The sequence below is a fragment of the Promicromonospora vindobonensis genome (assembly GCF_042685865.1).
Taxonomy (GTDB): domain Bacteria; phylum Actinomycetota; class Actinomycetes; order Actinomycetales; family Cellulomonadaceae; genus Promicromonospora; species Promicromonospora vindobonensis.
In genome coordinates this window covers 2,676,491-2,732,654 of record NZ_JBHUOG010000001.1, presented here as the reverse complement: position 1 = coordinate 2,732,654, position 56,164 = coordinate 2,676,491, and the positions used below count along the sequence as shown (strand labels likewise).

The following is a 56,164-nucleotide window of genomic DNA, read 5'->3' as shown; positions in this document are numbered from 1 at the left end:
GCAACGACCTCACCCTCGACGACATCGACTTCTTCGAGATCCACGAGGCGTTCGCCTCGACCGTGCTGACCACGCTCGCGGCGTGGGAGGACGAGGAGTACTGCCGCACCGAGCTCGGGCTCGACGGCGCGCTCGGCAAGATCGACCGCAGCAGGCTCAACGTGAACGGCTCCTCGCTCGCCGCCGGCCACCCGTTCGCCGCGACCGGCGGGCGAATCATCGCGACCGCCGCGAAGCTGGTGGCGGCGAAGGCAGCGGAGACCGGCCGTCCGGCACGGGCGCTGATCTCGGTCTGCGCCGCCGGTGGCTTGGGTGCCGTCGCCGTCGTCGAGTCCGCCTGAGCCCAGAGCGCAACGGAGGGTGAGGGCCGAGGAACGAGGCACTCGCCCGCAGTGCAGCGCCGGGCTCAGGCGGCAGAAGATGGAGCCTGAGCCCAGAGCGCAACGGAACGACCGACACCCTCCCCCAGATCGGAAGGAAATCCGTGGCTGACAACTACACCAGGTTCGTGAACGGCGAGCTCGGGAAGAAGCTGGCGAAGCAGCTCAACCTCCCCCGGCCGGCAGTACTGCGCCGCTACGCCCCTGGCGCACCGCTGACGGTGGGCCCCGTGCTCGTCGTGTCCGACGACGCCTCGGCCAACGACGCGGACGCGCTCGCCAAGGCCCTCCTCGCCTGGGACGTCGACGTGCGCCGTTCCGCCGACGGCGCCGGTGACGTCCGCTGGGGCGGCGTCGTGCTGGTGGGCACGGCAGCAGAGGCCCCGGAGGCAGTCTCGGCTGCCGTGCTGGCGCTCGGCGGCACGCTGCGCAAGCTCGCCGGCAACGGCCGCGTCGTCGTCGTCTCCCGTGCGCCGGCGGACGGCGACGCACCCGCACTCGCCGCGACCCGGGCCGGCTTCGAGGGCTTCACGCGCTCGCTCGGCAAGGAGCTGCGGGGCGGCGCCACGGCGAACGGCGTGCAGCTGACCGGTGGTGCGGCCGTCGACTCGGCCTCCGCGCTGGGCACGCTGCGCTTCTTCCTGTCCGCGAAGTCGGCGTACGTCGACGGCCAGGTACTGCCCGTCGGCCCGTCGGACCCCCTGGGCGACGTCGACTGGCAGCAGCCGCTCGCCGGCAAGGTCGCCGTCGTGACCGGTGCCGCGCGCGGCATCGGTGCGGCGATCGCGCGCACCCTCGCCAGGGACGGAGCCAAGGTCGTGGTCGTGGACGTGCCCGCCGCCGGCGAGTCGCTGGCCGCCGTCGCGAACGAGGTCAAGGGCACGGCCGTGCAGCTCGACGTGACGGCCGACGACGCCGGCACCAAGATCCTCGAGGCCACCAGGCATCTGGGCGGGATCGACGTCCTGGTGCACAACGCGGGCATCCTGCGGGACAAGCTGCTCGCGAACATGAAGCCCGCCCAGTGGGACTCCGTCATCGCGGTGAACCTCGCCGCCCAGCTGCGCATCAACGAGCAGCTGCTGGCCGCGGGGGTCGAGGGGCTGCGCATCGTGTCGCTGGCCTCGACGTCGGGTATCGCCGGCAACAAGGGCCAGACCAACTACGCGTACTCGAAGTCCGGCGTGATCGGCCACACGGCCGCCACCGCGCCGCTCGTGGCGGAGCTGGGGGGCACCGCGAACGCGGTGGCGCCAGGCTTCATCGAGACCGAGATGACCAGGTCGATCCCGTTCGCCACGCGCGAGGTGGCGCGGCGGGTCATCCCGTCGCTCCAGCAGGGCGGGCTGCCGCTCGACGTCGCCGAGGCGATCGCGTTCCTCTCGTCACCGGTGGCGAAGGGCGTGAACGGGCAGGTCCTTCGCGTCTGCGGGCAGTCGATGGTGGGCAAGTGACGGGAAGCGCACTGACCAAGGCGGGAGCACCGGCGTCGTACGGCGTGACCGAGCTGGCCCGGCTGCCGAGGCTCGGCGGGCTGTTCGCCAAGGGCACCGCCGGCTCCGTCGGCAAGCGGCCGAAGGGCGCCGTCCGGTTGCCGGAGGTCGCCTATCAGGTGGCGGACGTCGACACCTCTGGCGAGGCGGCGCACCTGGCGGCGTACCTCCGTCTGCTGGGTGAGCCGGCGTCAGAGGTGCTGCCCGCCGGATTCCTGCACGTGCTCGCGTTCCCTGTGGCAACGGCGGTGATGGTGCGCGGGGACTTCCCGCTGCCGCTGCTGGGCATGGTGCACCTGAAGAACACGGCGCGCGTGCTCCGGCCGGTGCGGCTGGGCGAGACCCTTGAGATACGGGCCTGGGCGCAGGACGCCCGTGCGCACCGCCGCGGGGTCCAGGTGGACCTCGTCGTGGAGGTGCTGGGCGGCGGCGAGCTCGTCTACCGGGGAGTGTCGACATACCTCGCCAAGGGCTTCACGGCGCCCGACGGCGGTGCGCCCGCCGTCGACACCCCGCGCACGGAGTGGACGGCTCCCCTGCCGACCGCACGCTGGCGGCTCGGTGGCGGGACGGGACGGGCCTACGGCGCGGTGTCGGGCGACCAGAACCCGATCCACACGTCGGGCCTCGGCGCCAAGGCGTTCGGGTACCCGAGGGCGATCGCGCACGGCATGTACACCGCGGCGCGCGCGCTCGCCGAGGTGGGTCCGGCCCGCCGGGGCGAGCGGTACGAGTGGACCGTCGAGTTCTTCAGGCCGGTGCTGCTGCCGGGGACGGTCGACGTGGCGATCCGCTACGCGCCGGAGGTGGTCTCGCCAGGCTCGACCAACGGTGGCGGGTCGACCAGCGGGTTCGTGTACGAAGGCTGGCGGTCCGGCAAGGACACCCGCCACTTCCGGGGCACGGTCACGCCCCTCTGACGCCCCTCTGAGGCCCCGGCGTCCGGCATGGACACGCCTATGCCTGCGGGGTGTGTCGCTCTGCGTAGATCATGTCTACGCAGAGCAACACACCCCGCAGACGTGTACTCACCCTCGGCGGCGTCCTACCTCGCGGGGGTGGCGGTGGCCAGGCGGGGGAGCAGGAGCTGCTCCCAGAGGATCGCGCGCTTCGGGCGGAAGAAGCCTGAGTGCCCGATGCGGGCGAGGCCGTGGTCGGCGGCGCGCATCTCGACGAGCTCGACGTCCGCGTTCGGGAACTCCTTGCTCCAGTACCGGATGGACTCCGGGGAGATCAGCTCGTCGTCGGCGGTCCAGAACGCCGTGACCGGCGTCTGCACCTTCGCGAAGCGGTCCCGCAGCTCGGGGTGCTCGCTGAACAGGTAGTCCCGGTGCAGGCACCAGCGTCCCCACTGCCGCATGACACCGCCCGGCAGGTCGTCCAGGATCCGGAGCCTGCGGCCCGGGTAGTAGCCGACGGCGGCGATCGCCACTGGCGCGATGGCCCGCCACAGGAGCGGCGACCAGCGCTTGATCATCGGCGCGGCCTTGCCCCGCCACCCGGTCCCTGAGGCCACCATGACGCAGGCGTCCACCCCGACGTCGGACAGGAAGCCCAGGCTCTGGCCGCCGAACGAGTGGCCCACCCAGCTGAGAGGGACGCCGAGGACGTCCGCCCGCGCGCGGGCGTGACCGGCAGCCACCTCGGCGTCGTGGTACCAGTCCAGGGCGGTCGCTGCGGAGTCCCGCATCGGGCCGTACAGCTCGGGCTCCGAGCCGCGGTACGAGAAGGTGAGCACCGCGAGGCCACGGTCCGCCAGCCAGGCCGCGAGGTGTCGGTAGAACCGCATGGGCATGGCCATCGCCGGCGCGATCGCCACGACGCCCACCGGCTCACCCTCCGGCAGGAACCAGCGGCCCGCGACGGGTTCGCCGTTCTCGGCGGGGAAGCTCACGTCCTCGGTGGTCACGTGCCGGAGGCTATCAATCACGTATCCTCGCCAGCGCTGCCAACCTCATCCTGCGGGAGGAAGCCATGCTCGGTGACGTGCTCGGCCTGACGAAGGCGCAGTCGCTCGCGTACCGCGACCTGGTGGCGTCACCGTCCCTCGACGCGGCGGAGCTGGGCCGCCGGCTCGGGTGCGATCCCGGCGATGCGCTGGACGTGCTCCGCGCGCTGGAGAGCCACGGCCTCGCGGCCCGGCAGAGCGCCGACGACTCCCGCTTCCAGGCCGCTCCCCCCGAGATCGCGCTCGGGGCGCTGCTCGCGCGGCGCAAGGACGAGATCCGCGCCGCACAGGTCGAGCTGATCGAGCTCGAGGAAGAGTTCAGGCGCTCGTCCGCGCTGCGGCCGGCCACCGACGTCGTCGACGTGGTGCGCGGCGCCGACGCGGTGAAGCACCGCATCATGCAGCTGCAGCTCGGCGCGCGCGAGACGGTCGAGTCGTTCACCAAGCCGCCGGTGTTCGTGATGCCCGCCGACGAGAACACCGCGGAGGACCAGGCCGTCGCCCGTGGCGTGCGGTACCGCGTCGTCGTGGACCGCGTGTTCCTCGACACGGGCGTGCTGCGGGTGGACGACGTCGCGGAAGCCATCGAGAACGGCGAGGACGTGCGGTTCTCCGAGCGGGTGCCGATCAAGCTGTTCATCATCGACCACAGGCTCGCCTTCGTGCCGATCCAGACCGTCGTCGAGGTGGGTACCGAGGGCTCCGACCTGGCGCCCGACCTGGTGGGTGCGCTGATCATCCATCCGTCCGGGCTGCTGGACGCCCTGATCGCCCTGTTCGAGAGCGTGTGGCGCGACGCGACCCCGTTCGCCCGGCCGGGCGAACGGTCCGGCGCGTCCGACCTCGACCAGGAGGACAGCCGGATCCTCGCGCTCATGCTGGCCGGTCTCACGGACCAGTCGGTGGCGAACCAGCTCGGGCTCTCCCTGCGCACCGTGCAGCGCCGCGTCAAGGTGCTGATGGGCGTGGCCGGGGTATCGACCCGCATCCAGCTGGGCTGGCACGCTGCCCGTAAGGGCTGGATCTGACGGCCCACTCCGTGGCAGCGTGAGCGCCATGACCAGCCTGGCGTGCATCCTCCGCCCCTCGACTCCACCGTCACGCATCATCCCGCTCGCTCGCGCCGTCGAGGCAGCGGGGATCGACGAGATCTGGCTCTGGGAGGACTGCTTCCAGACCGGCGGCATCTCCACCGCGAGCGCGATCTTGTCCGCCACCGACCGGGTCCGCGTGGGGATCGGTGTCCTCCCGACACCCCTGCGCAACGTCGCCCTCACCGCCATGGAGATCGCGACGGTCGACGGGATGTTCCCGGGCCGGCTCGTCCCGGGCATCGGGCACGGCGTGCAGCCATGGATGGCGCAGGTGGGCGCCAAGGCGGCATCACCGCTGACGCTCATGCGGGAGTACTCGGCCGCGTTGCGCACGCTGCTCGCCGGGGAGCGCGTGACGACGTCGGGCCGGTACGTGTCCCTCGACGACGTCGCGCTCGACTGGCCGCCCGCACGGCCCGTACCGGTACCGGTCGCCGCCACGGGGCCGAAGTCGCTGCGTCTGGCGGGCGAGGTCGGCGACGGTGTGGTGCTCGAGGGTTCCGTCGGCCTGCCCGGGCTGCCTGCCGTGCTCGAGCGGCTCGCCGAGGGCCGTTCGGCCGCCGGCCGCGACGAGGTGAGCTTCCCCGTGATCCAGTTCGTGTCGGGCGGCACCGGCCCTGACGCCGTCGCGCGCCTGCGGGCCGAGCTCACCGCCTGGGGCACTGACGTGGCCGACGACGCGGCTCTCGCGCAGTACGCCCTGTGGGGCGACGCGGAGGCGATCGCCGACGGCGTACGCCGATACGGCGCGGCCGGCGTGGACACCGTGGCGCTCCAGCCGACGGAGGACGACCCCGACCTGGAGCGGCTCATCGGCGTGCTGGGCGCGGCCAAGGAACTGCTCCGCACGGCTTAGCCGGCCCTGTTCCGAGCCACCGGCCCACCGACCCACCGGCCCGGAGGCACAGCGCGACGCCGGGGTCGCACCGCCTCGTCGGCGGTGCGGCCCCGGCGTCGTTCGTGCGGCCGGTCAGGCGGTCAGATGTCGCGCGGCGGCGGCGCGAACGAACCCGACGCGCCCGGGTCGGTGCGGGGCACGGTCCCCGGGGCGGTGCCAGGCTCCGCGACGGGGGTGGCAGCGGCGCCCCCGCCCGACGAGAAGTTGCCGAGCATGCTCTCGACACGTGGCCGCATGGGCCCGATCAGCGCACCGCCGACACCCACGATCAGAATTCCGGCCAGAGTGGCCAGGAATGCCACGAGGACGGGCATTGTCACGGTGGTGCCGATGCCGATCTGGTTCACGGCGGCGATAATACCCAGCGCGATGATGAAGAAGGACACCGACTTCGCGAGCAGAGGACCGTAGGAAGCCCGGCCCATGGAGTTCAGGAGAAGGTCCTTCACCGCATTCGCGATGGCGCCTGCGATCACGACGATTACGATCGCGACAACCAGCTTCGGCAGCCACGCCACGATGTCGTTGACGATCGCGCTCACCGGGTTGGTGGGACCGAACGCGCTCAGCGCGAGCTGAAGTGCGATGAGCAGGATGAAGTAGTAGATGATCTTCGTGAGCAGCGCGATCGGCTCGATACCCGAACCTGCGAGGAGCCGGTTGGCGCCCGCCTTCTCGAGGACCTTGTTGAAGCCGACACGCGTCAGGATCATCCCAACGAACCGGGCGATCGCCTTGGCGATGAAGTACCCGATGAGGAAAACGATCAGGAACACGAGGAGCTTCGGGATGAAGCTCGCGACCGCGCCAAGAGCGTTCGTGAGCGGCGCCAACCAGTCAACCTGGATCGGCACAACAAGACCTGCATTGAGGAATGGCATAGTTCTCTCCCCCTTCGAGACTTTTCTCGTCACCTCTGCTGCGCCACGGTGGCGCAGCACAAAGGTGCCAGCACTCCACGAACATATGCCGGAGAAGCGCATTCTGCGCGGCGTGGCATTGCTTCTTGAGCGCACCATTAGCCAGAGAAGGCGCATATGTGCAGGTCAGGTAGCCGGGCGCGGGTTGTCTTGTTCGTGAATCAGGATGGATCCGCTGTAGAGCGGGTGAGACATAAGCGGCATTTCCCTGGACTGGCAACCGACCGCCTAGCCTGGCCGGATGGATGCCCTGCATGAGCGGACCGCCGTCGAGCTCCGCGACCTCCTCGCCGCCGGAGAGCTCTCGCCCGCCGAGGTCACCGACCATTTCCTCGACCGGGTCGAGCGGCTCAACGGTGCCGTCGGCGCCTTCGCCACCGTCACCCCTGAGCGCGCGCGCGAACGCGCGGCAGCCCTCGGGCGGGACGGGGGCGGCGCGGAGGGCGCTCCCCCTGCGGGCAGCCTCTGGGGCCTGCCGACGGGCGACAAGGACCTGTGGAACCGTGCGGGCGTGCCGACCGGATTCGGATCGCGCGCGTTCGCGGACCTGCCGCCCGCGCAGGAGAGCGACGAGATAGTCGAGATCCTCGACGCCGCCGGCATCGTCAGCCTCGGCAAGACGGCAGCGCCCGAGCTGGGCTTCCCCGCCTACACCGAGCCCGTCGGCGCCCCGCCGGCCCGCACGCCGTGGGACCTGACTCGTGGTGCGGGAGGGTCGAGCGGCGGCGCGGCCGCGGCGGTGGCGGCAGGCATGCTGCCGTTCGCCCCCGGGTCCGACGGCGGCGGCTCGGTCCGCATCCCCGCCGCCGCCTGCGGGGTGGTCGGTCTCAAGCCGACGCGCGGGCTCCTGCCCGCGGGCAGCGGCGTCGACTCGCTGGGCGGGCTCGTCGTGAACGGGCCGATCGCGCGTACCGTCGCCGACACGGCCCTCCTCCTCGAGGCGATGCTCCCGAGGCGGGCCGGTGGCGGCGTCGCGCACCCGTTCTCGCTGCGCGCGCCGTCCTACGCGGCGGGCGCCTACCTGGCGGCAGCACAGAGCGCCACGCTGCCCGACCGGCGGACGGGCGAGCGCGGGCCGGACGGCGGCACGGCGCGAATCGGGGTGACCACCATGTCGGCGTGGGACGAGTTCTACGCCATCACCGTGTCGCCGGAAGCCAGGGCCGGGCTCGACGTGGGGGTACGGGCGCTGGCCGGGCTGGGGCACTCGATGGACGAGATGGAGCTGGCCGCTGCGCCCGAGTACGCACCGGCGTTCCGGACCCTGTGGATGGGCGGCGCGTCGGCGGTACCGATCGACGACCCCGAGACGCTCGGCAAGCTGGAGCCGCTGACCCAGTGGCTGATCCGGTCGGGCCGCGCCGTGCCCGCGCGGCAGCTCGCCGAGGCGGTCCGCACGCTCAACGGCTACGAGCGCTCGCTCGTCGCCCAGGTCAGCGTGTACGACGCGGTCGTGACGCCGGCGCTCGCGCTCACCCCCCGGCCCATCGGCTGGTACGACGCCGACGACCCTGAGCGGAACTTCGAGCAGCAGTGCCAGTACACGCCGTTCACCTCGATGCTCAACGTCGCGGGACTGCCTGCGATCACCGTGCCGACCCACTGGACCGAGCCGACCGCGGACGCCCCCGCCGGGCTGCCGATGGGCGTGCAGATCATCGGCAGGCCGGGCGGGGAGCTCACCCTGCTGGCCCTCGCGGCCCAGCTGGAGGCTGCTCTGCCGCGTCGGCGCGCCTTCCCCCTCTGACGTGCCGGACCCTCGGGGCACGCGGGCGACCCGAGGATCTGGCACCTCGTTCGGCCAGGGCCGAAAGTCACGGAACGTCCCTGGGGCCCGTGGTTTTATACCCTTCGGGGGTACGGAATCACGAGGCGAGAGGAGCGGGACGATGACCGAGGTGTTCGAGACGGCAGCTCCAGCCCGGCCGAGCCGGTGGACCGGCACCTGGCCCACCAACGCGGCCTGGATCGTGCTCGGAGCCCTCACGGGTTTCGGGCTCCTGGTCGGCGCCACGGCGGCCACCGGCGGGACGTGGCGCGACGCCGTCGCCGAGGACCCGACGACGGCGGTCGGTGTCGCCGCGCTCTGCTACCTGGCCGCCGCGGCGACCGGCATCCGCTGGACGGGATGGCTCCTGGCCCTCCTGGCGTCCGCGATCCCGGTCGTGTCCGAGCTCGTCGACACGCCGCGCTGGATCGGGTTCGCCCTCGTCGGCGTCGTGCTGGCCGGCCTGGGACTGGCCCGCGGCAAGCGGTCCACCTGGCCTCAGGCCGCCGCGATGGTCGGCTACTTCGGTGTCGCGGCCGTCGCGCTGTACCTGGAGCCCCGCGTGGGCCTCGCCCTGGCCGGCCTCGCCCTGGCCGCACACGCGGGATGGGACCTCGTGCACTACCGCCGCGACATCGTGGTCAACCGCTCGCTGGCCCTGTGGTGCATCGGGCTCGACCTGACGCTGGGCGGTATCTGCGTGACGCTCGCGCTGTGACGGGTCAGTCCTCGTCCGGAAGGCAGCCGAAGTCCTCGTCGAAGCCCAGGGCCGCGGTCGCCAGGAGCCCCGCGAGGCCGGAGCCCTCCGGGACGGGGCGCGGGTCGTCCGTCACCACCCAGAGCCCGTCGACGACGTCGTATCCCGCCTGCGGGCCGTCCGCCACCAGGCGGCCGACGGCGGCGACGAGCCGCTCGACCTCCTCACCGGCGGTGCCGACGCCGACCGAGGCGCGCACCGCTCCGGCGTCGAACCCGAGGCGGCCGAGCAGCGGGTGCGCGCAGAAGCGGCCGTCGCGCACACCGATCCCGTGCTCCGCGGACAGGTACGCGGCCACGAGACCGGGGTCGTAGCCCGCCACGGTGAAGGTCACGACGCCCACGGGGTCGACGGCGTCCGCCCACACCCGCACCACCTCGACGCGCTCGATCGCCTCGAGCCCGGACACGAGCCGACGCCGGAGCGCGTTCTCGTGCGCCACGACGTCGGCGGCGTCGAGCGCCGCGAGCTCCTCGCACGCCGCGGCGAGCGCCACGGCGCCGATCACGTTGGGCGAGCCGGCCTCGTGGCGGGCGGGCCCCTCGTGCCAGTCGGTGCCTGCGACGCGCACCCGCCGCACGGCGCCGCCGCCCGCGAGGTAGGGCGTGCCTGCGTCGAGCCAGTCGCGACGGCCCACCAGCACGCCCGCGCCGAACGGGGCATACGTCTTGTGCCCGGAGAAGGCGAGGTAGTCGACGCCCGTCGACTCGAGGGAGATGCGCCGGTGCGGTACGAGCTGGGCGCCGTCGAGCACCACGCGGACGCCGAACTCGTGGGCGACGGCGACGATCTCGTCGACGGGGAGCGACTCCCCCGTCACGTTGGAGGCGCCGGTGAGGGCGAGGAGCGCGAACTGCCGGTGCGCGGCGGCGGCCGCCAGCTCCTCGCGGATCTGGGCGAGCGTCTCGGCAACCGTTGCGCCGCCGGTCAGCACGGTCGCGTCCGTGCCGCGCTGCCACGGCAGCAGGTTGGCGTGATGCTCGACGTCGAGCACCAGCACCCGGCCGGGCTCGCCGTCGGGCTGCGCGGGGACGCAGCCGGCGAGGAGGTTCAGCGAGTCGGTGGTGTTGCGGGTGACGATCGTCAGGTCGTCCTCCCTGGCACCGACGAAGGCCCCGATGGTGCGCCGCGCCGTCTCGTAGAGCGCGGTGCTGACCTGGGAGAGGTAGCCCGCGCCGCGGTGGACGCTCGCGTACAGGGGGAGCACCTGGGTGACCCGGTCCGCCACGGCCTGCAGCGCAGGGGCTGATGCGGCCACGTCGAGGTTGGCGTAGGAGACCCTGGTCCCGTCCACGAGCGGCACGAACGTCCCACCGCCGACCACGGGGCGCAGCGGGGCCAGGCCGGCCACCGTGACCTCGTCAGTGCGGGCGGTGGCGGTAAGGGTGGTGGTTGCAGACATGGCGTCCTCCAGCACGTCCTGGGGGAGGTTCCCCCGCGCTTGCCGCGCGCGGGTGCGCGCAGCCAGGTCGTCACCCGGGGCACCCCGCCGCGGAGGAGGGTTGCCGGCCAGCGAGCCGGGGCTTGACGCTGGCGCTCATGACCTGGGCGCCATCCTGGGCTGTGGCACAAACCCTGTCAACGCGCGTCTCAAATACTGGTCCCACCATCTGATCACCGGTGGGCCCCACAAATGTTCCAAACGTTCGGAACGAACCGAACAATGCGATAGCCTGTTCGCATGAGCGCCGTCGAGGACTTCACCGAGGAAGCAGGGCTGTTCTACGAGCGGCTCGGCCTGAGCCGCACCGCCGGCCGCGTCATCGGGCACCTGCTCGCGTCAGACGACGACGACGGCGCCGACGCACCGGAACTGTGCGAACGGCTCGCCGTCGCCAAGAGCAGCATGAGCGTGGCACTGCGCCAGCTCGACCAGGCAGGCATGGTCGAGCGATTCCGGCGTCGGGGCGAGCGACGCGACCGGTACCGGCTCACGGAGGACGTCTTCGGCAGGGCGTTCCGCGCCAAGATGGCCGAGTTCGACGCCTTCCAGCAGCTCGCAGCGCGCGGCCTCGCCGCAGTGGGCGACGACCCGCGGCGGCGCAGGCGCCTGGAGAACATGCGTGACATGTACGCCTTCATGGCGGACCGGTTCCCCGCGCTCCTGGACGAGTGGGAGGCCTCGCGATGAGGGTTCTCCTGGTCACGATGGGCAGCCGGGGCGACGTCGAGCCGTTCGCTGCGCTCGCCGTGGAGCTCGCCCGGTCGGGCCACGAGCCCCTGCTGGCCGCGCCACGCCGCCTGACCGAGGACGCAGCGGCCAGCGGGCTCCCGGTAGCGCCGCTCGACGACGGCATCTTCGCCCTGCAGGAGGAGGTCGCGGGGAAGGGCGCACGGGCATCGATCACCGCGGCCCGGTCGGCGCTGCCGCTGCTCCGCCGCTGGCTCGACGACCTGGCCACCCTGCGGGACAGCGACGCCGACGTCGTGGTCTACGCGCCCAAGTCGCTGGGGGCGCCCCACCTCGCGGACCTGCTCGGCGTGCCGTCGGTCGCCGCGCTGCCCGTCCCGCTGTTCAGCCCGACGGCGCGGTTCCCGTCCCCGCTCAGCCCGGTCCGGCCGCCACGGTTCCTCAACCGGGCGAGCTGGCGGTTGGCCGGGGCCGTCGAAGCGCCGTACCGGCGTCTGGTCCGGTCCTGGCGGTCCGAGACCCTCGGCCTGTCCGGCCCGACGCCGGGGCTCACCGAGCGCGTGGCCCACGACGGTGTCCTGCACGCGTGGAGCCCGCACCTGCTGCCCGCGCCCGACGACTGGCCGGCCGAGCTCGCACCCATCGGCTTCTGGAGCCTGCCGCCGGACGAGGGCCGGGCTCTGCCAGCGGCCCTCGACCAGTTCCTCGATGCCGGCGATCCGCCCGTGTACGTCGGGTTCGGCAGCATGCTCGCCAAGGACCCGGAAGCCTTCACCCGAGCAGTGCTCGACGGACTGCACGCCTCGGGACGGCGCGCGGTCCTTGCGACGGGCTGGGGTGCGCTCCGCCCCACGCGCGTACCGGAGACCGTCCACGTGCTCGACCAGGCCCCGCACGGCCTCTTGCTGCCCCGCACGGCCGTCGCCGTGCACCACGGCGGTGTCGGCACCGTGGCAGCGGCCGTCCGGGCCGGGGTGCCGCAGGTGGTCAGGCCGTTCCTCGGCGACCAGCCGTTCTGGGCGCGCCGCGTGCACGAGCTCGGGATCGCCGCGGCTCCGCTGACCGGCAGGCTCACCGCCGACCGGCTGGCTGCGGCGATCGACGACGCGGCGACCAGGGCGGACGCGGCACGGGAGCTGGCCGCCCTGGTGAGCGCAGAGGACGGTGCCGCCGCCGCGGTCGCGCGGATCGAACGGGTCGCCGGGGCCTGACCTGCGGTCCGGGCAACCTGGTCAGGGCTGCTCGGCGGCCTCGACGAGCGCGGCGATCCGCTGTGCGTCCGCGCGGTAGAGGGCGACGTGCTCGCGCAGCTCGGCCGGGCCGCCGTCGTCGGCGCGCACCTCGGTCCAGCCGGCCAGGTCGTGCAGCTTGCCGACCATCGCGCCCAGCACCTCGGCGCGCGAGAACGCGTACCCGTACGCGGAGGTCAGCGCGTCGAGGCGCGCCATCGGATCCAGGTGCCCGACGTCGTAGCCGACCCCGGCGAACGCGTCGCCCGACAGCGGCGCGATCCGGTACGCGAGGTAGGCCAGGTCCCTGACCCGAGGGCCCGGCGAAGCGGTGTCGAGGTCGATGAGGCCCGCGAGCCTGCCTGCGCGGAAGACCATGTTGTAAGGCGCCGCGTCGTTGTGGCAGATCACCTCGGCCGGCTCGGTCGCGGGGAGACGCCACCGGGCGTCCGACGGGGTGAATCCCGCGGTGGCGTCGTGGAACCGCCGCAGGAGACGCCCAGCCTCCCCCAGGACCTCCGGTGACCAGAGCCAGGCCGGGGCGGGCCAGCCGGGCACATCTCCCTGGAGGTACGAGACGATCTCCCTGCCCTGCCCATCGAGGCCGAGGGGCTCGGGGACCTCGGTCAGGCCCCTGGCCCGCACATGGGCGAGCAGGCGCTGGACGGTCGGCGTCCAGGGACCGGCCTCGCGATGCACCGTGTTCCCGATCCGCACGACGCCGGTGGTGTTGCCGCCCGTCAGCTCCTGCTCGTCCACAGCATTGTCCACAGCTTTATCCACAGACTTGTCCACAGGCATGTCCATCCCGAGACCCTAGCTCCGACCAGCGAGCGAGACGGCATCCCACCCATCGGACGTCGTGTCGTACGATCACGAACGACCATCCCGAGCGGCCGAGTGACGTGGCACGACGAAGCCGCAGCAACCCAGCGCCCCCGCCGCTGCCAACCTGGCAGGGCGAGGACGGACGAGGGTGCTACCGCCACGACCGATGGAGGAGCACATGAGCGTCCCCGCGCACATCGAAGCCCGCACCGCCGAGGGTTACGCCGGCGACATCACGCCCCAGCAGGCCTGGGACCTGCTCGCCGCCGACCCGGCCGCCACGCTCGTGGACGTCCGCACCGAGGGCGAGTGGCGCGCGACCGGCGTCCCCGACACCGCGACGCTCGGCAGACAGCCGCTGTTCAGCGAGTGGGTGCACGCAGGCGGCCGCCCCAACACCCGGTTCCTGGAGGAGCTCAGGGCGGCAGGGGTGACCGCAGGCCCCGTCATCTTCCTGTGTCGCTCCGGCCAACGCTCCATCGGCGCCGCCCGGCTCGCCACCGCGGCGGGCATCGCGCCGTCGTACAACGTGCTGGAGGGCTTCGAGGGCGCTCCCGGAGTCGACGGCGTCCGCGACCAGCAGGGCTGGAAGGTCGCCGGCCTGCCCTGGACGGAGGGTGCAGAGTGACCGTCACCGGAGCCTTCCCGCCCGACGCGACCCCTGGTGGGTCCGGCCGCAAGCCACTGCCCCGCGGCGTCCGCCCGGCGACCCTTGCCGTGCGCGGAGGGCACCAGCGCAGCGACTTCAACGAGACCAGCGAGGCGCTGTTCCTGACGCAGGGCTATGTCTACGACACGGCGGCGGAGGCGGAGGCGGCGTTCACCGGCGACATCGACCGGTTCGTCTACTCGCGCTACGGCAATCCGACCGTCCACACGTTCGAGGAGCGGATCCGCCTCCTGGAGGGTGCCGAGGCCTGCTACGCGACGGCGACCGGCATGTCGGCCGTGTTCACCGCACTGGCAGCGCTCGTCAGCTCAGGGTCGCGGATCGTGGCCGCCCGGGCCCTGTTCGGGTCCAGCATGGTGATCTTCCAGGACATCCTCGCCAAGTGGGGGGTGCGCACCGACTACGTGGACGGGCACGTGCTGTCCCAGTGGGAGGAGGCGCTCGCGACCCCGGCGGACGTCGTCTTCTTCGAGACGCCGTCCAACCCGATGCAGGACATCGTGGACGTGCGCGGCGTCGCCGACCTCGCGCACGCCGCCGGGGCGACCGTGGTGCTCGACAACGTGTTCGCCACCCCGCTGCTGCAGAAGCCGCTGGAGCTGGGCGCCGACGTCGTCGTCTACTCCGCGACGAAGCACATCGACGGGCAGGGACGAGTGCTGGGCGGCGCCATCCTCGGCTCCACCGAGTACGTGACAGGACCGGTGCAGACGTTCATCCGCAACACCGGGCCGTCGCTGTCACCGTTCAACGCGTGGACGCTGCTCAAGGGCCTGGAGACACTGCCGGTGCGCCTCGCGGCGCAGGGCGCCGGCGCACTCACGGTGGCGAACGCCCTCGAGGCGCTCCCCGGCGTCGGCGCGGTGCGCTACCCGTTCCTCGACTCCCACCCCCAGACCGACCTCGCCAGGGCCCAGATGAGCGGAGGCGGCACCGTGGTCACGTTCGACCTCGCGGTCCCGCCGGACGCCGATGTGGAGACCGCTAAGAAGCACACCTTCGAGTTCCTCGACGCGCTCCAGGTCATCGACATCTCGAACAACCTCGGGGACTCGAAGTCGCTCATCACCCACCCCGCCACCACCACGCACCGCAAGCTCGGCGCGGCGGGTCGCACGGCCGTCGGCATCGCGGAGACGACCGTCCGTCTCTCGGTCGGCCTTGAGGACACCCAAGACCTGATCGAGGACCTGGAGCAGGCCCTCAACCAGTCCAAGCGCTGAGTGCCGGACGTTCGCCCCGCGAACGGCACAGCAGGGGCGGACGTCCGACACTCACCGGCCGATGGCGGCGGTAAGGATGTTGTGGGCGTGCGACTCGTGGCCCTCCAGCATCGCCTCGTCCGACTTCGCGATCGCCTTCGCCGCCGACGGCGGTACGCCGTTGACCGGGTCCAGCACCTCGTCCTGGAGCTCGAGCCGGTGCCTGTCGAGGTGCGAGGAGGGGCCGCCCGTCGACAGGCCCCAGCCGAAGGGGAACAGCGGGTCGTAGTCCTCGTCGCCGACGTTCACCACCGGGTCCTCCGCGGACCGCGGCCACGAGACCGGCAGCCGGCCGGTGAACCGGCGCTCGCCGAACAGCACGTCCGCGACGCCGGCACCCTCTGTGCCCGGCAGCCAGGACGCGACCAGCGCGTCGATCGATCCGAGCTGCTCCGTGAGCACCTGCGGCCGCCCCGACACGACGAGGACCACGCAGGTCTCGATCTCGGCGCAGACCCGCTCCACCACGTCGACGTCGCCGGGCTGCAACGCCATCGACTTCTCCTCACGGGGCACGCCGCCGTCGGCGGGGTCCCAGGCCCATTCGGGCCCGCCGACGTCGCCGTACCCCTCGGCGTACGGGGTCTCGCCCACGACGACGACGCCGACGTCGGCCCCTGCGGTGGGCGCTGAGGCGTCCTCGCTGAACGTGACGTCGCCCGCCGCGTCCTCGATGCCCTCGAGGATGGTCGTGCCCTCGGTGACGTCGCCCGACCAGCCCTGCCAGGTGCCGGTCCAGCCGCCGGCCTGGTTGCCCACGTCGTCGGCGTTGCGACCCGCCACGTAGACGCTCGCGTCGGCGTCCAGCGGTAGCGCCGCGTCGTCGTTCTTCAGCAGCACCTGGGACGCGGCCGCCGCCTTCCGGGCGATCGCCCGGTGCTGGTCCGAGCCGATCCTGTCGGCGTGCGACCGGTCGGCGAACGGCTCCTCGAAGAGTCCCAGCTCGAACTTGGCGGCGAGGATCCGGGACACGGCGTCGTCGACCCGCTCCTCGGTCACCGCGCCGTCCTGCACCGCCGCGACCAGGCGCGTGTGGAACCGCTCGAACTGCGACGGCTCCATGAACATGTCCACGCCCGCGTTCACGCTGGTGACGATCTGCCCGGTGGTGGGAGAATCCGACGCGAGCGGCGGGATCTGGTGGATGCCCTGGTAGTCGCTGATCACGAAGCCGTCGAACCCGTGCTCGTCCTTGAGCCACCCGTTGATCAGCTCGTCGTGGGCGTGCAGCTTCACGGGGTTGCCGAGGCCGTCGTCGGTCCAGTCCATGCTGGAGTAGCTGGGCATGACCGAGCCGACGCCTGCTGCGAGGGCCGCCACATACGGCGGCAGATCCACTGCCTCGACGTGCTGCCGGCTCTGCTGGGTGACGCCCTGGTCCACCGTGTACTCGCCCTCGCCGGTCCCGTAGGCGGTGTCGCCGTCGGCCACGAAGTGCTTGGCCGTTGCCAGCACCGACCGGTTGCTGTCCAGGTGCTTGCCCTGGAACCCGCGCACCGCCGCCGTGCCGAGCACCCCTGCGAGTGCCGGGTGCTCGCCGAACGACTCATAGGTGCGGCCCCAGCGGTCGTCGCGCACCACGCACAGGCAGGGGGCGAACGTCCACGGGATGCCGGTCGCCCGGGTCTCCGTGGCGACCATGCGGCCGGCCTTTGCCACGAGCAGGGGGTCGCGGGTGGCGCCGAGCCCGATGTTGTGGGGCAGGATCGTGGCACCGGCCAGGTTGCCGTGCCCGTGCACGGAGTCGACGCCGTAGAGCAGGGGGATCTGCAGCCGGGTCGCGAGCGCCCGCGTCTGGAAGCCGTCGATCGCGTCGGCCCAGCCTGCCGGGGTGTTGTCGGCGGGAGTGGAGCCGCCGCCGCTGAGCACCGAGCCGAGGCCCAGCTCCGTGATGGCCGCCGGGTCGCCCGCGACGTTGGCGCGCTCCGCCTGGGTCATCTGGCCGGCCTTCTCCGTGAGCGTCATGCGGCGCACGAGGTCCGCCACCCGCTCGTCGGTAGGCAGCCGCTCGTCCAGGTACGGCAGGTCGTGCGCCCGTACGACGACGGTGGGCGCTGCCGAGACCTCCGCCTCCCGCGAGTCGAGGGCCATCGGAACGGTCTCCGCCGTCTCACCCGCCTCGGACTCCCGGGTCCGGATCGCGATGGTGCGTTCGGTGCCCGACGGCGTGCCCGCTGCGAACGTGAGCGTGCCGGAGCCTGCCACGAAGTCGACGTCGACGGTGGCCGTGCCGGAACCCGTGCGCCAGTCGACGCTCACCGGCTGCGCGAGCGGGGCACCGTCCGCCGACCGGACCGTGACGGTGACGGCGGCGGTGTCGCCGTCCTCCACGAGGACGACCGGGTCCGCGCTGACGGCCACCTCGGCGTTCGCGGCCCGGGCGGCCGGGGTGGAGACGAGCAGGGGGGTCACGGCGAGGGCTGCTGCGGCGAGGAGTGCGGAAGCTCTGCGTGCGCGGGGGTGCTGCGCCGTGCCGGGAATCGCGGGCATCCTGGGGGGTTCCTCTCGACCTTGGGAGGTGATTTACCGATCACACACCGGAGTTCGCCTTGGCACAAGCCCTGTTGACCAGTGGATAAGGTGATGACGTGGACCCTGTTGCCCCCTTTGCGAGGATGCTGCGCGCCGACAATCCCGGACCGATGACCCTGGACGGGACCCGGTCGTACGTCCTGCGCGCGCCCGGTGCGCCGGGCTGCGTGGTGGTGGACCCCGGACCTGCGCTGGAACCGCACCTCGCGGAGCTGGCGGCGGCCGGCCCGGTCGAGCTGGTGCTCGTGACCCACCGGCATGCGGACCACACCGGCGGCCTGGCCCGGTTCCGCGAGCTGACCGGGGCGCCGTCACGGGGTGCGCTGCCGGAGTTCTGCGCTGCCGGCGGCGCAGGAGGCACGGGTGCGGGGCCGCTGGCCGACGGCGAGATCCTGGACGCCGCCGGCCTGCGCATCGAGGTACTGGCCACGCCAGGGCACACCGCAGACTCGGTGTGCTTCGTGGTGTCGGCGCCCGGCGACCCGGAGTCGGGCAGGGTGGTGCTCACCGGCGACACGGTGCTGGGGCGCGGAACCACCGTCCTCGCCGAGCCGGACGGATCCCTGCGGGACTACCTGGCGTCGCTCGACCGGCTGACGGCGCTGCGCCTGCCCGGCTCCTGCCCTGGGCTGCCGGGTCACGGGCCGGTGGTCCCGGACCTCGGTGCGGTGGTCGGCGAGTACCGCGAGCACCGGCTGGGGCGCCTGGACCAGGTGCGCTCGGCGCTCTCGACACTCGGGGCCACGCTGCCCGACGCCGCGGCGCCGCTCCCCGAGTCGCTCCTGGACCGGGTGACGAGGACCGTCTACACCGACGTCGACCCGTCGGTACTGGGCGCTGCGCGATCGTCGGTCCGGGCGCAGCTGGAGTACCTCCGGGGGCGGTGACGCCCGGCCGGCGACGGCTGGCTCAGAGCAGCTTGCCCAGGAACAGGAGCAGCGCATCCGGCGGGTCGTGGTGCGGCGGGAACGGCAGTACCGGCCGGTAACCGAGCCCGACGTAGAGGCGCAACGCCTCCGGCTGCCGACGACCGGTGCCAAGGTAGAGCGCGCGCCCGCCCCGGCGTCGTGCCTCCGCCTCGATCTCCCGGACCAGGGCCGTCGCGACGCCGGCGCGCCGGGCGGCCGGATCCACGAAGACGCTCCGCATCTCGAAGCCGGACTGGTCCTGTGCCGCGCCGGCGGTGCCGACGGCGGCGGTGAGGCCGCCAACGCCCCGGAGCGGATCTGCCGCGAGATGCTCCGGCCCGACCCGCGCCGCGATGAGCGTCGCGCAGCCGACCGGCCGGCCGTCCAGGGTCGCGAGGAACGTCACGAGGGCTGAACGTCCACGCTCGGCGTCGGCGACGTCGTGGCCGCCGCGGCTCTCGACGGCACGTGCCAGCTCGGGGTAACGCTCCTTGTGGAAGTCCCACATCGCGCGCCGCAGGGCTGCCGCGTCAGGGTCGTTCCATGGCACCTGGCGGAGCTCTGGGCGGAGCGTCTCGGGGCGCCCGGCCGGAGAGGAGGGGCCGACGGGCGAGGGCTGCCCCTGCACCAGCCACTTGCCGAAGCACCGCGAATCGGGCTCGTCCGAGAACACGCCGAACGACTCCACCGGGTCGTAGCCCATCCGCAGGTACAACCCCAGCGACTCCGGCTGCATGAGGCCCGTCTCCAGGACCAGGTGCCGGACGCCCGCCGAGCGGGCGACATCCTCCACTGCGCTCATCAGCGTGCGGGACAGCCCGCGACCCCGGTGGCCCGGCGCCACGTATACGCGCTTGACCTCTGTCGTCCCGTCGGGGTGCAGGCCGCCCTGGTGGTCGTCGCGGCCCGACAGGTCGCGCAGCGCGGCGTGCCCGGCCGGCTCGCCCTCCACGCGCAGCAACAGGGTCGCGAACACGTTGGACGGGTCGACCTGGTCGCGCGGGTCGGGGCCGGTCGCCGGCGGCCTGTCCGGATCGGCGTACCGCTGGTCGATCTCGTGCTGCTGCCCGGCACGCAGGCGGACGGCGTCGCCGTGGTCCCAGCCGACCGTCTCGATGGTGATGCCTGCGAGAAGCTCAGCGGTCATGCGCCCCTGCCCTGACCGGAGGTCACGCGTGGACGAGCGACGACAGCACCGACGTGAAGAACGTCAGCCCGTCGATGCCGGAGCGCGGCCCGTCTGCGGACGCCGGACCGAAGCCTGGCTCGACCGCGTGCTCGGGGTGCGGCATGAGCCCCACCACGTTGCCGCGGTCGTTGGTGATACCCGCGATGTCCCGGCGCGAACCGTTCGGGTTCCAGCCGTCATAGCGGAAGACGACGCGGCCCTCGCCCTCGAGCTCGTCGAGCGTGCGCTCGTCGGCGACGAACTGGCCGTCCTGGTTCTTCAGCGGGATCTTGATCTGCTGGCCGCGGCGGAACTCGTTGGTCCAGGCGGTGCGCGCGTTCTCGACGATCATCGACTGCTCCCGGCACACGAAGTGCAGGTGGTCGTTCTTGACCATCGAGCCGGGCAGCAGGTGCGCCTCGGTCAGGACCTGGAAGCCGTTGCAGATGCCGAGCACCGGCATGCCGCCCTTGGCGGCGTCGACCACCGCGGTCATCGCCGGCGCGAACCGGCTGATCGCGCCGGCGCGCAGGTAGTCGCCGTAGGAGAAGCCGCCGGGCAGCACCACGGCGTCGACGTCCTGGAGCGACGCGTCCGCATGCCACAGCGACACGGCCTCGGCGCCGGCCAGGCGCACGGCGCGCGCGGCGTCACGGTCGTCGAGGGTGCCGGGGAAGGTGATCACACCGATCCTGGCGCCGTCGATCCCCGGCACGGGCGTGGCGGCCGGCGTCGGCTCGATCGCCGACATCAGGCACCCACCGGTGCGCCGCTCGCCTCACCGGTGACCTCGGCAGGTTCGGCCTCGGCGACGGACACGACGTCCTCGATCACCGGGTTGGACAGCAGGGTGACCGCTGCTTCCTGCGCGGCGGCGAGGATCTCGGGCGTCACCTCACCGTCCACCTCAAGCTCGAACCGCTTGCCCTGACGCACACCGGAGAACTGGGTGAAGCCGAGGCGCGGCAGCGCTCCGACAACAGCCTTACCCTGGGGGTCCAGGATCTCGGGCTTGGGCATGACCTCGACGACGACGCGTCCCACGAAGGCTCCTTGAAGGTGAGGGAATTCCGGGGAGAGTCTACTGGCGCAACGGGGTGCCTCGCTGTCCAGGGACAGTGACCTGCGCCGCGCCCGTCGGCCGTCCGCACGGCCGCCCGGATGAGAGAGCTCTCATCCGGGTCTCCTCATTACCTCATCCGGTCGCGGAACCGTATGCGAATCCGCACCACGCAGGACTTGGACCACGCAGGACTCAAAGGAGAAATTCTGTGCATACTCGAGCCGCCGTCGCCCTCGGGCTGGAGCACCGCCCCGTCGCGGGACTCTTCGGCATGCTGGTCACCGTGGCCCTCGGGCTGAACCTGATCTACCTCATGCACATGTTCCTGGGGATCCCCGAGTGGCCCGGCTTCCGGTTCGGCTTGGAACGCGGCGTCCATGAGGTGGTCGGGTACCTGTTCGCGGCGTGGGCAGCCGGGCTGGCGCTCTACCTCGCCGTCGTGCACCGGCAGGCGGTGCTCGCGGCGTGGTCCGCAGTCTTCGCCGTGCTCCTCGCCGACGACTACTTGATGCTGCACGAGCGGATGGCCAAGGTGGTCTCCGCGAACGTCACCATCCCCTACCCGTACGGGCAGCCGGTCGGCGAGATCGTGTGGCTCGCGTTCCTCGGGTTGGTGCTGCTGACGGCCATCGCCGTCGGATACCGGTACGCGGCACCCGAGTGGCGGGCCGCTTCCCGCGTGCTCACGGCGCTCCTCGCACTCCTGGTGCTGTGCGGCGTCGGGATCGACGCCGTACACGGTTTCACGACGAACCGCGGCGTCTGGCACGTGATCCTCACCTCGCTGGAGGACGGCGGCGAGGTGCTGCTGCTCGCCGTCGTCGTCACGTTCCTCTACGGGCTCGCGTTCTGCGGGCACCGGTCGACGCCGGAGACGCTGGCGCGGCGGCGAGCGGCGGCACTCTTTCCTGCTGCCGACCGACGTCGACCGGGCCGCTCGGACTAGGCCGCTCGGACCGGCGATTGGGGCGGTGGCGTCAGACCGTCAGGTACTGGTCCGCCCAGGCGCTGATGATCCGGGCGGCGCGCTTGGCCTGACCGGGCGCGGTCAGCAGGTGGTCGGCGCCCTCCAGCGACACGAACGAACGCGGATGCCTGGCCTCCTGGAAGATCTCCCCGGCGTTCGAGATGTCGACCGTGCTGTCCGTCGGCGAGTGCATCACCAGCAGCGGCGAGTCCATCTCGCGGATCTTCGAGCGCAGGTCGGCCCGGCGGACGTCCTCCACGAAGTGCCGCTTCAGTGTCAGCGCGCGCCCGCCCACCATCCACTGGGCGTGGCCGTCGGCGAACACCCGGTCCAGGACGGCGTCGTAGTTGTGCTCCGCGTGGCGCGGCTCGACAGGCGCGCCGATCGTCGCGACGGCCTGCACGCCCGGGATGTCCCCGGCCGCGGCGATCGCCGCGGCCCCGCCGAACGAGTGCCCCACCAGGAGGTGCACCGGCCGGCCCTGGTCGGCCATGAACCGGGCCGCCTGCACCGTGTCAGCAACCTTGTGCGTGAAGGACCCGTCCCCCCAGTCGCCCTCGGAGTCGCCGAGGCCGAGGTTGTCGAACCGGAGCATCCCGATGCCCTCGCTCGCGAGCTGCTTGCAGATCCGCGCCGCGGCCGGCGAGTCCTTGCCCAGCGTGAAGCCGTGGGAGAACACTCCCCAGCCGCGCACCTCGCCGTCGGGCGGGTCGATGATGCCCGCGAGAAGCGGCCCGGACGTGCTCTCGAACGTGACGCGCTCAGCCACGGTCACTCCTCTCTCGACGAAGCGGCGATCGTAGCTTCACCCGAGTTTCCAGGAGATCCAGTCGCCATGCAGCAAGACGGGCCGACGCCGGGGGGCCGAACCGCAAGCTAGACGTTCATCCGGCGGGGCTCGGCGGCCGAACCGCAAGCCAGACGTCCATCCGGCGGGGCTCGGCGGCCGAACCGCAAGCCAGACGTCCATCCGGCCAAGTTCAGCGGCCGAACCGCAAGCCAGACGTCCATCCGGCCAAGTTCAGCGGCCGAACCGCAAGCCAGACGTCCATCCGGCGGGGCTCGGCGGCCGAACCGCAAGCCAGACGTCCATCCGGCCAAGTTCAGCGGCCGAACCGCAAGCTGAAAGTGGTCTTCGACGTCGATCCGCAAGGCACACGTCGATCGGGGTCGATCTGGACCTGCAAGTTGCGGCTCGGCCCCGCGGAGCACCAGCAACTTGCGGTTCGGCGCCCGAGCCCGGCTCGGTGGACATCAAGGTTGCGGATCGACCCCCGAGCCCGCCTCGGTGGACATCAAGGTTGCGGTTCGACGCCCGAGCCCGGTTCGGTGGACATCAAGGTTGCGGTTCGACCCCCGAGCCCGCCTCGGCGGACATCAAGGTTGCGGTTCGACCCCAGAGGTCGCGCAGAAGTGAGGCAGGGCCACAGCCGTGCGCCGTGGCCCCGCCTCCGATCCCATATCCGGGCAGCCGGCCCAGCCGCCAGGCCCAGCCACGGTGCACCCGCTGGCACCCCAGCGACCAGCCCGACCAGCCCGACCAGCCCGACGAGCCCGATGAGCCCGATGAGCCCGATGAGCCCCACCGACCAGACCAACCAGACCAGCAGACCAGCAGACCAGCAGGACCCGTCAGACCAACCAGACCAGCAGCCCCTAGCCGATAGCCGGGTGTGCGTTGGCGACGAGCATCTCGAACTGGGCCTGGAACCAGTGACCCGACAGCGGTGCGTCCGCGAGCGCCCCCGTGTAGTTCCCGCCCAGCTCGCTGGACTGGTAGGTCGGGTCACACATGCGGTCGAGGCGCTTGCCCTCGTCGTTCGGGATCTCCACCGACGAGCCGTCCGACTCGCCAGGGGGCTTCACCCACACGTAGGCGTCGAGGTGCGACTCGGGGTGGCCCGACGGCGTCACGGTCGGCCGCTCACCGATGCCTGCCCCCTCCGGGTTGCACCAGGCGCCGCGGTGGTTGCGGCGGTCCACCCTCGACTCGTTCACGTAGGTGTTCAGGTCGGTGGAGGTGCTCACCGCCGTCGGGCGGTTGGGGCCGCCCCAGCCGTTGCGCGAGGTGTCGATGAGCATGCCGATGCTCGACGGCGCGCCCTGGGCGATCATCAGGTCGTACAGGTGCGCCGTCCAGTCGACCTCGTCGAAGTCCGGGTTCCACTCGAACCAGCCGGCGGACTTGACCTGACCGCTGCCGACCTGGAGGTCGGGGTTGGTCAGGTACGGCTCCTCCAGCGGCGTGGTGTTCGCCGTGTTGGTGACGAAGCCGGACACGGCGGACCACCCGTAGGTGCTGCCCTCGATGACGTTGGCGAACTCCTGCGCCGAGCCGCTGGAGTTGTCGGGCCAGCCGAGCCAGCCGGAGTGGGCGGCGTCGAGGTAGGAGTAGACGTTGCCGACCTCGTACAGCTCGGACAGCGCGTACTGCACGCCCTCGCGGTAGTAGGGCGCAGCGGTGACGCAGTCGGCGTCGGACTGGTTGGTCACGAGGTTGGGCAGTGAGTCCGGCTCGATCGTGGCGACGATCCGCAGGTTCTCGTACTCCGGCCGGTCCAGCAGCTCGGCGATCGGGTCGATGTACTCGGTCTTGTACCGCTCCATCCCGGCCGCCGTGGCGGGCAGCTCGCCGTTCGAGGCGAGGGCGTGGCAGTCACGGCCCGGTAGGTCGTAGATGACCACGTTGAACACCAGGGGTGACCCGCCCGACTGGGCCACGGCCTGGTCGAGGTGCCATTCCAGGCCGTGCTGCCGTTCGGTACCCTCGATCGCCGCGATCCGGTCCATCCAGACCGACGTCGGCTCGTCCGCGACCGCCAGCATGTCCGCGGCGAGGCCGGGGTCGCTCACCTGCGCGGCGGCCGCCTCGACGGACGCCGACCAGTCCGGGTTGACGTACTGCCCGGCCCCGACGAAGGGGTTGTCCTCGAGTGCGACGGCCGGCGCGCTCGTGGCGACCAGGGCGGGAGCCGCGAGGAGTGCCCCCACCGCTGCTGCCGCCAGGGTGCGTGACCTGCGTGGGGACGTGCCGCGTTGGCGGCGTGGTGCTGTAGACACGGTGACCTCCGTTGGTCGTGCCGAGCGCGCGCCCTCCGGTTCGGCCGGACGAGGCCACACGCACCGCGGCGGCTCGTTCCGCCGTGACATGTCGCACCTTTGCCTACCGTTGAGCCCCAGCAGAACCTCCTTAAACGATTAGCCCCCGGCAGGGGGTGCGGTCGAGCCGCGCACCACCAGCCGCCCCACCGACACCGTGCCCGACGGCGGCGCGGCGCCCTCCGCCGGGTCGACCCCCACAGCACGCCGGGACGTCACGGCGCCGAGGACCGCGCGGAGCGCCCGGCCGGTGGCCCTGCCGAGCTCCTCGACCGGATACGGCACGGCGGTGAGCGACGGCGTCGTCAGGTAACAGGCGGGCGAGTCGGTCCCCGCGACGACCGACAGGTCCCACGGCACGCCGAGACCGAGCCGCCGGGCGACGTCGAGCACCAGGCCGGCGGTCGCGTCGTCGTCGGTCACGATCGCCGTGGGGCGGTCTGCCGCGGAGAGCAGCGGGCGCAGCGCCGCCGAGGCGCGCTCGGGGCCGTCGCCCGCGACGGTGCGTAGCTCGATGCCCTGCCCGACCAGCGCCGCCTCCAGCGCAGCCGCGCGGCGGGCCGGCGCGACCAAGCGTTCGGACCCGGCGACCATGGCGATCCGCCGGTGCCCGAGGCCGGCGAGGAAGGAACCCACCTGTGCGAACGCGTCGCCGTCGTCAAGGACCACCTGCTGCCAGGTGCCCGGTGCGTTGTCGACGGCTGCCCCCACCACCACCGTGGGTGCGGGGAGCGTGCGCAGGGCCGCGAGGCGCGCGTCGTCCACCCGGACACCCGTGACGACGAAGGCCGCGTAGCGGCGTTCCGTCCACCAGCGGTCCATCAGCTGCGCCGCGTCGGCGGGCGACCCGGCGACGTGCACGGCCAGGGTGAGCGTGTCCGGGCCGAGCGTCTGGAGCGCGCCCGCCACGAGGTCGAGCGGGAACGCGGCACGGGTGCCGAACGGCTGGTCGTGCACCACGACCAGAGCTGCGGCCGCCGGACCGCTACGGAGGGACCGGGCGGCGGTGGCGGGCCGCCAGCCCAGCTCGTCCGCCACCCGGAGCACCCGTTCGCGGGTAGTCGCGGAGACCCCTCTGCGACCGTTCAACGTGTACGAGACGACCGCGGTGGACACGCCGGCCACCCTGGCAACGTCAACAATCGTGGGCCGCCGCGAACGCGTCGGAAAATCGGACAGTTCAGGATCGTTCGGTCGCGACGTTGGGACCATAACCACGTAGCATGCACCCTCGGGTGAATTTTGCACAGCGTCAACGAAGACGGGTGTATTTGCATGCTTAGTGGAAAGCGCAGGTATGTCATCGGGGTGCTGTCCCCGGTGGTCGGCGGCTACTACTTCGGGCGGGTGCTCGCCGGCATCGCGCGCACCGTCCGTCCGGACGGGCACCGCGTCGTCGCGGTACAGACCTATCCAGCGGACCTGGAGCGCGACCAGTTCCCGGACCGTCCACCCGGCACGGCGGCCGTCAGCCTCGGCCAGCTCGACGGCGTCATCGCCATCACCACAGCGGTGAACGAGGCGACACTGCTCCGGATCGACGGCGACGGCACCCCGATCGTGCTGGTCAGCGAGCGCACGACCAGCATCGACGCCCCGGTCGTGACACCGGACAACGAGGGCGGGACCCGCGCGGCGGTGGAGCACCTGATCGCCCACGGGCACCGGGAGATCGGCTTCCTCGGCAGCCTGCGGCAGGCAGACATCGTCGAACGCCACGAGGCGTACCTCGCCACCCTCCTCGCGCACGGGATCACGCCCCGGCCCGAGTGGCTCTACCGCACGGCCGACAACCAGGAGGCGAGCGCCGCCACCGTCGCGCAGGCGCTCGTCGGCGGCCCAGGGCTGCCGACGACGGCGACGGTCGCCGCGACGGACCGCAACGCGATCGGGTTCTCCCGCGCCCTGCGCGCCCAGGGCCTGAAGCTCCCGGACGACCAGGCGATCGTCGGGTTCGACCACTCGGAGGCCGGTGCGCGGGTCCGCCCACGGCTCGCCTCGGTGGACCCGCACCACGACCAGGTCGGCGAGCTCGCCGTGTCCCTGCTGCTCGCCCGGATCCGCGGCGAACGCGTGGCGGGCCAGCACCTGTCCCGCTCGACGCTCGTCACGCGCGAGTCGTGCGGCTGTCTCGACGCACGCGCAGGCACGCTCCTCGCTGGCCCACCCGCGCAGGAGGGTTCGACGGCGTGGCGGCGGCTCGGCGAGGTGGCACGCGCGACGTTCGACGGCGCGGAGGCGCGCCTGGGGCCGGGTGCCGACCTCGACTCCTGGCTCAGGGGCGTGCAGAGACTCTTCCGGAGCGCGGCGGCACTGGGCCAAGCACCCACCCAGGCGACGCTGACGAGCCTCGCCGAGAGCACGCGGGCACTTCGGCCCCACCCGGAGGCCCTCGAACAGCTCATCCCCGCGCTGCGGTCGGTCGAGGAGGAGTTCCGGGAGCAGGTACGACGGGGTCAGGTCCCGGCGGTGCCCGACGAGCGGCCCAGCCCTCCGAGCCGCGCCGCACGCACCCGTGCGGTCACCCACACGGCCACCGACGTGCTCGTCGCGCTCAGCGCCGGCTGCACCCAGACCCTGCTCGCCCGTTCCGGGCAGCTCGAACGCACCATCACCGACCAGTACGAGCTCGACCTCGACCTGCTGCACGGCGACGGCCGGGCGATCCGTGCGCTCACCTGGCTCCCCCGCGGGCACCGCGGCCCCGCCACCCTCGCCCTGTGGACCGACGCCGACGTGGCGCCGGTACCTGGCGCCGCACCGGCACCCGGCCCGGCGAACGGGGCACGGACCCTCGAGATCGTCGGCACCACCGCGGCATCCCGCAAGGCGACAGCCCTGGTCGGCACGCACCTGCCCGTGAGCACGTTCCCGCCGCCGGCGCTGGCCGGCGAAGGCGTCGTGTTCGTCGTGCCCGTGACGTTCGGCCAGAGCGACTGGGGCATGCTCGCGATCGGCGGCGGCGTCGACACGCACGCCACCAGCTCCCGCGACAAGTACGACCACTGGGCCGCCATGGTCGCCGTCGCCCTCGACCGGGAGGACCGCCTCACCTCGCTGCAACGGCAGCAGGCGGCGCTCGCCGAGGCCGCGGCACGGGAACGCGCGCTTGTGCTCGACCTCCGCACCGAGGTCGAGCGCAACGCCCTGGTCCAGGACGTGGCCCTCGAGGGCACCTGGGACTGGGACATCGCGACCGGCCAGGTCTTCTACTCGCGCACCTGGCGGGCCCTGGTCGGCCTGCCCGACGACGCCCGGTGCACCGGCATCGAGGAGTGGACGGGCCGGGTGCACCCGCAGGACGTCCGGACCGTGCAGATCGCCATCGCCCGGCAGCTCGCCGGCGCCACGGAGCCGCTCGACCTGGAGCACCGCCTGCTCGCCGTCGACGGCCGCGAGATGTGGGTGCGCTGCCGCGCCACCACCGTCACCGACGACGCAGGCATCCGCGCACGCATGATCGGCGTGCTCATGGACGTCACCGGCATGCCGGCGCGGGAGCGACGGGGTGTGGCGCGGTGACGGCAGGCCCTACGGGACGGTCACGTCGCCGCGCTCCGCCCGCAGCGCGATGTCGGTGCGGTGCTGCGAGCCCTTGAGGCCGATCTTCGCGACGCCCTCGTAGGCCCGACGCCGGGCGTCCGCCAGGTCGGCCCCCAGCGCCACGACCGACAGCACCCGGCCGCCGGCGCTGACCAGGTCGCCGGCCTCGGCACGGCCGGTGCCCGCGTGCAGCACGTGCACGCCGGGGAGCGCCTCCGCGTCCTCGATGCCGGTGATCGGGTCGCCGGACCGGGCCAGCTCCGGATAGCCCTCCGACGCGACGACCACCGTCACCGACGCCTCGGGGCGCCAGCGCAGCGCCTCCAGCTCGCCGAGCCTGCCGCGCGCAGCCGCGAGCATGACCTCGGACAGCGGCGTGACGAGCCGGGCGAGCACGGACTGGGTCTCCGGATCGCCGAAGCGCGCGTTGAACTCCACGACGCGGGTGCCCCGGCTCGTGAGCGCGAGCCCGACGTACAGGACGCCGGAGAACGGCGTACCTCGGCGGGCCATCTCCTCGACGGTGGGCTGGGCGACGCGGGTCAGGACCTCGTCGACGAGTCCCGACGGCGCCCAGTCCAGCGGGCTGTAGGCGCCCATGCCGCCGGTGTTCGGGCCCTCGTCGTCGTTACCGACGCGCTTGAAGTCCTGCGCGGGGACCAGGGGGACCACCGTCACGCCGTCGGACACGCAGAAGAGCGAGACCTCGGGGCCGTCGAGGTACTCCTCGACCACCACGCGGCCGTTCTCGTTCGCCAGGCAGGCCTCGCCGTGCGCGAGCGCGGCCTCGCGGTCGTCGGTGACGACCACGCCCTTGCCCGCAGCGAGGCCGTCGTCCTTGACCACGTACGGAGCGCCGAATGCGTCGAGCGCCGCGGCGACCTCGGTGGCGTCGGTGCACACGTGCGCCATGGCCGTCGGCACGCCGGCCGCTGCCATGACCTCCTTGGCGAACGACTTGGAGCCCTCGAGCTGGGCCGCCTCGCCGGACGGCCCGAACACCGGGATGCCTGCCGCCCGGACCGAGTCGGCCACGCCGGCGACCAGCGGCGCCTCCGGGCCGACGACGACCAGCTCCGCGCCGACCTGCTCGGCCAGCGCAGCCACCGCGGCGCCGTCCAGGGGATCGACCTTGTGCAGCGTGGCCAGCGCGGCGATACCCGGGTTACCCGGCGCGGCGTGGAGCTCGTGGGCTGCGGCCCCTGACGCGGTCTCCCGGTGGAGGGAGTGGATGATGGCGTGCTCGCGGGCACCGGTACCGATGACGAGGATCTTCACTGTGGCGGAGGGCTCTCTTGGATGGGTATGGACTCAGCGCGGGTGGATGAGGTCGTGGACCGGGATGATCTCGTCCCGCTTCGGGCCGACACCGATCGCGGAGATCCGGGTGCCCGACATCTCCTCCAGCGCCTTCACGTAGGCCTGGGCGTTCGGCGGCAGGTCAGAAAAGGCCCGGGCCTTGGAGATGTCCTCCCACCAGCCGTCGAACTCCTCGTAGATCGGCTTCGCGTGGTGGAACGCCGTCTGGTCGGTGGGCATTTCGTCGTGCCGGACGCCGTCGACGTCGTACGCCACGCAGACCGGCACCTTCTCCATGCCGGTCAGGACGTCGAGCTTGGTGAGCACGATGTCGGTGAGGCCGTTGATGCGGGTCGCGTAGCGGGCGATGACGGCGTCGTACCACCCGGTACGGCGCGCGCGGCCCGTGGTGACGCCGTACTCGCCGCCGGTCTTGCGCAGGAACTCGCCCTTGTCGTCGAACAGCTCGGTGGGGAACGGCCCCTCGCCGACGCGCGTCGTGTAGGCCTTGATGACGCCGATCACGGAGTCGATCCGGGTGGGCCCCACGCCGGACCCGGTCACCGCGCCGCCCGCCGTCGCGCTGGACGACGTCACGAACGGGTAGGTGCCGTGGTCGATGTCGAGCATCGTCGCCTGGCCGGCCTCGAAAAGAACGGTCTTGCCCGCCTGGATCGCCCTGTCCAGCTCGACGGCGGTGTCCGTGACCATGGGCCTCAGGCGGTCGGCGTACTGGAGCAGCTCGTCGAGCGTCTCGTCCACCGTGATGGCCCGCCGGTTGTAGACCTTCACCATCAGGTGGTTCTTCTGGTCGAGCGAGCCCTCGATCTTGGCGCGCAGGATCTTCTCGTCGAACAGGTCCCACATGCGGATCCCGACGCGGTTGATCTTGTCCGCGTACGACGGACCGATCCCTCGGCCCGTCGTGCCGATGCGGCGCTTGCCGAGGAACCGCTCGGTCACCTTGTCGATGGTGCGGTGGTACGGGGCGATGATGTGCGCGCTGCCCGAGACGAGCAGGCGGGACACGTCGACCCCGCGCTCGATCAGGGCGTCGAGCTCCTCGAACAGGACCTCGATGTCGACCACCACGCCGTTGGCGATGACCGGCACGACGCCCGGCGACAGGATCCCCGACGGCAGGAGGTGCAGCGCGTACTTCTCGTCGTCGATGACGACGGTGTGCCCCGCGTTGTTCCCCCCGTTGAACTTGACCACGTAATCGACGCGGGAGCCCAGGAGGTCCGTCGCCTTTCCCTTGCCCTCATCGCCCCACTGGGCCCCGACGAGCACGACGCCTGGCATGGATCTCCACCTTCTCGGATTGCTTGATTTGCTCCGCGGAGTGCGCGAGATCGCGCCCGCGGGCCGCGCCCGAGTCTACTTCGTGGTGAGCGTCAGGGCGCGTACCTCGTTCACCGACGTGCCCGAGTCGGTCAGGAACTTCGCGCAACGCTCCGACTCGTCCTCCTCGCCGATGAGGTGAGCCGCCCGGGAGAGCGCGAGCAGCGCCCGGAGAAAGCCCTGGTTCGGCCCGTGGCTCGCCGGGATCGGGCCCTGCCCGCGCCAGCCGGCCCGGCGCAGCGCGTCCAGCCCACGGTGGTAGCCGGTGCGGGCGTACGCGTATGCCTCCACGTTGCCGGCGGCGCTGTCCGCCGCGAGCGCGCCCTCCGCGAGGACCGCCCAGACAAGGGACGACGCCGGGGCCGACGCCGCGACCGCTACCGGGTCGTCACCGCTGGTCAGGCGCTCACGAGCCGCCGGGTAGTCGTCGGGGAGCAGGGTCGGCTCCGGGCCCTGCAGCAGGTTTTCGTGAGTACTCATGCGCAAATTCTCACACCTCGACGGCGGGAACGGACAAAGAGGACCGCACCGGATTGCCCCGGGTACCTGCCGGGACGGTGAATTTTGCCTTTCATCCGGTGCGATCGGGCAACAGTCGTTACGCTCGACACATGATCGAGATCGCGACGTCTCCCACGACGACGACGCTCGTGATCGCCGGCGACCTCGACCTCGCCGAACGAGACCAGTTCCCGGAGATCGCGGCGCGCGTCGTCGGCCTGCGCAGGCAGCTGCTCGTCATCGACATGTGCCGGGTCACGTTCATGGACTCCACCGGGGCCGCGTTCCTCATCTCGCTGGCCGACGCCGGCCGCAAGCGCGGCGGCGCCACCGTCATCCGCGGGGCCGACGAGCGGGACCTGTTCGTGCTCGAGGTGTGCGGAGCGATGGAGCTCTTCCGCGTCGACGACGAGCACTCCTGCGAGCCCTCCGCCCCTGACTCGGGATTTGCGGTCATGGCATCGCGGGAGGATGACGTCACCCCGTTATCCCATCGCGACGCGTCCACCGCGTAAAACGTTATCCAAACCCACTGCACGGTTGTGGGCGTGATCTTTGCGACTACCTGCCCGTTCCAGCCGCAATGATCGCGCCCACAACCAGCTACTTGGGCGGGGTGGGCTGGCGGCGGAGCTTCGCCCAGACCAGCTTTCCGGAGCCCGACGGACGCCAGCCCCACTCGGCCAGCCGGTCCACGATCTGCATGCCGAACCCGCCGAGGCGGTTCGGGTGCCCGTCGGTGGCGACCGGGGGTGCCGGGTTGTTGTCCTCGACCTCGATGCGCAGCCCGTCGCCCGTGTCGTACAGGCGCAGCGCGATGTGCCCCCAGCCGTGCAGCACGCCGTTCGCCACCAGCTCCGACACCACGAGCTCAGCCTGCGCGGACTCCTCGATGCCCCACGCCTGGCAGGTGCGCAGCACGGCATGCCTGGCCCGGCCGATCGACGACGGCTCGCTCGGCAGCATCCAGCGCCGCCACCGCGGCGACAGAGCGGTCTCCCCCGCGTCGCCGGTCGGGTCGGGGATGCGGACCACGACTATCGCGACGTCGTCCTCCGGCGCGTCGGCCAGGCGGGACAGCAGCTCCTCGCCCACACCCGCGGCGTCACGCGCGGTGATGGCCGACGCCGTCTCCAGCAGCGCCTCGAGGCCCAGCCGCAAGGACCGGTCGCGCCGTTCGATCAGCCCGTCCGTGTAGAACAGGAGCGTGTCGCCGGGCTGGAGGCGAGCCTCCCCCGTCGTCCGCTCCCGTGAGCCGAAGCCGACGAGCGCACCGCCGCCCTCGTCCAGCTTGATCACCTCGCCCGCACGCAGCAGGAGGGGCGGCAGGTGGCCCGCACGTGAGTAGCCGATGGTCCAGACGTCCGGCTCCTCCTCGCGCTTCAGGGAGGCGTACACCATGCTTGCCGAGCGCGGGATGCCCATGCCGGCCACGAGCTGGTCCACGCGTTCGAGCACACGGCTCGGCGTCGACAGCTCGAACGCGTACGAGCGCACCACCGACCGCAGCTGGCCCATGGTCGCCGCTGCCTCGACGTCGTGCCCGACGACGTCTCCGATGACCAGCCCGACGAGCTCGGGGGAGATCTGCAGCACGTCGTACCAGTCGCCGCCCACCTGGGCGTGCTCGGCGTTCGGGGCGTAGTACGTCCACACGTCGAGACCGGCGACGTCGGCCTGCTCGGGGAGCATGGCGCGCTGCAGTGTCTCGGCGAGCTTGTGCTCCCGCGCGTACATCCGTGCGTTGTCGATGGCGCTGCCCGCGCGACGGGCCACCACCTCCACCACCGTGCGCAGCGTGTCCGGCTCGTCGGCCTCGACGTAGTCGCCGGGCTCCTCCTCGTCCGGGACGATCACGACCAGCCCGAGCACGTCCCGTCGCCCGGCGACCGGATGCACCACGACCGAGTCAGGCGCCTTGCCCAGCTCGTCGGCGAGGCGCAGCGTGAGATCGCGCTGCAGCCAGCCGGACGCCGAGTGCGGAGCGTGCGGGATGTCGAGGTGCAGCGCGACGGGGCCGTCGAGCACACCGTCGAGCACGTCCTGCACCGAGTCCACCACCTCGAGGATGGGCATGGGACCGGTGGTGACGGAGTCACCGAGCGCATCGGTCTGCGGCCGACGGCGCTGGGTCTTGTCCGCGATGTTGTCGCCCTCGATGTACCGCGCGTGCCGGCGACCGCGGCCGCTCGGCGGTGCCGCCACATCGATGCCGGCGGCGTGCTTGAGACCGTCGTCGTTCACGTAGAAGCCGGCCCAGCGCACCATCGACTGGAGCAGCTCCGCGATGTCGCGCAGGGCGTACGGGTACTCGAGGTCGGTCAGGATCTCGGTGGTCTGTGCGATGAGGTCGAGGTCCTCACGCTGCTGCCGCTCGACCTCGAGGCTCGCGAGCTGGGCTGCGTGCCGCTCCATGTGGTCGGAGACGTCCACGGAGAACCCGACCCAGTGCGTGATGCGGTCGCTGTGGCCCGCGCGGGCGGGGGTGAGCGTGAGCTGGGCCCAGCCGTGCGTTCCGCCCCGCAGGTGGGACCGCACGGTCGCGTGCACCTCCTGGCCCGCGTTCACCAGCTCGGTCATGCGCTCGAGGTCCTGCGGCTCCACGAGCATCTCGCCGAGCCGCCGCACCGTGTACCCGGCGAAGTCGGTGAACCGCACACCCGCGTAGTGCTCGAACGCGCTGTTGGCCCACAGCATCGGCATGCCGTCCTCGGTGGGCCCGGTCAGGAAGACGGGGATGCCCACGCTCACGGCGGCGCGCAGGACCACGTCACCGACCGACGGAGGCAGGGGGCGCGGGATGCCGGAGCCTGGGGCGTGCCGGCGTGGCTCCGCGCCGGGAGGCGCACGGTGAGCGCCGCGCGGGGCACTGTTCGGCGGGATGCTCGGGGGCACGCTCGCTGCGTCGGGGCGCACGGGACGACCGGCGTCGAATCCGTTCCCGTTCGACGCGCCGTTCGATGTCCTGCTGGTTCTACCGTTCGATGTCCCGTCCTGTGCAGGACCAAGGCCGAATACGGAAAGGCCGGGGTGCCGCGGCGGTGGAGAGGACGGTGTCAGACCGGACGAATCGGTCAAAATGCCCTCCCAACGGTATCTATTGCTCGAGGTGCTTCTCCAGCAGGACATTCAACCGTAGATTGGGACGGTCCGAGATCTGAACCTCAACCTCTATCATCGGACCGACACAGCGCCACGACCACTGCTCCCGGAAGGAGAACCGTGCAGGACGGAACTTACGACCCCCCGCGCGGTCCGCAGGGCGGGAGCCCCCAGGACCCCGGCCATCAGACCCCCGAGATCGGCGATCCCGCGAGTATCCACGTCATCGTGGGCCGCTCCCGTGCCCGGATCGTGCTCTCCGGAGAGATCGACGCCGATATCGGCGGAGATCTGCACGAGGCCACGGCCGCGGCCGAGGAATCACGTCTCCCGGTCGAGATCGACGCCCATCATGTGACTTTCATGGACTCGTCAGGAGTCGCTTTCCTGGCGCGCCTCGCGAGTCGCAGCCCCCACCGCGTGCGCGTGCTGCGCGCACCCCCGACGGTGCGCTTCCTGCTCGAGGTGACCCGGATCGGGGACCTCCTCGACATCGTGGACGAGGACCCGGGCTTCGAGCTGGACGACGAGGGCCCGTCCGGCCCTCCGCCGTCGGGCGGCGCGCCGACCCCTGCAGGTGTGAGCGGCTGACGCCCACGGTCGGATGATCGGTAAAAGGTCAGGTGGTCGGTAGCTCGAGCTACCGACCACCTGACCCTTTTACCGATCACGCACGCTGCATACTCACATCTTGTGGCCGGCCGACCGGAGCTGCTGGCAGGCCTCGACGATGCGGGCGGCCATGCCGGCCTCCGCCGTCTTGCCCCAGGCGCGCGGGTCGTAGGCCTTCTTGTTGCCGACCTCGCCGTCCACCTTGAGCACTCCGTCGTAGTTCTTGAAGAAGTGGCCGGCCACCGGACGCGAGAACGCGTACTGGGTGTCGGTGTCGATGTTCATCTTGATCACGCCGTTGTCGACCGCCGCGGCGATCTCCTCCGCCGTGGAGCCCGAACCACCGTGGAACACGAGGTCGAACGGCATCTCCTTGCCGATCTCCGCGCCGACGGCCTTCTGGATGTCGAGCAGGATCTCCGGGCGGAGCTTCACCGCACCCGGCTTGTACACGCCGTGCACGTTGCCGAAGGTCAGGGCCGTGAGGTAGCGGCCCTTCTCGCCGGAGCCGAGCGCCTTGATCGTGGCAAGGCCGTCCTCGGGCGTGGTGTACAGCTTGTCGTTGATCTCGGCGGTGTGGCCGTCCTCCTCGCCACCGACGACGCCGATCTCGATCTCGAGGATCGTGCGCGCCGCCTGCGACAGCTCGAGCAGCTCGGCCGCGATCACGAGGTTCTCCTCGATCGGCACGGTGGAGCCGTCGAACATGTGCGACTGGAACGTCGGCAGGCCGCCGTTCTTGACCTGCTCCGCCTCGATAGCGAGCAGCGGCTTGACCCAGGAGTCGAGCTTGTCGGCCGTGCAGTGGTCCGTGTGGATGGCGATGTTGACGCCGTAGCCCTTGGCTACCTCGTGGGCGTACGCCGCCAGCGCGAGCGAGCCGGAGACCCGGTCCTTCACCGTCGAACCCGACGCGTACTCGGCGCCGCCCACGGACACCTGGATGATGCCGTCGGACTCCGCCTCGGCAAAGCCCTGAAGCGCGGCTGTGATGGTCTGCGACGACGTGATGTTGACCGCGGGGTAGGCGAACTTGCCGGCCTTCGCCCGGTCGATCATCTCGGCGTAGACCTCAGGGGTTGCGATGGGCATCTGCGAAACTCCAAACGACTGGTGAGGTGGGCGGTCGCAGGAATGTCCAAGGCCGCCCGGGTATGCACCATCGATCTTGCCACGATCCACAGGCAGCTGTGTGCGGCCGTTCGCCAATCGAACGGCCGAATCACTGTGGTTCTCGTCGGTCTGGCGCAGTCGGGCGCCCCTGAGGACCCCCGACGCCCCCGGTGTTCCTCCCCTCGGCGTGGCGTGGTCCGGCGCCGGCTCAGGGCCGCGGGGGCTTCTCGCCGTCGAGCAGCATCTCCCCTGCACGCCCCTTCGCCTCCAGCGCGTCGACCTGCCACAGCTCGGCCAGCTGCTCGGCATCCTCCCAGGTGTACCCGGCCTTCCGGAACGCCTCCTGCTCCTCGAAGCTCACGGCGTCCTCTTCCGTGGCGTCCGGGTTCGCGCCCGGCGCCACGGGGACGGTCTCGCCGTCGAGGATCATCTGGCCGGCACGCGCCTTGGCGCCCGTCGCGTCGACCTGCCAGAGCTCGGTGAGGGCTTCGACATCGTTCGCCGTGTACTCGGCGGCCCAGAAGGCCTCGTACTGCTCGCGCGTGTAGCCGGAGGGCATCGAGGACCAGCCGACGCCGACAGCCTCGGCGACGCCGTCGACCGCAGCGGCGAAGCCCGTGTAGGGGTTGGCCGCTGCCGCAGCGCCCGCGCCGACCACGCCGAGGGCCGACGCGAGGACGCCGGTGAGCGCGACGGCGCCCGCGCGTCGGACGAACGGGGTCACCACGCCGCTCCGGCCGTGGGCTGCCGCGTCACCGTGGGCCGCTGCGGCGATCGTGGCAGCGATCCGCTGCGCGGTGGCGGCGGTGGTAGCTGCGTCGGGCTCGCGCGCGCGCAGCGCCGCACCGATCTGCTCGGTGAGCTGGTCGTGCTCGGTCTCGCCCGCCGGCCGGTGCCCTTGCACGGGCGGACGGTCAGGACGGTGCTGGTTCATCGCGTCTCCAGGTTGGTCGGGTCGGTGCGTCGGAGAGTGGCGAGGGCTCTCGAGGCATGGGAGCGGACGGTGGCGGCCGAGGTACCGAGCACTGCCGCCGTCTCGACGTCCGGCAGCCCTTCGTAGTACCGCAGCACCAGCACGGTGCGCTGCCGCGGAGGCAGCTCTGCGAGGCGTTGCCACATCGCGTCCTTCTCCGCGTGTCCCTCCGCCAGGTCGCCTGCGGCGCCCGCGTGCCTGGCGAGCACCTCGTCACCAGTGGGTTGGATCATCCGCACGTGCCAGCGACGGCGCCACGACAGGTGCTCGTTGGTGACCATGCGCCGGAGATACAGGTCGGGGCGATCGGTCAGCGCGATCCGGCGCCACCGCTGGTGAGCACGCAGCAGCACCTCCTGGACCAGGTCCGCAGCGGTGTGCTGGTCGCCGACGAGCACCGTCGCGTAGCGGATCAGCCCCGGCAGGTGCGTCCGCACCAGCTCTTCCAGCGTCCCGGCCGTGGCCGCCTCGTGCGGGGGCACCGGCGCCCGCGCCTCCACCCGTGGTGTCGGTGCGCTGCTCGGGTCGGCGGCAGGCATCCAGACGGTCATCGGCCGACACCCGCCGTCGCCAGGGCCAGGAGCGCCCCTGCCGGGTCGTGCACGGCGTCTGCGCCGGGCCGCGGGACCGGGCTGTCGTCGAGGCAGCGCCGCATCAGGCGCTCGACCAGCGCCGCCCTCCGGACGATGTCAGAAGCATCGAGCGCGCCTGGCAGGATCCGCACCTCGACGGTGTCGCGGACGGGGCTCGTGGCGACCAGCTGCGTGAGGTTCACGTCGGCGTACTTCGTCAGGCCGATCCCGCGCGCGGCAGTACTCAGCTCGGTCCAGGACTGGTCGGCATGCTCCACGAGCCGGAGCAGCTCGACGGGCAGCGGCGCGAGACGCCGGCACGCCGTGTTGGTGCCCAGCGCCTCCCACAGCGGTTCCCGCCAGTGCCCGAACAGCCGGACCAGGTTGGCGAACGCCGTGGACCGCCGGAAGGGCCCGCCGTCCAGGTGCAGGTGGACCGCGGCCTCGGCGGGAACGGTGAACCCGAGGTCCCGCGCGGGGGTGAGCAGCTCGTCGAGCGTCCAGCCATGGTCCCCGGCGATCGGCGGAGTGATCACCTCGCAGGGCCGTTCACGGCCGGCGGGCAGCGGCATCGCGACGGCGACGGTCGCACCGGTGGCGTCGTTCACCCGCGCAGCCCCGCCCCGCAGCTCGACCTGGCTGCCGAACAGCTCGGCGACGGGCGCCAGGACGTCGGGCAGGGCGGCGTAAGGGTCGGTGCACCGCTCGATCAGGCGCAGCAGGCGGGGTTCGTCGCACAGCACGCGGTACCAGCCCTGTCGGCCCCTGGCCGTCGTCCCGGCCAGGTCGGACGTGAGGGTGATGTCGTCGACGAACCGCGCCACCGGGGCGCCGGCACCGTCCACCACGTCGAACGCGGGGGACAGGTGCCGGAACACCCCGACGCCCGGCACCGGCGACGGCTCGCTGTCGGTGTGGAACGACCGGCGCACCCGGCCGTCGCTGCGGTCGGCGACAGCGTCCGCGAGCGCCTGCCGGTCGGAGCCGGCGGGTGCGAGCAGCTCTATCTCGAAGCCGATTCGCGACGTGAGGGTGTCGATGGTCGCCTCCTGGCGAGTCGTCAGGGGTGCCGGGCGCACGGGTCAGCTACCGGCCGAGGTGGCGGGGTCCAGGGGCAGCTCCTCGCCGTCGAGCACCATCTGGCCGGCGCGGGCCTTGGTCTCCATGTACTCGGTGCTCCACAGGGCGCTCAGCTCCTCGACGTCCTCGGCCGTGTAGCCGGCGTCGAAGAACGCCAGGATCGCCGCGGAGTCGTCCGCGGGCAGCTCAGGCTCCGCGTGCGTGCCGGGTGCGAACGGGAGCTCCTCGCCGTCGAGCACCATCTGGCCGGCCTGGGACTTGGTCTCGGTGGCGTCGAGCGACCAGAGCTCTCCGAGCGCCGCCTGGTCCGCGGAGGTGAACCCGGCGCCCCAGAAGGCCTCGTACTGCGCCTGGGTGTAGCCCTCGGGCATGTCGGACCAGTCGACGCCGGCGGCGTGCACCGTGGTGCCGACGGCCTGGCCGAAGGCCGAGGTCGGGTTGGCCGCGGCGGCCACCCCGGCGCCGGCGAGGCACAGGCCAGTTGCTGCGACGCCGATCGCGGTGATTCGGAAGGTCTTGGAGCGGAGGGTGCTGGTGGTGCTGGTCACGTGGACCTCCAGGTGCGTGGGATGTGCTTGCCCCCTTAAGACGCCGCCCGACCGCCTGGTGTGGAGTCGCTGCCGCCACGACTTTCGACGGCCTGCCTACTCCGCGTGCTGCACAGCCCACGTATGCATCGCTATGGCGGCCGCCGCTCCCGCGTTGATCGAGCGGGTCGAGCCGTACTGCGTGATGTGCAGGACGACGTCGCACGCCGCCTGCGCCTCCGCTGTCAGGCCGGTGGACTCCTGGCCGAACAGCAGGACGCACTCGCGCGGGAGCACGTATCCCTCGATCGGCACGGAGCCGGGCACGTTGTCGATGCCGATGATCGGGAGCCCGGTGGTCGGGAGCCCGGCGGTCGGGCCTGCCGCGGCTGCCCACTCGGCCAGCGCACCGGCGTCCGGGTGGTGCGCAACGTGCAGGTACCGGTCGGTGACCATCGCGCCGCGGCGGTTCCACCGGCGTCGGCCGACGATGTGCACGCCTGCCGCGTTGAACGCGTTGGCGGTGCGGACCACGGAGCCGATGTTGAGGTCGTGCGCCCAGTTCTCGATGGCCACGTGGAAAGGATGCCTGCGCGTGTCCAGGTCGGCGACTATCGCCTCGACGGACCAGTACCGGTACTGGTCCGCCACGTTCCGGCGGTCGCCGTCGGCCAGGAGCTCCGGGTCGTAGCGCGGGTCGTCGGGCAGAGGGCCGGCCCAGGGGCCGACGCCGACCTCGGCCACCGGCTCGGCCACCGGCGGCACCAGCTCGCCGGGCTCGCCGGGCTCGCCGGTCATTCCGCCGCGACGGGCGGTGCCGGGTGCGGTGCCCGCCGCGCCTCCCACCAGATCGCCACGGCGACCACTGCGGCGCCCACCAGAGCGAGCAGCACCGGGACGATGAGGTCTCCGGGCGGGGCCAGCAGGTCGCCTGCCTCGTCCTGCCACGGCCACAGCGCGCGCAGCGAGCCGAGCATGAGGCCGGCGAGCAGCGCCATCGTGCCCTGGCGGCGGTGCTCCAGCAGCCAGTGCAGGAACTTGACGAACGAGCCGAGACCGACCGCGGCGCCGAGCATGAAGGTACCGATGAACGCGAGGTCGCGGTCGTGGAGGGCCGCCTGGACGGGGACGTACAGGCCCATGGCGAGCAGGACGAACGACCCGGAGACACCGGGCAGCACGAGCGCGTTGATGGCGACCGCAGCCCCGACGAACACGAGCCACAGGGGTGGGTCGGTGAGCTCGGCAGCGGGCAGCCCGGTCAGGAAGAAGGCGGCGATCGCACCGGCCACGAGCAGTCCGACGTCGAGCACCCGGAACCGGTGCGGCATCATCCGCAGCGGGACGCTGATCGAGACGGCGATCATGCCGAAGAACAGCGCGCGCATCGGCACGGGGTTCGACTCGAGCAGCGGCGCGATCGTGTTCAGCGAGACGAACAGGATCACGACCATCCCGGCGAGCACCGGGACGAGGAACGGCCAGTCGATCGCGCGCAGCGCCGCGGAGGCCGGCCGCAGGCCGCGGCGTCCGACGACACCCTGGACGAGCTCGCGGAGGGCATGCACGAGCTGGCTGGCCGCGCCGAGCAGGCCGTCGTACAGGCCGACGACGAGGGCGATGGTGCCGCCGGAGATACCGGGAACGGACTCGGCGGCTCCGACCAGCCCGCCACGCACCGCGTTACCCGGTGCGGCGGACCAGGGCGTCTTGGTGGACGGGGCGGCGTGGCGGCGAACCGGCCCGGGGAGCGCGTCGTCAGGGGCAAGGTTGGTCACGCGCGAAGCCTACGACCCCACCGCAGGGCTCGACGCACGCCCACGACAGCGACACGCCTGGCGCTAGGCTGACGCCCATGATCGAGCGGACCACCGAAGCCTGGCTCACGGACATGGACGGCGTGCTGGTGCACGAGGGCACGGCCCTCCCCGGCGGCCCCGAGTTCATCAAGGCACTGCGGGACAAGGACCTGCCCTTCCTCGTCCTGACGAACAACTCGATCTTCACGCCGCGCGACCTGCGCGCCCGGCTCGCCTACAGCGGGATCGACGTGCCGGAGGAGAACATCTGGACGTCGGCCCTTGCCACCGCCCAGTTCGTCGCGGACCAGATCCCGAACGGCAGCGCGTACGCGATCGGCGAGGCCGGACTGACGACGGCGCTGCACCAGGCCGGCTTCACCCTCACCGAGTCCGACCCGGACTACGTGGTGCTCGGCGAGACACGGACCTACTCGTTCGAGGCCATCACCAGGGCCATCCGGCTGATCGTGGGCGGCGCTCGGTTCATCTGCACCAACCCGGACGTCACCGGCCCGTCGCAGGAGGGCGTGCTGCCCGCCGCAGGCTCCGTGGCCGCGATGATCGCGGCGGCGACGGGCCGCCAGCCCTACTACGTGGGCAAGCCGAACCCGGTGCTGTTCCGGTCCGCGCTCAACCTGATCGGCGCGCACTCGGAGTCGACGGCCATGGTGGGCGACCGCATGGACACGGACATCCTCGGCGGCATGGAGGCGGGCCTGGAGACGTTCCTCGTGCTGACGGGATCGACGTCGGCCGACGAGGTCGAGAAGTACCCGTTCCGCCCCAGTCACGTGGTGAACTCGATAGCTGACATCGTCGACCTGGTCTGATCCGCCCACCCGGGCGGCTCAGGCCGAGGCGCGGCTCAGGTCAGGCCGGGGATCCCGAAGCCGTCGATCGTGCCGCCGGTCTCGAAGCGCGGACCGCCCTTCTCCAGCGGGAGCACGATCCGCGCGACGTCGGCCACCCGCTTGGACCGCTCGGTCAGCGTGGTGACGTCGGTGCGGCCCGGCCGCCACAGCAGCACCGAAGGCCCCTCGATCCGCAGCCGGGAACCGTGGAAGTCGGGCAGCATCACGATGTTCGCGAGCCGCGCGTCGAGGGCACGGCGGGCGAACACCTCGTCAGAGGTCCGCACGAGCCACTGCCCGTCGAACGCGGGGTTGTCGATCTGGACGTCCTGGGCGCCGAAGAGCTTCTGCCACTTCTCGCGGAGGCCCTCTGGTGACAGGTCGATCACCGGCTCGCCGGGCAGCGCGTCGAGGGCGACGACGTGTGCCGTCCGCCGCAGGCCACGGCGACGCGAGTCGGCGCCGGACGAGCCCGCACGCCACGTATAGGTGAACGAGACGATGTCATGGCCGTCGACGTTGCCACGGAGGACGTCGCGGGCCACTCGGTCAAGGCCGATGCCGAAGGGCCGGCCGCTCCACCGCTGGGCAAGCGCCGGGTCCTTGTCCACGTACTCCCAGCCGTTCGCCTCTGCCCACTGGGCGACGTCCTGCGAACGGCCGCGTCTCATCACCCGTGCCGCGGCAACGGTGAACGTCACTACGCCGGCAACGAGCAGGACTAAAGCGACAAATGGCCCCATGAACCTAAAGATACAGTAGCGCTAGGCAAAAGTCTTCACGGGAAGTGATATCGAGACGCCCGGATTACGGTATTGGAGAGTTCAGGCTCGGCTCATGCCGCCCGGGCCTGCGATCCCGCTCCGGCTCAGGCTCTACTCAGGCGAGCCCGAGGTCCTGGAGGCCGTAGAGGTAGTGGTAAGGCACGCCGAGGGCCTCGATCTTCTCGCCCGCGCCGGTCGCCCGGTCCACGATCGTCGCCACGCCCAGCACCTCGGCGCCGGCCGCCCTCGCGGCCTCGATCGCCGTGATCGGCGAACCACCCGTGGTCGTGGTGTCCTCCACGACGACGACCTTGCGCCCGGCGATGTCAGGCCCCTCGATCTGGCGCTGCATGCCGTGCGCCTTCGCCGCCTTGCGCACCACGAACGCGTCCAGGTCCTGGCCCCGCGAGGCCGCCGCGTGCAGCAGAGCGTCCGCGATCGGGTCGGCGCCGAGCGTGAGGCCGCCGACGGCGTCGATCTCCGCGGTACCGAGCCCTACCTCCTCGAGGTGGTCCAGGAGCACGTGCCCGACGAGCGGGGCGGCCCGGTGGTGCAGGGTGATACGGCGCAGGTCGACGTAGTAGTCGGCCTCCTTGCCGGAGGACAGGGTCACCGTGCCGTGCACCACGGCGAGCTCCTTGATGAGCTCGGCCAGCTGCTCGCGCGGGGTCGGGGAGAAGTCAGCGTTCACGGGGCAAGAATACGTGGCGCGCCGACGCTCAGCGGTACTTGCCGACGGCGCGGACCGCCCAGCGCGGCGCGGCCCGCAGCACGGCGGAGGCCAGCTTGTAGCGCACCGACGGCGTGGACAGCACGACGCCGCGGCGCACGTCCGCCAGCGCCGTCCGGACCACGTACTCGGCGTCGAGCCAGCCCCACTCGGGCACGATCGCCGACTCGGGGATGCCTGCGCGGGCGTGGAACTCGGTGTGCGTGAACCCGGGCGACAGCAGCGTGGCCGTCACACGGCTGTCCTTGAGCTCGACCGCCAGCGACTCGGTGAAGGTCCGCACGTACGCCTTCGCAGCGGCGTACGTGCCGCCGGCAGTGAGGGCGGCGACCGAGCCGACGTTCAGGATCGCTCCCCTGTCGCGTTCCACCATCTGCCCGACGGCGGCGTGCGTCAGCTCGACGACCGCCCGCACCATGACGTCGATCCCGCGACGCTCCGTGGTGATCCGGCCCGTCGCGAAGCTCGCCGCGGTGGCGAAGCCCGCGTTGTTGACGAGCAGGCCGACGGGCCGCAGAGCCCCGTCCTCCGGCCGCCCGCCGACGACGGCGAGCCGCTGCGCGACACGGGCGACGTCGTCGGGCACCGAGAGGTCCGCCGGGAGCACCTCGACCGCCACGCCATGGGCGGAGCGGAGCTCCTCGGCGACCTCGTTCAGCCGGTTCTCGTCGCGCGCCACCAGCACCAGGTCGTGATCTCGCGCCGCGAGCTGCCGCGCGAACTCGAGACCCAGGCCGGCCGACCCGCCGGTGATCAGTGCTGTGCTCATAGCGGCACCCTAGGCCTCGGCACGCTCCCGGCGCTTCAGCCAGATCCCTACGGCCAGCAGCACCACGATCGCCACGTAGGCGCTGGCGGCGAACGGGCTGGTCACCAGGTAGGTCAGGTCGCCCTGGCTGATCGCGAGGGAGCGGCGCAGCCGGTCCTCCGCCATCGGGCCGAGGATCATGCCGACCACCAACGGCGCGACGGGGTAGCCGTACCGCCGCATGAAGAACCCGACCAGGCCGATCAGCACGAGGAGCAGCACGTCGACCGGCGAGAAGTTCAGCGCGTACGAGCCGAGCGCGCCGAACAGGATGATGCCCGCGTACAGGTAGTGCCGTGGGATGCGCAGCACGCGCACCCACATTCCGACGAGCGGCAGGTTCAGCACCACCAGCATCAGGTTACCGAGGTACAGGCTCGCCACCAGCGCCCAGACCATCGCCGACTCGTTCTGCAGCAGCATCGGGCCGGGCTGGATGCCGTAGGACTGGAACGCGACGATCATGATCGCGGCGGTCGCGGTCGTGGGCAGGCCCAGCGTGAGCAGGGGGACCAGCACGCCGGCCGCCGCGGCGTTGTTCGCCGCCTCCGGACCGGCCACGCCCTCGATGGCGCCCTTGCCGAACTCCTTCCGCCGCTCCTTGCCGGCGAGCCGACGCTCGGAGGCGTAGGAGAGGAAGGTCGCGACGTCGGCCCCGCCCGCCGGGATGGTGCCGACGGGGAACCCGATCGCAGCGCCGCGCAGCCACGGCTTCCAGGAGCGACGCCAGTCGTCCCGCTTCATCCAGGAGCGCCAGCCCTTCTCGATCGGGATCACCTTGATGGGCCCGTGCCGCATCCGGGAGCCCACGTACAGGGCCTCCCCGACCGCGAACAGCCCGACGGCGACCACGACGACGTCGATCCCGTCGGCCAGGTTGGGCACGCCGAACGTGAAGCGCTGCTGGCCGGTCAGGGTGTCCGTGCCGACCAGGCCGAGGAACAGGCCGAGGGAGAGCGAGGCGAGCCCGCGCGGGACCGAGGACCCGAGGAGCGCGCCCACGGTGATGAACGCGACCACCATGAGCGCGAAGTAGTCGGGCTCGCCGAGCTGGACCGCCCAGCGGGCGACCACCGGCGCCACGAACGTGAGCGCCACCGTGGCGAGGGAGCCAGCGACGAACGAGCCGATGGCCGCGGTGGCGAGCGCAGCAGCGCCGCGTCCGGCACGGGCCATCTTGTTGCCCTCGATCGCCGTCACGATCGATGACGACTCGCCGGGTGTGTTGAGCAGGATCGACGTCGTCGACCCGCCGTACATGCCGCCGTAGTAGATGCCGGCGAAGACGATGATCGCCGCCGTCGGCTCGAGGGAGTAGGTCAGCGGCAGGAGCAGGGCGATCGTCATGGCCGGGCCGATGCCGGGCAGCACACCGACCGCCGTCCCGATGAACACGCCGAACAGCGCGTACAGGAGGTACGCGGGGTGCAGGACCGTCGCGAACCCCTCGAGCAGCGCGGAGAAGTTATCCACGGAGGAACGGCACCCCTTCCAGGAGCGGGCCGGCCGGGAGCGAGAGCCCCAGCAGCCCACCGAAGATCGCTTGGATGACCAGGCCGAGCACGAGCCCGGCCAGGGCGGCACGCCACCAGGGCCGAGCCCCCAGGACCATCGCGGCGCCCGCGAACAGGATCGCGGCGGCGAACGGCCAGCCGATGACGTTGATCGCGAAGACGTGGACGACCAGGATGGCGACGATCAGCACCACCGTCAGCCAGTCCGTCCGGACGGTGGGGTCGACGTCCTCGCCGCCCTCCTCCTCACCGGCCCTGCCGCTCAGGACGAGGACGACGAGCACCGCTCCCGCGGCGACGAGCATGCCTCCGACCAGGTAGGGGAAGGCGCGCGGGCCGAGCGTGTTGGTCGAGCCAGGGACGGTGATGCTGCCTGCGGCCACCAGGACGTACGCGCCGAGGGCCGTGGTGGCGAGAGCCAGCACGAGCTCTCCCCACCGGCGGCGGGGCTTCTGGTCCGCCGCCGGCTCGAGGGTTTCCGGTCTCACTGGACGAGCCCGATGTCCTGGAGCACCACCTGGATCTCCGCGATGTTCTCGTCGAGGTACGAGTCGAACTCGTCACCGGCGAGGAAGGCGTCGTCCCAGTCCTTCTCCTCGAGCGTGGCCTGCCACGCGTCCGACTCGGCGAGCTCGGTGACGGCAGCGGTCAGCGCCTCCTTGTCGGCGTCGTCGATCGAGCCGGGGGCGACCACGCCGCGCCAGTTGGTCAGGACGACGTCGTAGCCTGCCTCCGTGAGGGTCGGCGTGTCCGGGAGCGCGTCGACGCGCTCCTCGCCGGAGACCGCGAGCGCCCGCAGCTCGCCTGCCTCGACCTGCTCGGCGTACTCGCTGATGCCGGAGATGCCCGCGTCGACGTTGTTGCCGAGCAGGGCGGCAAGGGACTCGCCCCCACCGGAGTACGCGACGTAGTTGAGGCTGCTCGCCACGTCCTTCGCCGGCATGCCGGCTGCCTTGAGCAGCATGCCGGCGAGGATGTGGTCGGTGCCGCCGGCGGACCCGCCGGTGATGGCGACGTCCTTGCCGTTCTTCTCGATGTCGGCGACCAGGTCGTCGATGGTCTCGTACGGCGACTCGGCCGGGACCACCACCACCTCCTGCTCCTCGGTGAGGCGCGCGATCGGGGTGGTGTCCTCGATCCGGGCCTGCGACTGGTTGGTCTCGACGGCACCCACCATCACCAGCCCCATCACCAGGAGCGTGTTCGGGTCGGTGGCGTTGGCGATGTTCGCGAGGCCGACCGTGCCGCCCGCCCCGTCGACGTTGGTCACCGTCGCGGTGCCGACCAGGCCCTCGTCCTGCAGGTCGGCCTGCATCGAGCGGCCGGTCTGGTCCCAGCCACCGCCCGGCCCCGCGGGGACCACGATGCTGAGCTCGTCGATGGCGGCGTCGCCACCCCCACCGCCGTTCGCTTCCAGGCTGGAGCAGCCGGTCAGGGCCAGTGCCAGGACGATTCCGACCGGGGCGGCCCCGGTTCGCATGATGCGCATGTCTTCTCCCTTGAGTGAATGCGGCGGATGCGTGTACCCGGAGCCGGCTGCGTCGACGGCCCTCGGTCCACCTCGGCGTGAGCGTAGGGAGCGCCCGCCTCGGGGGCCGGGTTGTGGTCGCAACGAAGGTTGTGGTCGTTTCGGTCCCGGCTCCCGGCTACCGCACCGGCCGCTACCCGGTGCACACTGGCGTCCGTGAGAAGAGCGATGACGCTCCGGGCGCAGCTGCTGGTGCTGCAGGTCGTCATCGTGCTCGTGCTCGTCTGCACCACAGGCTTCGTGGCCTCCGCCCTGCAGGAGCGCCAGCTCCGCGAGGCCTATGTCGACCGGATGGCAGGGGTGGCACAGTCGGTGGCGCGGCTGCCCGCCATCCAGGACGCGTTCGACGACGCGGACCCCTCCGCGACGATCCAGCCGATCGCCGAGGTCATCCGTGAGGCGTCCGAGGTCACCTACGTGGTCGTCACCGACGACGACGGCCTGCGCTACTCCCATCCCGACCCCGAGCAGATCGGGCAGCGGGTCTCGACCGACCCCTCCGTACCCCTGTCAGGTCGGGTGTGGACGGGAACGCAGACCGGCACGCTCGGCACGTCGTGGCGCGTCAAGGTGCCCGTCTACGGGGACGCGGCCGACGACGCCTCGACCGCGCCGGTGATCGGCACCGCCAGCGTCGGGATCCTCGAGTCCGAGCTGCGCGCGGACCTGACCGACGACCGGGGCTGGCTGCTCGGCGCGCTCGCTGCCGCCGCAGCGGTCGGTGTGCTCTGCGCCGCGTGGGTGACCCGTCTGGTCCGCCGTCGCATCTACCTGCTCGAGCCCGAGGACATCGCAGGCCTCCTGGAGACCCGCGGCCTCACCGACGCCCTGCGGTCCCAGTCGCACGAGTTCGCCAACACCGTCCACGTGATCTCGGGGCTGCTCGAGCTGGGTCGCACCGAGGAGGCCGTCGCGTTCATCGAGCGGTCGGGCTACGGCGGGCTGCTCACCTCGTCGGCGGTCGCGCCGGGCGTACGGTCGCCCGAGCTCGCGGCGCTGCTCCTGGTGAAGGCGGTCACGGCGCGCGAGCGCGGCGTGATCCTCGAGGTCGACGACGCGTCCGCCCTCGAAGCACCGGCCACGCCGGACGCCTCGTCGCTGCACACGGACGCGCTCATCGTGCTCGGGAACCTGATCGACAACGCGGTCGACGCGACGGCCCCGGACGGGCGGATCCGGGTGCTGCTGCTCGCGGACGGCACGCACCTGCGCCTGCGGGTCGACGACGACGGTCCTGGTGTGCCCGCCCACCTGCACCACCAGGTGTTCAAGGCCGGGTTCTCCACGAAGGTGCCCGGGATGAGGGAGCACAGCCGCGGCATCGGCCTGGCGCTGGTCAGGCGGGTGGTGGACCGGCGCGACGGCGAGGTGGTGATCGGCACCGGCGACCTCGGCGGCGCGCGGATGGCTGTCGAGCTGCCCCTGCCGTCGGCGGGCGGGCGCTCCCGGGCTGCGGGCTCCGGCGCGGCCGCCGGGGCGCCCGCCGGGGTCGCTGCGGCCGGTGCCGCCACGGCGGGGGAGGCGACACCATGACGGAGCGGGCACGGACGCTCATCGTCGAGGACGACCCTGCCGTCGCCGTCGTGCACAGGGGCTTCGTGGAGAGCCACCCGCGGTTCGTGGTGGTGGGCGAGGCCCGGAACGGCGCCGATGCGTTGCGCTTGGCGGCAGCGCTGCGCCCGGACCTGGTGCTGCTCGACCTGCACCTGCCCGACATCGGCGGGCTCGACGTGCTGCGCCGGCTGCGGCTGCTGCCCGGCCCGCCCGTCGACGTCGTCGCCACGACCGCCGCCCGCGAGCTCGACAGCGTGCGGCAGGCCATGGCCGGCGGTGTCGTCGCCTACCTCGTCAAGCCGTTCACCGCCGCCACCCTGCGCGAACGGCTCGACGAGGTGTGGCAGCGGCGCGAGGACGTGCGGCGGGCCCAGGACACGCTCGGTCAGGAAGAGGTGGACCAGCTGCTCGCGGGCCCGCGGTCCGCCACGACGCTGCCGCCAAAGGGGCTCTCCGAGCGGAGCCGCACCCTGGTCCACGAGGCGCTCGTCCGGCTGTGCGCGGACCCGGGCGGACCGGATGGTCCGGCTGGGCGGGGTTCGGCGGACGGACCGGGCACGTCCGCCGTCAGGGACGCGTCGGCGGCCGAGGTCGCCGAGGCGGTCGGGATGTCCCGGGTCAGTGCCCGCCGGTACCTGGAGCACCTGGTCGCCGAGGGCCACGCGCAGGTCAGCCCGCGGTACGGAGCGACGGGCCGCCCGGAGAACCGCTACCGGCCGAGCTAGAGCCGGGCCACAGAAGGTCCGCTTCCAGAATGCGATCTGGCATGGGTCCGGCGTACGAACCATGCCAGATCGCATTCTGGAAGCGGACCTTCCGCGTTGCGTCCGTCAGACCGGGGAGCTCAGCGGGTCCGGGTCCGGCTGGACCCGGCCCGTCGCCGTCTCGTAGGCGAAGCCCTCGCGCACCCAGTACTCGAACCCGCCGAGCATCTCCTTGACCTGGTAGCCGAGCTTCGCGAACTCGAGCGCTGCCTTGGTCGCGGCGTTGCAGCCGGGACCCCAGCAGTAGGTGACGACCGGCAGGTCCCGGTCGATGGTCTGCTCGGCACGCAGCCTGACCTTGCCGCCGGGCAGGTGCACCGCGCCGGGGACGTGGCCCTGGTCCCACGACTCCTGGGAGCGGGCATCGACGAGGGTGAACTGGACGCCGGCGGCCAGGTCGGCGTGGACGTCGGCGACGTCGGTCTCGAAGGTGAGCCGCTCGGTGAAGTGCGCGACGGCGGCGGAGGTGTCCTGGGAGGTCGTCATAGCCAGAGTGTGCGGAGGCCTTGGCTGCGGCGGCAAGGGCCCGGCGCGCACGGTTGCTGAAGTGTGGGTAAGCCGCGCTGTTGTGCTTGGTGCAGCGCTGCCGCGCGGCCTCACCCGTCGTGCCCAGTACCCTGCCGATCTTGTGCCACGAGACCTTCACCGCGCGGGCCGTACCGATCTTGCGGTCAGTCCGTCACGACCTCGCGCAGGAAGCGCACCACCCGCCGGGCCCGGAACATCAGCGCGTACCCGATGGCGATGACGTGACCCACCACGCGCATCGTCTCGTTCACGGCGCCCTCGAGCAGCGTGTCCTCGTCGTCGACCACGCCGTCCCTCGCGGAGCGCAGGCTGAGGATCCGTGCGCGGTCGTCCGGGCCCAGCTCCTCCAGCAGCTTCGGCACTGCCGACAGGGACTGCGCGAACGGCGCGTTGCGTTCGAGCACGGGCCTGATGATGTCCTCCGGCTCGAGGAACTTCCCTGCGATGATCACGACGGCGACGATCGAGCGGCGTCGGGCGTAGGCGGCCAGGACGGCGCCGGCCCCCGCGGACGCGCCCATGAGCGCCACCCGCTCTCCGCGCTGCTCGTAGCGCTCGACCATCTCGTCTAGCCGGTCCAGGCGGTCCTGGAACGACGCGTCGGAGGACCAGCGGACGCGGAACATCGTGGTGCGAACGCCCAGGGCGCGCCACGTGCGCAGCGCTTCGCGCTGGAGGTGCACGAGGGGCGGCAGCCGGTCGCCCAGCCCTGGCACGAAGATCACGCGGATCGGGGCCTTGCCAACGTGCGCTGACCCATCGTCTGCCCGATCGGTGTCACGCATCTGCTCGCTCATGTCGAACTGGAGGCTACCGGACCGGGGAGGTTCGCAATCGCGACGAGAACGGGGTTGTGTTCGCTGCCGGACCCGGATGGGACACAACCCCGTTCTCGTCGCGGTAGGCGGTTCGGTGGTGGTCAGCGATTCAGGTACGGCGCGAGCTCCGGGTCGTCTAGATCGAGGGGCCGGACCGACCGGGCGCGCGCCTTCAGCGTCTCCAGGTCCGCTCCGGCGTCCGAGAGCCAGAAGCGGACGCCGTCCTTCTCCCACCGCAGGCTCGGGGGGTTGGCCGACAGACCCGGTATGCCTTCGCTGTAGAGGGCGATCCCGCCGTCGAACTCCACGGCGGTGTAGTCGCGCCCGTCCGCGAGCGCCGCCTCGATCGGCATGGTGGCGGGCCACGACGCCCACAGGTACGGCAGGCTCTCGTTGTGCCACATCCGCCAGAGGTGGAGCGTCGTGCCGGGTGCGATCTCCGGTGTCTCGACCCGTTCGAACCCGTCGGGCACCGGCCCCGTCACCGAAGCGTCCGCGCCGTAGTCCAGGCTGCCCAGGATGGCGCGGAACTCCTCGACCGAGACTCCGCCGGCGTCGGCGTACCACTGGTGACCGGCCTCGTCCGTCCAGGCCACATGGTGATCCCCCGAGCCGACCGTCCCCACCTCCGCCTCGGCCAAGGGCCGGTCGGGGGCCGGCGGGAGACCCGGGAGCCGTTCGTAGACGACGACGGCCCGGTCGTCCGCCGGGTCGGCGAAGACGACGGCTGCGGTCGCACCAGCGCACTCTGCCGGCGCTCCCTGCAGGGTCGGCGGCGCCGTCACCGGGACGTCCGGCAGCGTCCAGCCGTGCTCCATCAGGTCCGGCCACTCCGACGAGGGGATCTCCGGAGTCATGTCGGTGCTCATGCTGAGGTCGTCACACTGCACGGCCGGCCCGTCCTCTGGCGATGCCGACGGCGGCGGCACGGTCGAACCCGTCAGGGGGTCTGGACCGCCGACCGGTGGACCGGACTCCGCGGGCTGCGCGATGTCCCTGATCAGGACCGCTCCGGCCACCCCTGCACCGATCAGCAGCACGCTCGCCGTCACCGCGACGAGGACGCGGCCAGGGCGTCCGGCACGCCGGCTCATGCGGTCCCCCCGGCCGACGACGGGGAACGCGGCTCCGACGGTCTCGGTGCGCAGGCCTCGGTCGAAGGCCGCGCGGGCGACCTCGAGTCCTTCGGCATCCACCGGTTCGGTCGGGGCCAGGTCGCGCAGGGTGTCGTACGACGTGCGGTTCATCGGGCTCTCCTCACGGCTCGGTCGGTGACTGCGGGCGCGTCGACGGCCCGGCCCGGTGGGGGCACGACGCCCTGGACGCCCTTGACGCCCTCGACCGACGAGGTCGGATCAAGGAGCGCGCCCGCGGACTCGAGCCGGCGGCGCGCCCTGGACAGCCGCATCTTGAACGCGGGGACCGAGCAACCGGCCACCTGCGCCGCGTCCGCCGGCGTGAGTCCGTCCCACCCGGTCAGCAGGAGCGCTTCGCGGTCCTTCGGCGCGAGACGGAGCAGTGCGGCGATCGCGTCCCGCCGACTCACCGTGCGCACGGGGTCCTCGGTCACCCGGGCGACGCGCTCCAGCCGGACGAGCTGCTCCTCGGCCGCGCTCCGCCGTCGGGCAGCGCGGCGCTGGTTGCGCACCACGTTGCGCGCCACCACCAGGAGCCAGGGCAGCGGGTCACCGGGAAGGTTTGTCAGGCGGCGCCAGGCAACCAGAAAGGTCTCGGACACCACCTCCTGTGCGTCGTGCGGGTCCACGTGGCGCAACGCGTACGCCTGAACTCGCCAGGCGTAGGAGCGCCAGAGCTCGCTGATCCGGTCCTCGTCCGACGGGGGATCGCCGTCGGACAGGCCTCGTAGGGTCGTCACGTCTCTGCAATGTCCGCTCGGGCGCCGGGGTAACAGACCTCGACGATTCCCGACTTCGCGATTCGCACGCGTCCCCGGCCCGGCAGGTCAGCGGGTCAGCACGGGGGTCGCCTCGCGAAGGCGGCGGGTGTACTCGTGCTGCGGGTCGTCGTAGACCTGGGCGGTGAGCCCCTGCTCCACGATCCGGCCGTCGCGCATCACCGCGACGTGGTCGCAGACGTGCCGGACCACACCCAGGTCGTGCGACACGAGCAGCAGGGTCAGGGAGTGCTCGTCCGCCAGGCGCGCGAGCAGGTCCAGCACCTGCTGCCGGACGGAGACGTCGAGCGCGCTGACCGGCTCGTCCGCCACGAGGATGCGTGGCCGGCACACCAGGGCTCGCGCGATGGCTATCCGCTGCCGCTGCCCGCCCGAGAACTGGTGCGGGTACCGCTCCGTGGCATCGAGCGGCAGGCCCACGGCGTCCAGCATCTCGCGCACGGCGGAGCGCCGGGCGGACGCCGTCCGCGGGCCACCCTCGCGCACGTTCGCCGGGTTCAGGAGCGGCTCGGCCACGATGTCGCCGACGGTCATGCGCGGGTCGAGCGAGCCGTACGGGTCCTGGAAGACGAGCTGGAGAGCGGCACGCAGGTCGCCCAGCTCGCCCGACGCCGTCGGCCGGGCGTCGCGCCGGAGCCCGGCGCGCGGGCTCAGGTCCACACCCGCACTGCTCACCCTGCCCGACGTCGCCCGGTCCAGCCCTGCCACGATCCGCAGCAGCGTCGACTTGCCCGACCCGGACTCCCCTACGATGCCGAACCGCTGTCCCTCCAGGACCTCCAGGGAGACCCCCTGCAGCGCGTTCACCGTCTGGCCGCGCCGTGAGTAGGTCCGGGTCACGTCCTCCACGCGGATGAGCGGCTCCTGCCCGACGGCGGCCGGCCCGCTCACGGTCCCCTCCGCCGACCCTGGCTCGTCCACCCGCGCCGACGCCGGCTCCGCCGTCCCGCTCACGGCCCCTGCCGTCCTCGGCTCGAGCGTCGACGCCGCCAGCAGCCGCCTCGTGTACGCGTGCCGCGGGTCGGCGAAGACCTGGGCGACCGGACCCTCCTCGACCACCGCCCCGTCGAGCAGCACCACCACCCGCTCGCAGACCTGGGACACCACCGCGAGGTCGTGCGTGATGAACAGGAGGCCCGCACCCCGGTCCTCGACGAGTCGCACCATGAGGTCCAGCACCTGGCGCTGCACCGTGACGTCGAGGGCCGTCGTCGGCTCGTCCGCCACGAGCACCGCTGGGTCGTTGGCCAGGGCCATCGCCAGCACCACCCGCTGCCGCTGCCCGCCCGACAGCTCGTGCGGGTAGCGCCGGGCGGCGCCGTCGGGCAGACCCACCTCGGCCAGCAGCTCCGCGGTGCGCGCCGCCGCGGCAGGGTGCGCGGTGCCGTGCACGGTCATCGTCTCGGCGACCTGCCTGCCCACCCGCATCAGCGGGTTGAGGGCAGTCATCGGTTCCTGGAACACCATCGAGATCGCCTGGCCGCGCAGCCGCGCCAGAGCGCTCTCGCCCCGGTCCAGGAGGTTTCCCGGCACCCCGTGGAGGGCGACGTGCCCGGTCGCCGCCACGCCGTCGGGCAGCAGGCCGAGCGCGGCGAGGGCCGTCAGGGTCTTGCCGGAACCCGACTCGCCGATCAGGCCGACGCGCTCGCCCGGGCCGACGCGCAGGGAGACGTCGGAGAGGAGCCGGCGGCCGGCGTCCGTGCGGACGGTGAGGTCGCGGAGGTCGAGGGCGGGGCTCCCGACAGGCTCGGCCTGGGGCGCAGACGCGGCCTCGGCCGGCGGTTCCGTGGCCTGCCGGGCGACCACAGAGGAAGGCTCCGGCGCGGGCGAGGTCGCGGAGAGCCTCGGGTCGAGCACGTCGCGCAGCCCGTCGCCCAGCAGGTTGAACCCGAGCACCGCGACCGCGACGGCGACGCCTGGCACGATCGCGAGATGGTCCGCGACGCCGAGGAACTGCTGCGACTCCTGCAGCATGCGGCCCCACGACGGGGTCGGCGGGGGCGTGCCGAGGCCGAGGAAGGACAGGCCGGCCTCCGCGAGCACTGCTATCGCGAAGTTCACCGAGCACTGCACCAGCACGGTGCCCGCGATGTTGGGCAGCACGTGCCGCGCCGCGATCGCCGCCTCCCCACGGTTCGCCGCCCGGGCGGCGAGCACGTAGTCGGACCGCATGACCTGGAGGGTCCCGCTGCGGGCGACGCGGGCGAAGGCCGGGATCGAGCCGATGCCGAGCGCGACCATCGCCGTCACCGTGCCCGCGCCGTAGACGGCACCCAGCACGATCGCGAGCAGGAGGCCGGGAAACGCGAGGAGGATGTCGCTGCCCCGCATCAGGAGCGCGCCGAGGCGCCCGCCGCGCATCCCCGCGAGCACGCCGAGCGGTACGCCGACCACCGCGGCGATCCCCACCGCGACGACGCCCACCAGCAATGTGACCTGCGCACCGGCCATGACCTGTGAAAATACGTCGCGGCCGAACCGGTCGGTGCCGAACCAGTGCTCGGCCCCCGGCGGCAGGAGCCGCTCGGCGCCCGCATGCTCCGGGTCGTACGGCGTCCAGACCAGCGACACCAGGGCCGTGGCGACGACCAACCCGACGAGCACCGTGCCGATCACGAGCTGGGGGTGCCTGCCGGGGCGCCGGGGCTCCGTGGCAGGTCCGAGGTTCGGCAGCGGCGGGCCGACGGCGGTCGTGGCCGGATCGCTCATGACGTCCTCCTGAGCCGCGGGTCCAGCAGGGTGTAGGCCAGGTCGACCAGGAAGTTCAGCAGCACCACCAGCAGCACGAGCACCGCCACTATCGACTG

53 protein-coding genes and 1 riboswitch (2 of these 54 cut by a window edge) are annotated in these 56,164 nt (G+C 72.1%); of the genes, 19 read left to right on the top strand and 34 right to left on the bottom strand.

Annotated features, from left to right (window positions below; all coding sequences use genetic code 11):
* The 3 genes from ACFS27_RS12290 to ACFS27_RS12280 all read left to right on the top strand — a co-directional run.
* A protein-coding gene (locus ACFS27_RS12290; RefSeq protein ID WP_377183309.1) for an acetyl-CoA C-acetyltransferase crosses the window boundary here: on the top strand, window positions 1-341 show its 3' end. 982 nt of this gene lie to the left of the window's left edge; only the last 341 of its 1,323 coding nucleotides appear in the window; the start codon falls outside the window, past its left edge; it ends in the stop codon at window positions 339-341.
* A gap of 143 nt (window positions 342-484) precedes the next feature.
* The gene (locus tag ACFS27_RS12285; protein ID WP_377183307.1) at window positions 485-1,834 is read left to right on the top strand and encodes a 3-oxoacyl-ACP reductase; all 1,350 of its coding nucleotides are present in this window, start codon (window positions 485-487) and stop codon (window positions 1,832-1,834) included.
* Entirely contained in the window at window positions 1,831-2,793 is a 963-nt protein-coding gene (locus ACFS27_RS12280) for a MaoC/PaaZ C-terminal domain-containing protein (RefSeq protein WP_377183305.1), read from the top strand. The genes ACFS27_RS12285 and ACFS27_RS12280 overlap by 4 nt, the downstream gene beginning before the upstream one ends.
* 125 nt (window positions 2,794-2,918) lie before the next feature.
* Here the strand turns inward: ACFS27_RS12280 and ACFS27_RS12275 are convergent, their stop codons facing one another.
* On the bottom strand, window positions 2,919-3,782 hold the full coding sequence (locus ACFS27_RS12275) for an alpha/beta hydrolase family protein (RefSeq protein ID WP_377183303.1): 864 nt from the start codon (window positions 3,780-3,782) through the stop codon (window positions 2,919-2,921).
* Between the two features lie 65 nt (window positions 3,783-3,847).
* On the opposite strand from ACFS27_RS12275, the gene ACFS27_RS12270 reads away from it, so the two are divergent.
* Together ACFS27_RS12270 and ACFS27_RS12265 are read left to right on the top strand one after the other, a co-directional pair.
* Window positions 3,848-4,849, top strand: coding sequence for a helix-turn-helix domain-containing protein (locus tag ACFS27_RS12270; RefSeq protein ID WP_377183301.1), 1,002 nt, complete (start codon window positions 3,848-3,850; stop codon window positions 4,847-4,849).
* Between the two features lie 28 nt (window positions 4,850-4,877).
* The gene (locus tag ACFS27_RS12265; RefSeq protein ID WP_377183299.1) at window positions 4,878-5,771 is read left to right on the top strand and encodes an LLM class flavin-dependent oxidoreductase; all 894 of its coding nucleotides are present in this window, start codon (window positions 4,878-4,880) and stop codon (window positions 5,769-5,771) included.
* Window positions 5,772-5,893: 122 nt separating this feature from the next.
* Here the strand turns inward: ACFS27_RS12265 and ACFS27_RS12260 are convergent, their stop codons facing one another.
* On the bottom strand, window positions 5,894-6,796 hold the full coding sequence (locus tag ACFS27_RS12260) for a mechanosensitive ion channel family protein (protein ID WP_377183297.1): 903 nt from the start codon (window positions 6,794-6,796) through the stop codon (window positions 5,894-5,896).
* Between the two features lie 178 nt (window positions 6,797-6,974).
* Between ACFS27_RS12260 and ACFS27_RS12255 the strand changes: the two genes are divergently transcribed.
* Both ACFS27_RS12255 and ACFS27_RS12250 read left to right on the top strand, forming a co-directional pair.
* Window positions 6,975-8,480: an amidase gene (locus ACFS27_RS12255; RefSeq protein ID WP_377183295.1), complete on the top strand. Its 1,506-nt coding sequence runs from the start codon at window positions 6,975-6,977 to the stop codon at window positions 8,478-8,480.
* A gap of 142 nt (window positions 8,481-8,622) precedes the next feature.
* Window positions 8,623-9,219 (top strand): hypothetical protein, encoded by a 597-nt coding sequence (locus ACFS27_RS12250; protein ID WP_377183293.1) that lies wholly within the window; start codon window positions 8,623-8,625, stop codon window positions 9,217-9,219.
* A 4-nt stretch (window positions 9,220-9,223) separates the two neighbouring features.
* Here ACFS27_RS12250 and ACFS27_RS12245 read toward each other — a convergent pair whose 3' ends face one another.
* Window positions 9,224-10,660: an aminotransferase class V-fold PLP-dependent enzyme gene (locus ACFS27_RS12245; protein WP_377183291.1), complete on the bottom strand. Its 1,437-nt coding sequence runs from the start codon at window positions 10,658-10,660 to the stop codon at window positions 9,224-9,226.
* 30 nt (window positions 10,661-10,690) lie between these two features.
* Window positions 10,691-10,803, bottom strand: a riboswitch (SAM riboswitch).
* A gap of 136 nt (window positions 10,804-10,939) precedes the next feature.
* Between ACFS27_RS12245 and ACFS27_RS12240 the strand changes: the two genes are divergently transcribed.
* On the top strand, window positions 10,940-11,389 hold the full coding sequence (locus ACFS27_RS12240; protein WP_377183289.1) for a MarR family transcriptional regulator: 450 nt from the start codon (window positions 10,940-10,942) through the stop codon (window positions 11,387-11,389).
* Window positions 11,386-12,600: a glycosyltransferase gene (locus tag ACFS27_RS12235; RefSeq protein WP_377183287.1), complete on the top strand. Its 1,215-nt coding sequence runs from the start codon at window positions 11,386-11,388 to the stop codon at window positions 12,598-12,600. The genes ACFS27_RS12240 and ACFS27_RS12235 overlap by 4 nt, the downstream gene beginning before the upstream one ends.
* 21 nt (window positions 12,601-12,621) lie before the next feature.
* Here ACFS27_RS12235 and ACFS27_RS12230 read toward each other — a convergent pair whose 3' ends face one another.
* Window positions 12,622-13,389: a phosphotransferase enzyme family protein gene (locus ACFS27_RS12230; RefSeq protein WP_377183285.1), complete on the bottom strand. Its 768-nt coding sequence runs from the start codon at window positions 13,387-13,389 to the stop codon at window positions 12,622-12,624.
* 235 nt (window positions 13,390-13,624) lie between these two features.
* Here ACFS27_RS12230 and ACFS27_RS12225 point away from each other — a divergent pair, with 235 nt between their 5' ends.
* Window positions 13,625-14,074: a rhodanese-like domain-containing protein gene (locus ACFS27_RS12225; protein WP_377183282.1), complete on the top strand. Its 450-nt coding sequence runs from the start codon at window positions 13,625-13,627 to the stop codon at window positions 14,072-14,074.
* A complete protein-coding gene (locus ACFS27_RS12220; protein WP_377183280.1) occupies window positions 14,071-15,339 on the top strand; it encodes an O-succinylhomoserine sulfhydrylase in 1,269 nt (422 codons plus the stop codon). The genes ACFS27_RS12225 and ACFS27_RS12220 overlap by 4 nt, the downstream gene beginning before the upstream one ends.
* Window positions 15,340-15,390: 51 nt before the next feature.
* On the opposite strand, the gene ACFS27_RS12215 is transcribed toward ACFS27_RS12220, so the two are convergent.
* Entirely contained in the window at window positions 15,391-17,868 is a 2,478-nt protein-coding gene (locus tag ACFS27_RS12215) for a glycoside hydrolase family 3 N-terminal domain-containing protein (protein ID WP_377183278.1), read from the bottom strand.
* A 125-nt stretch (window positions 17,869-17,993) separates the two neighbouring features.
* Here ACFS27_RS12215 and ACFS27_RS12210 point away from each other — a divergent pair, with 125 nt between their 5' ends.
* Window positions 17,994-18,797, top strand: a complete 804-nt coding sequence (locus tag ACFS27_RS12210; RefSeq protein WP_377183704.1) for an MBL fold metallo-hydrolase — start codon at window positions 17,994-17,996, stop codon at window positions 18,795-18,797.
* Window positions 18,798-18,819: 22 nt separating this feature from the next.
* Here the strand turns inward: ACFS27_RS12210 and ACFS27_RS12205 are convergent, their stop codons facing one another.
* The 3 genes from ACFS27_RS12205 to purS are packed head-to-tail and all read right to left on the bottom strand — an operon-like array spanning window position 18,820 to window position 21,030.
* Window positions 18,820-19,965 carry a GNAT family N-acetyltransferase gene (locus tag ACFS27_RS12205; RefSeq protein ID WP_377183276.1) on the bottom strand — a complete coding sequence of 382 codons (1,146 nt, stop codon included), beginning with the start codon at window positions 19,963-19,965 and terminating at the stop codon, window positions 18,820-18,822.
* A gap of 22 nt (window positions 19,966-19,987) precedes the next feature.
* A complete protein-coding gene (purQ, locus tag ACFS27_RS12200) occupies window positions 19,988-20,737 on the bottom strand; it encodes a phosphoribosylformylglycinamidine synthase subunit PurQ (protein ID WP_377183274.1) in 750 nt (249 codons plus the stop codon).
* Window positions 20,737-21,030 carry a phosphoribosylformylglycinamidine synthase subunit PurS gene (gene purS, locus ACFS27_RS12195; protein ID WP_253872902.1) on the bottom strand — a complete coding sequence of 98 codons (294 nt, stop codon included), beginning with the start codon at window positions 21,028-21,030 and terminating at the stop codon, window positions 20,737-20,739. Before purS ends, purQ begins: the two co-directional genes overlap by 1 nt.
* A gap of 227 nt (window positions 21,031-21,257) precedes the next feature.
* Between purS and ACFS27_RS12190 the strand changes: the two genes are divergently transcribed.
* Complete coding sequence (locus ACFS27_RS12190; protein WP_377183272.1) at window positions 21,258-21,995, top strand: hypothetical protein; 738 nt, start codon at window positions 21,258-21,260, stop codon at window positions 21,993-21,995.
* A 31-nt stretch (window positions 21,996-22,026) separates the two neighbouring features.
* On the opposite strand, the gene ACFS27_RS12185 is transcribed toward ACFS27_RS12190, so the two are convergent.
* The 3 genes from ACFS27_RS12185 to ACFS27_RS12175 form a co-directional block, all read right to left on the bottom strand.
* Complete coding sequence (locus ACFS27_RS12185; RefSeq protein WP_377183270.1) at window positions 22,027-22,791, bottom strand: alpha/beta hydrolase family protein; 765 nt, start codon at window positions 22,789-22,791, stop codon at window positions 22,027-22,029.
* A gap of 881 nt (window positions 22,792-23,672) precedes the next feature.
* Window positions 23,673-25,076 carry a glycoside hydrolase family 6 protein gene (locus ACFS27_RS12180; protein WP_377183268.1) on the bottom strand — a complete coding sequence of 468 codons (1,404 nt, stop codon included), beginning with the start codon at window positions 25,074-25,076 and terminating at the stop codon, window positions 23,673-23,675.
* 138 nt (window positions 25,077-25,214) lie between these two features.
* Window positions 25,215-26,327 (bottom strand): LacI family DNA-binding transcriptional regulator, encoded by a 1,113-nt coding sequence (locus ACFS27_RS12175; RefSeq protein WP_377183702.1) that lies wholly within the window; start codon window positions 26,325-26,327, stop codon window positions 25,215-25,217.
* A 63-nt stretch (window positions 26,328-26,390) separates the two neighbouring features.
* Between ACFS27_RS12175 and ACFS27_RS12170 the strand changes: the two genes are divergently transcribed.
* Window positions 26,391-28,637, top strand: coding sequence for a substrate-binding domain-containing protein (locus tag ACFS27_RS12170; protein WP_377183266.1), 2,247 nt, complete (start codon window positions 26,391-26,393; stop codon window positions 28,635-28,637).
* Window positions 28,638-28,646: 9 nt separating this feature from the next.
* On the opposite strand, the gene purD is transcribed toward ACFS27_RS12170, so the two are convergent.
* From purD to ACFS27_RS12155, 3 genes are all read right to left on the bottom strand, one after another.
* A complete protein-coding gene (gene purD, locus ACFS27_RS12165) occupies window positions 28,647-29,936 on the bottom strand; it encodes a phosphoribosylamine--glycine ligase (RefSeq protein WP_377183264.1) in 1,290 nt (429 codons plus the stop codon).
* Between the two features lie 33 nt (window positions 29,937-29,969).
* Window positions 29,970-31,262, bottom strand: coding sequence for an adenylosuccinate synthase (locus ACFS27_RS12160; protein WP_377183262.1), 1,293 nt, complete (start codon window positions 31,260-31,262; stop codon window positions 29,970-29,972).
* A 75-nt stretch (window positions 31,263-31,337) separates the two neighbouring features.
* The gene (locus ACFS27_RS12155) at window positions 31,338-31,781 is read right to left on the bottom strand and encodes a DUF3151 domain-containing protein (protein ID WP_377183260.1); all 444 of its coding nucleotides are present in this window, start codon (window positions 31,779-31,781) and stop codon (window positions 31,338-31,340) included.
* A 131-nt stretch (window positions 31,782-31,912) separates the two neighbouring features.
* On the opposite strand from ACFS27_RS12155, the gene ACFS27_RS12150 reads away from it, so the two are divergent.
* The gene (locus tag ACFS27_RS12150) at window positions 31,913-32,317 is read left to right on the top strand and encodes an STAS domain-containing protein (RefSeq protein ID WP_377183258.1); all 405 of its coding nucleotides are present in this window, start codon (window positions 31,913-31,915) and stop codon (window positions 32,315-32,317) included.
* An 88-nt stretch (window positions 32,318-32,405) separates the two neighbouring features.
* On the opposite strand, the gene ACFS27_RS12145 is transcribed toward ACFS27_RS12150, so the two are convergent.
* Window positions 32,406-34,697: a SpoIIE family protein phosphatase gene (locus ACFS27_RS12145; RefSeq protein WP_377183256.1), complete on the bottom strand. Its 2,292-nt coding sequence runs from the start codon at window positions 34,695-34,697 to the stop codon at window positions 32,406-32,408.
* Window positions 34,698-35,024: 327 nt separating this feature from the next.
* On the opposite strand from ACFS27_RS12145, the gene ACFS27_RS12140 reads away from it, so the two are divergent.
* A complete protein-coding gene (locus ACFS27_RS12140) occupies window positions 35,025-35,495 on the top strand; it encodes an STAS domain-containing protein (protein ID WP_377183254.1) in 471 nt (156 codons plus the stop codon).
* 93 nt (window positions 35,496-35,588) lie between these two features.
* On the opposite strand, the gene fbaA is transcribed toward ACFS27_RS12140, so the two are convergent.
* The 7 genes from fbaA to ACFS27_RS12105 all read right to left on the bottom strand — a co-directional run bounded on the left by fbaA (window position 35,589) and on the right by ACFS27_RS12105 (window position 41,559).
* Window positions 35,589-36,608, bottom strand: coding sequence for a class II fructose-bisphosphate aldolase (fbaA, locus tag ACFS27_RS12135; protein ID WP_377183252.1), 1,020 nt, complete (start codon window positions 36,606-36,608; stop codon window positions 35,589-35,591).
* A gap of 229 nt (window positions 36,609-36,837) precedes the next feature.
* On the bottom strand, window positions 36,838-37,563 hold the full coding sequence (locus ACFS27_RS12130) for a hypothetical protein (RefSeq protein ID WP_377183250.1): 726 nt from the start codon (window positions 37,561-37,563) through the stop codon (window positions 36,838-36,840).
* On the bottom strand, window positions 37,560-38,153 hold the full coding sequence (locus tag ACFS27_RS12125) for a SigE family RNA polymerase sigma factor (protein WP_377183248.1): 594 nt from the start codon (window positions 38,151-38,153) through the stop codon (window positions 37,560-37,562). The genes ACFS27_RS12130 and ACFS27_RS12125 overlap by 4 nt, the downstream gene beginning before the upstream one ends.
* Window positions 38,150-39,253: an amidoligase family protein gene (locus ACFS27_RS12120; protein WP_377183246.1), complete on the bottom strand. Its 1,104-nt coding sequence runs from the start codon at window positions 39,251-39,253 to the stop codon at window positions 38,150-38,152. The genes ACFS27_RS12125 and ACFS27_RS12120 overlap by 4 nt, the downstream gene beginning before the upstream one ends.
* Window positions 39,254-39,256: 3 nt before the next feature.
* Window positions 39,257-39,802 carry a hypothetical protein gene (locus ACFS27_RS12115; RefSeq protein WP_377183244.1) on the bottom strand — a complete coding sequence of 182 codons (546 nt, stop codon included), beginning with the start codon at window positions 39,800-39,802 and terminating at the stop codon, window positions 39,257-39,259.
* A gap of 96 nt (window positions 39,803-39,898) precedes the next feature.
* Window positions 39,899-40,579 carry a TrmH family RNA methyltransferase gene (locus ACFS27_RS12110; protein WP_377183242.1) on the bottom strand — a complete coding sequence of 227 codons (681 nt, stop codon included), beginning with the start codon at window positions 40,577-40,579 and terminating at the stop codon, window positions 39,899-39,901.
* The gene (locus ACFS27_RS12105) at window positions 40,576-41,559 is read right to left on the bottom strand and encodes a DUF368 domain-containing protein (RefSeq protein ID WP_377183240.1); all 984 of its coding nucleotides are present in this window, start codon (window positions 41,557-41,559) and stop codon (window positions 40,576-40,578) included. Before ACFS27_RS12105 ends, ACFS27_RS12110 begins: the two co-directional genes overlap by 4 nt.
* A gap of 77 nt (window positions 41,560-41,636) precedes the next feature.
* On the opposite strand from ACFS27_RS12105, the gene ACFS27_RS12100 reads away from it, so the two are divergent.
* Entirely contained in the window at window positions 41,637-42,413 is a 777-nt protein-coding gene (locus ACFS27_RS12100; protein ID WP_377183238.1) for an HAD-IIA family hydrolase, read from the top strand.
* 35 nt (window positions 42,414-42,448) lie between these two features.
* On the opposite strand, the gene ACFS27_RS12095 is transcribed toward ACFS27_RS12100, so the two are convergent.
* The 6 genes from ACFS27_RS12095 to ACFS27_RS12070 form a co-directional block, all read right to left on the bottom strand.
* Window positions 42,449-43,177, bottom strand: a complete 729-nt coding sequence (locus ACFS27_RS12095; RefSeq protein WP_377183236.1) for a hypothetical protein — start codon at window positions 43,175-43,177, stop codon at window positions 42,449-42,451.
* A 136-nt stretch (window positions 43,178-43,313) separates the two neighbouring features.
* Window positions 43,314-43,889 (bottom strand): orotate phosphoribosyltransferase, encoded by a 576-nt coding sequence (gene pyrE, locus ACFS27_RS12090; protein WP_377183234.1) that lies wholly within the window; start codon window positions 43,887-43,889, stop codon window positions 43,314-43,316.
* Between the two features lie 28 nt (window positions 43,890-43,917).
* The gene (locus ACFS27_RS12085) at window positions 43,918-44,697 is read right to left on the bottom strand and encodes an SDR family NAD(P)-dependent oxidoreductase (protein WP_377183232.1); all 780 of its coding nucleotides are present in this window, start codon (window positions 44,695-44,697) and stop codon (window positions 43,918-43,920) included.
* 9 nt (window positions 44,698-44,706) lie between these two features.
* Window positions 44,707-46,209 (bottom strand): tripartite tricarboxylate transporter permease, encoded by a 1,503-nt coding sequence (locus ACFS27_RS12080; protein ID WP_377183230.1) that lies wholly within the window; start codon window positions 46,207-46,209, stop codon window positions 44,707-44,709.
* On the bottom strand, window positions 46,202-46,738 hold the full coding sequence (locus tag ACFS27_RS12075) for a tripartite tricarboxylate transporter TctB family protein (protein ID WP_377183228.1): 537 nt from the start codon (window positions 46,736-46,738) through the stop codon (window positions 46,202-46,204). The genes ACFS27_RS12080 and ACFS27_RS12075 overlap by 8 nt, the downstream gene beginning before the upstream one ends.
* On the bottom strand, window positions 46,735-47,739 hold the full coding sequence (locus ACFS27_RS12070) for a Bug family tripartite tricarboxylate transporter substrate binding protein (RefSeq protein ID WP_377183226.1): 1,005 nt from the start codon (window positions 47,737-47,739) through the stop codon (window positions 46,735-46,737). Before ACFS27_RS12070 ends, ACFS27_RS12075 begins: the two co-directional genes overlap by 4 nt.
* A gap of 195 nt (window positions 47,740-47,934) precedes the next feature.
* Here ACFS27_RS12070 and ACFS27_RS12065 point away from each other — a divergent pair, with 195 nt between their 5' ends.
* Both ACFS27_RS12065 and ACFS27_RS12060 read left to right on the top strand, forming a co-directional pair.
* Entirely contained in the window at window positions 47,935-49,311 is a 1,377-nt protein-coding gene (locus tag ACFS27_RS12065) for a sensor histidine kinase (RefSeq protein ID WP_377183224.1), read from the top strand.
* Complete coding sequence (locus tag ACFS27_RS12060) at window positions 49,308-50,057, top strand: response regulator (RefSeq protein ID WP_377183222.1); 750 nt, start codon at window positions 49,308-49,310, stop codon at window positions 50,055-50,057. Before ACFS27_RS12065 ends, ACFS27_RS12060 begins: the two co-directional genes overlap by 4 nt.
* 105 nt (window positions 50,058-50,162) lie before the next feature.
* Here ACFS27_RS12060 and ACFS27_RS12055 read toward each other — a convergent pair whose 3' ends face one another.
* The 6 genes from ACFS27_RS12055 to ACFS27_RS12030 all read right to left on the bottom strand — a co-directional run.
* Window positions 50,163-50,582, bottom strand: coding sequence for a rhodanese-like domain-containing protein (locus tag ACFS27_RS12055; protein WP_377183220.1), 420 nt, complete (start codon window positions 50,580-50,582; stop codon window positions 50,163-50,165).
* A gap of 185 nt (window positions 50,583-50,767) precedes the next feature.
* Entirely contained in the window at window positions 50,768-51,421 is a 654-nt protein-coding gene (locus ACFS27_RS12050; protein ID WP_377183218.1) for a hypothetical protein, read from the bottom strand.
* A gap of 122 nt (window positions 51,422-51,543) precedes the next feature.
* The gene (locus ACFS27_RS12045) at window positions 51,544-52,689 is read right to left on the bottom strand and encodes a hypothetical protein (protein WP_377183216.1); all 1,146 of its coding nucleotides are present in this window, start codon (window positions 52,687-52,689) and stop codon (window positions 51,544-51,546) included.
* Window positions 52,686-53,318, bottom strand: coding sequence for an RNA polymerase sigma factor (locus tag ACFS27_RS12040; protein WP_377183214.1), 633 nt, complete (start codon window positions 53,316-53,318; stop codon window positions 52,686-52,688). Before ACFS27_RS12040 ends, ACFS27_RS12045 begins: the two co-directional genes overlap by 4 nt.
* Window positions 53,319-53,405: 87 nt before the next feature.
* Entirely contained in the window at window positions 53,406-56,066 is a 2,661-nt protein-coding gene (locus tag ACFS27_RS12035) for a dipeptide ABC transporter ATP-binding protein (protein ID WP_377183212.1), read from the bottom strand.
* Window positions 56,063-56,164: the final stretch of an ABC transporter permease gene (locus ACFS27_RS12030; protein WP_377183210.1), read on the bottom strand. It continues 846 nt past the right edge of the window; 102 of the gene's 948 nt are visible here — the last part of the coding sequence; the start codon falls outside the window, past its right edge — the gene reads right to left on this strand; its stop codon occupies window positions 56,063-56,065. Before ACFS27_RS12030 ends, ACFS27_RS12035 begins: the two co-directional genes overlap by 4 nt.

Coding starts and splice junctions, on each gene's coding strand:
- ACFS27_RS12260 (WP_377183297.1), bottom strand. CDS start 6,796: ATGCGCTTCTCCGGCATATGTTCGTGGAGTGCTGGCACCTTTGTGCTG.
- ACFS27_RS12175 (WP_377183702.1), bottom strand. CDS start 26,327: ATGGTCCCAACGTCGCGACCGAACGATCCTGAACTGTCCGATTTTCCG.
- ACFS27_RS12085 (WP_377183232.1), bottom strand. CDS start 44,697: ATGAGCACAGCACTGATCACCGGCGGGTCGGCCGGCCTGGGTCTCGAG.
- fbaA (WP_377183252.1), bottom strand. CDS start 36,608: ATGCCCATCGCAACCCCTGAGGTCTACGCCGAGATGATCGACCGGGCG.
- ACFS27_RS12225 (WP_377183282.1), top strand. CDS start 13,625: ATGAGCGTCCCCGCGCACATCGAAGCCCGCACCGCCGAGGGTTACGCC.
- ACFS27_RS12150 (WP_377183258.1), top strand. CDS start 31,913: ATGATCGAGATCGCGACGTCTCCCACGACGACGACGCTCGTGATCGCC.
- ACFS27_RS12205 (WP_377183276.1), bottom strand. CDS start 19,965: ATGACCGCTGAGCTTCTCGCAGGCATCACCATCGAGACGGTCGGCTGG.
- ACFS27_RS12255 (WP_377183295.1), top strand. CDS start 6,975: ATGGATGCCCTGCATGAGCGGACCGCCGTCGAGCTCCGCGACCTCCTC.
- ACFS27_RS12245 (WP_377183291.1), bottom strand. CDS start 10,660: ATGTCTGCAACCACCACCCTTACCGCCACCGCCCGCACTGACGAGGTC.
- purQ (WP_377183274.1), bottom strand. CDS start 20,737: ATGTCGGCGATCGAGCCGACGCCGGCCGCCACGCCCGTGCCGGGGATC.
- ACFS27_RS12060 (WP_377183222.1), top strand. CDS start 49,308: ATGACGGAGCGGGCACGGACGCTCATCGTCGAGGACGACCCTGCCGTC.
- ACFS27_RS12130 (WP_377183250.1), bottom strand. CDS start 37,563: ATGAACCAGCACCGTCCTGACCGTCCGCCCGTGCAAGGGCACCGGCCG.
- ACFS27_RS12270 (WP_377183301.1), top strand. CDS start 3,848: ATGCTCGGTGACGTGCTCGGCCTGACGAAGGCGCAGTCGCTCGCGTAC.
- ACFS27_RS12110 (WP_377183242.1), bottom strand. CDS start 40,579: ATGACCGGCGAGCCCGGCGAGCCCGGCGAGCTGGTGCCGCCGGTGGCC.
- ACFS27_RS12050 (WP_377183218.1), bottom strand. CDS start 51,421: ATGAGCGAGCAGATGCGTGACACCGATCGGGCAGACGATGGGTCAGCG.
- ACFS27_RS12055 (WP_377183220.1), bottom strand. CDS start 50,582: ATGACGACCTCCCAGGACACCTCCGCCGCCGTCGCGCACTTCACCGAG.
- ACFS27_RS12170 (WP_377183266.1), top strand. CDS start 26,391: ATGCTTAGTGGAAAGCGCAGGTATGTCATCGGGGTGCTGTCCCCGGTG.
- ACFS27_RS12155 (WP_377183260.1), bottom strand. CDS start 31,781: ATGAGTACTCACGAAAACCTGCTGCAGGGCCCGGAGCCGACCCTGCTC.
- ACFS27_RS12215 (WP_377183278.1), bottom strand. CDS start 17,868: ATGCCCGCGATTCCCGGCACGGCGCAGCACCCCCGCGCACGCAGAGCT.
- ACFS27_RS12240 (WP_377183289.1), top strand. CDS start 10,940: ATGAGCGCCGTCGAGGACTTCACCGAGGAAGCAGGGCTGTTCTACGAG.
- ACFS27_RS12035 (WP_377183212.1), bottom strand. CDS start 56,066: ATGAGCGATCCGGCCACGACCGCCGTCGGCCCGCCGCTGCCGAACCTC.
- ACFS27_RS12235 (WP_377183287.1), top strand. CDS start 11,386: ATGAGGGTTCTCCTGGTCACGATGGGCAGCCGGGGCGACGTCGAGCCG.
- ACFS27_RS12265 (WP_377183299.1), top strand. CDS start 4,878: ATGACCAGCCTGGCGTGCATCCTCCGCCCCTCGACTCCACCGTCACGC.
- ACFS27_RS12210 (WP_377183704.1), top strand. CDS start 17,994: ATGCTGCGCGCCGACAATCCCGGACCGATGACCCTGGACGGGACCCGG.
- ACFS27_RS12100 (WP_377183238.1), top strand. CDS start 41,637: ATGATCGAGCGGACCACCGAAGCCTGGCTCACGGACATGGACGGCGTG.
- ACFS27_RS12045 (WP_377183216.1), bottom strand. CDS start 52,689: ATGAACCGCACGTCGTACGACACCCTGCGCGACCTGGCCCCGACCGAA.
- ACFS27_RS12250 (WP_377183293.1), top strand. CDS start 8,623: ATGACCGAGGTGTTCGAGACGGCAGCTCCAGCCCGGCCGAGCCGGTGG.
- ACFS27_RS12070 (WP_377183226.1), bottom strand. CDS start 47,739: ATGCGCATCATGCGAACCGGGGCCGCCCCGGTCGGAATCGTCCTGGCA.
- ACFS27_RS12160 (WP_377183262.1), bottom strand. CDS start 31,262: ATGCCAGGCGTCGTGCTCGTCGGGGCCCAGTGGGGCGATGAGGGCAAG.
- ACFS27_RS12095 (WP_377183236.1), bottom strand. CDS start 43,177: ATGGGGCCATTTGTCGCTTTAGTCCTGCTCGTTGCCGGCGTAGTGACG.
- ACFS27_RS12125 (WP_377183248.1), bottom strand. CDS start 38,153: ATGACCGTCTGGATGCCTGCCGCCGACCCGAGCAGCGCACCGACACCA.